Genomic DNA, 54090 nt, shown 5'->3' on the forward strand with positions numbered 1-54090 from the left:
CCGCCAGCCGCCAGCGCCCCGCCGGCGGCCAAGCCCGTACCGACCGCGGCCCCGGCGCCCAGCTGCGGGCCGCCGGCGACGATGCCATTGGCGATCCCGGGGCCGAAAATGCCGAGGCCGAGCAGCGAGAGCGCCGCCAGCACGATGGCCAGCGCCTCCTCGATGGTCGGCTGGGCGCCGCCGAAGCCGGCGGTGAATTCCGCAAACAAGGTCGAGCCGATGCCGACGATCACCGCCAGCACCAGGACCTTCACGCCCGAGGAGACGACATTGCCCAGCACCCGCTCGGCCAGGAAGGCGGTCTTGCCGAACAGGCCGAACGGGATGAGCACGAAGCCGCAGAGCGTCGTCAGCTTGAACTCGATCAGGGTGATGAAGAGCTGCACCGCGAGCACGAAGAAGCTCAGCAGCACGATCAGCCAGGCCAGCAGCAGGACGGCGATCTGGATGAAGTTCTCGAAGAAGGCGACATAGCCCATCAGGCCGGAGATCGATTCCAGGATGGGGCGGCCGGCGTCGAGGCCGACCTGGGCCACCCGGCCGGGCCGCAGCAGGTCGGCGGCGGTGAAGCCCGAACCCGAGGCCTTCAGGCCCAGACCCGCGAAGCTCTCGAAGACAATCTGGGCCAGGCCGTTCCAGTTGCCGATGATGTAGGCGAAGATCCCGACGAACAGGGTCTTCTTGACCAGGCGCGCGACGATGTCGTCGCCCTCGCCCCAGGTCCAGAAGAGCGCCGCCAAGGTCACGTCGATGACGATGAGGGTGGTGGCGATGAACGCCACCTCGCCGCCCAGCAGGCCAAAGCCGCTGTCGATGTAGGACGTGAAGACGCCCAGGAACCGGTCGATGACGCCTGTGCCGTCCATGGCCTATCGCCCCCTTGCGCCAGCGGGTGGGCCCAGGAACCGGCGGCGGCTCTCGCCCCAGGCCGCCAGGCAGGCGGCGTCGCCGGCGCCGGCCTCGCCCAGCGCCTGGCAACGGGTCAGCTCGGCCCGCAGCGGATCGACCGCCTGGGCCGGGCTTGGCGACGTCGGCGCGGCGGGCGGCGCGGGACGCTGGAGCCGCTGAAGGCCGGCCAGCGTCATCGCCAGGACCGCAAAGGCCAGGGCGCCGAAGCGCACGAACAGCGACAGGTCCGGGCTCATCGGTTGAACATCTTCGCATCGCCCGGCTGGTAGCCGGCGCCCGGCGTCAGGAACCGCCGCAGCTGCTCGCGCGCCTGGTCCTGGGCGGCCGCGCGCTGGGCCGCCTCGAGGTTTTGGGCGCGGCCCTGGGCGGCGAGCATGGCGGTCAGGTCGGCCAGTTGCTGCGATTGCAGGGCCAGCAGCTGGTTGCCGGCCTGGGCCGCCTGCAGCGCGCCCGACGCCGACTGGCTGGCGCCGACCAGCTGGGCCATCTGATCGCGCGCGCCCTCGATGTTGCCGACGACGCCGGCCTGAACCTTCAGAGCGTCCTCGAAACCGGCGACGCTGGTCCGCCAGCGCTCCCGGGCGCCGTCGACCAGGGCCTGGTCGGAGGCCTTGAGGTCGACGCCGCCGTACTGACCCTTGAACGCCTGCTCGATCTGCTGGACGTCATAGGCCAGCCGCTGGGCCTGGCCGAGCAGCGCCTGCGTGCGCTGGATCTGGGCCTGAAGCGTCTGCAGCGACGAGAACGGCAGGCTCGCCAGGTTCTTGGCCTGGTTGATCAGCGACTGCGCCTGGTTCTGCAGCGCAGTGATCTGGTTGTTGATCTGCTGCAGGGCGCGGGCGGCGGTGAGCACGTTCTGCGCATAGTTGGTGGGGTCGAAGACGATGGCCGCGCGGGCCGGCACGGTCTGTAGCGCCAGGGCGAGCACGCAGCCGCCGGCGAGCATCGCCCGGCGGGTGGAGACAGAGGTCATGAGGGGGACTCCAGGCTGAGGGTGGGCAAGAGACCGGCCGCCCAGCCGAGATCCCGCGCCCGCAGCCAGGCGGCGGCGAAGCCGTCCCGGCCGTGCTCGGCCAGGAGCTGGGTGATCGCGATCTGGTCGGATTTGGAGATGGCGGCGAAGGCCAGGGCGACCTCGCCAAGGCCGAGCTCGAACAGCCGGTTGCCAGGCCGCGACTGGCAGTAGTAGTCGCGCTTGGGCGTGGCGCGGCTGAGGATCTCGACCTGACGGTCGTTGAGCCCGAACCGGCGATAGATGGCGGCGATCTGCGGTTCGAGCGCGCGGTCGTTGGGCAGGAAGAGCCGCGTGGGACAGCTCTCGATGATCGCCGGCGCGATGGCGCTGGTCTCGATGTCGGCGAGCGACTGGGTGGCGAAGAGCACGCAGGCGTTCTTCTTGCGCAGGGTCTTGAGCCAGCCGCGCAGCTGGGCCGAGAAGCCGGGATCGTCGAGCACCAGCCAGCCCTCGTCGACGATGACCAGGGTCGGCCGGCCGTCCAGCCGGCCTTCGATGCGGTGGAAGAGATAGGTCAGCACGGCCGGCGCCGCGCCCGCTCCGATCAGGCCCTCGGTCTCGAAGGCCTGCACCGCGTCGTAGCCGACAAACTCCGCCTCGGCGTCAAGCAGCCGCCCGAACGGCCCGCCCATGCAGTAGGGGGCGAGCGCCCGCTTCAGATCCGCCGCCTGAAGCAGGACGGCCAGGCCGGTCAGGGTGCGTTCGCCCGCCGGCGCCGAGGCCAGCGAACCGAGCGCGGTCCAGAGATGCTCCTTGGCCTCGGGCGTCAGCGCGACGCCCTCGCGGGTCAGGATCGCCGCCAGCCAGTCCGCCGCCCAGGCGCGCTCGGCCAGGTCGTCGATGCGGCGCAGCGGCTGCAGGGCCACGCCCGGGGCCTGGGCGGCGTCAGCCCCCGCGCCGATCGCGCCGCCCAGGTCATGCCAGTCGCCGCCCATGGCCAGGGCCGCGGCGCGGATCGAGCCGCCGAAGTCGAAGGCGAAGATCTGGGCCTCGCCATAGCGCCGGAACGACATCGCCATCAGGGCCAGCAGCACCGACTTGCCGGCGCCGGTAGGGCCCACCACCAGGGTGTGGCCGACATCGCCGACATGGAGGCAGAACCGAAACGGCGTGGAGCCCTCGGTCTTGCCGTAGAACAGCGGCGGCGCGGCCAGATGCTCGTCCCGCTCCGGTCCCGCCCAGACCGCCGAGAGCGGGATCATGTGGGCCAGGTTGAGCGTCGAGATCGGGGGCTGGCGGACATTGGCGTAGACTTGGCCGGGCAGCGAGCCCAGCCAGGCCTCCACGGCGTTGACCCGTTCGGCGATCACCGTGAAGTCGCGGCCCTGGATGACCTTCTCGACCTGCCGCAGCTTCTCGGCGGCCTTGGCCGGATCGAGGTCCCAGACACTGACCGTGGCGGTGACGAAGGCCTGGCCGATCTGGTCCGAGCCCAGATCCTGCAGGGCCGCGTCGGCGTCGGCGGCCTTGTTGGCGGCGTCCGAGTCCAGCAGCGCCGAGGCCTCGTTGGTCATCACCTCCTTGAGGATGGCGGCGATCGACTTGCGCTTGGCGAACCACTGGCGCCGGATCTTGGCCAGCAGTCGGGCGGCGTCGGTCTTGTCGAGCATCAGCGCCCGGGTCGACCAGCGATAGCCGAAGGCCAGGCGATTGAGGTCGTCGAGCAGGCCCGGAAAGGTCGCGCTGGGAAAACCGATCACCGTCAGGGTGCGCAGATGATGCTCGCCCAATCGTGGCTCGAGCCCGCCGGTCAGCGGCTCGTCGGCGACCAGGACATCCAGATGCATAGGGGTCTCGGGGACCCGCACGGCGTGGCGGCGCGTCGAAACCGTCGAGTGCAGATAGGTCAGGGTCTCGGCGTCGCCCAGCCAGGCGACCTCAGGCACGAACCCCTCGATCAGCTGCAGCAGCCGGTCAGTTCGGTCGATGAAACCCTTGGTCTGCTCCCAGGCGTCGACGCCCTCGCCCGCCCGGCCTTCATAAAGCCAGCCCTCGGCCCGGGCGGCGCCCTCGACGGGCGGCAGCCAGAGGAGGGTCAGGAAGTAGCGGCTCTCGAAATGCGCCGCCTCTTCAGCGAACTGCTCGCGGCGCTCCACATCGACCAGGGCCGAGGCCGGATCGGGAAAGGCGCCTTGCGGGTAGTGCGCGGCGGGCAGGCGCTGGGCCTCGACAAAGATCGCCCAGCCCGAACCCAACCGGCGCAGCGCGTTGTTGAGACGATGGGTGACCGCGACCAGTTCGGCGGGCGTGGCGCTGTCGAGATCCGGGCCCCGGAAGCCCGCGGTGCGCTGCAGGGCGCCGTCCTTGTTGAGCACCACGCCTTCTGCGACCAGCGCGGCCCAGGGCAGCACGTCGGCCAGGAGCGGGGTAGCGTTGCGATAGAGGCCAAGCTTCATCATGGCGCCCTCACACCCGCAGGAAGGGCGGATAGCGCAGGTGGCGACGGGCCACCTCGACGAACTGGGCGTCGCGCTTGGCCGCCCAGACGGCGGCGGCGTGGCCGATGGCCCAGATCACCAGGCCGGCGATCCACAGCCGCAGGCCAAGGCCCATCGCCGCCGCCAGCGTGCCGTTGGCGATGGCCACCGCCCGCGGCGCCCCGCCCAGCAGGATCGGTTCGACGAGCGCCCGGTGGACCGGCGCCATGAAGCCGGGGATCGGCCCTTCCATCAGACCAGCGCCCCGCCGCCGAACGAGAAGAAGGAGAGGAAGAAGCTCGAGGCGGCGAAGGCGATGGAGAGGCCAAAGACGATCTGGATCAGCCGCCGGAACCCGCCAGAGGTGTCGCCGAAGGCCAGGGTCAAGCCGGTGACGATGATGATGATCACAGCGATGATCTTGGCGACCGGCCCCTCGATCGACTCCAGGATCGACTGCAGCGGCGCTTCCCAGGGCATCGACGAGCCCGCCGCATGGGCGGGAAGGGCGTAGAGCAGGCCCGCGGCGGTGAGGCCGATATGGCCCAGCCGGTCGAGCATCGTGCCGGCGCGAAGCCGACGCTTGAGGGGGATCATCACAGGTCTCCGCTGGAGATGAGGCGATAGTCGCCGTCGGAGCGCAGGCCCTCGACACAGGCGAGTTCGGACAGCCGTCGCTCCGGCCCGCGGCCGGTCAGGACGGCGACCAGGTCGACGGTCTCGGCGATCAGGGCGCGGGGCACGGTGACCACCGCCTCCTGGATCAGCTGCTCGAGCCGGCGCAGGGCGCCGAGCGCCGAGCCGGCGTGGATAGTGCCAACGCCGCCGGGATGACCGGTGCCCCAGGCCTTGAGCAGGTCGAGGGCTTCAGGCCCCCTCACCTCGCCGATCGGAATGCGGTCGGGGCGCAGGCGCAGTGACGAGCGGACCAGATCAGCCAGGCTGGCGACCCCGTCCTGAGTGCGCAGGGCCACCAGGTTGGGGGCGGCGCACTGCAGCTCGCGGGTGTCCTCGATCAGCACGACCCGGTCGCCGGTCTTGGCGACCTCGGCCAGCAAGGCGTTGACCAGGGTGGTCTTGCCGGTGGACGTACCGCCGGCGACCAGGATGTTGCGGCGCTCAAGGACCGCCTGGCGAAGGGCCTGCGCCTGGATCGACGTCATCACGCCGCTCTCGGCATAGGCCGCCAGAGTGAAGACCTGAGCGGCAGGCTTGCGGATGGCGAAGGCCGGCGCGGCGACCACCGGCGGGATCAGGCCCTCGAACCGCTCGCCGCTCGGGGGCAGCTCGGCGGAGACGCGAGGCCTTCCGGCATGGACCTCCACGCCGACATGGTGGGCGACCAGCCGGATGATCCGTTCGCCGTCGACGGCCGAGAGGACCTGGCCGGTGTCGACCAGCCCCTCACCGACCCGATCGACCCACAGCCGACCGTCGGGATTGAGCATCACCTCGACGACCGCGACATCCTCGAGCCAGCCCGCGATGGCCGGTCCCAGCGCCGTACGCAGCATCCGCGCGCCGCGCTGGGCCGCTTCGGAACGGAGGGAATGGATCGCCACGTCGGGGCCCCTTTGAGCCAGGCCGGCCAGGGCGCGGCCGGTCAACGGGGCTGATTAGAAGGGGCGGGAAATGGCCTGGAACAACAAGGAAATGGCAGTGTCGTAGCCTGGCGTGCAGCGACAGGCGGTCGACGGCGACCGCCCCGGCTGCACTCATTCCAGACCTTGCGTTATGAGCGCCTGCTACAAGTCAATCTGCAACGCTCGACCAGCGTGTCTCCGGTCAGAGGTCCGGCTCTACAGGGCGACTTTGATCCCGCGTCTTCGCCAAGGCCGCGCGAACGCCGTTGTTGTCGGACAGATCATGCGACAACGCATCAATTGACGCTGAGCGTACGTCGCGAGGCATCTCAGCCCTCCGACCCCGCCGTCGTTCAGCCATCTTTGCCGGTCGGGCCGCACCGTCACGCGCGGAAGTTGCGAATAGGCTGCGCTCAGGCCTAAGATCGCTTCAGAACTGACCCTCGGGAGGGGCCATGGCGAAGACGGTTGTGGCGGATCCTGACAACGGGAACGTCTCCAAGCTCCTGGAGCCGTATATTCAATCCGGTGCCATCAATTTCCTTCTCGGCTCAGGTGCCTCATTTCCCGCAATCGCGACGGCCGGCAACATCGAGGCTGAGATTGATGCTCTCCTCATGCTTGGCGATAACGAGGACGCAGACAAGAAGAGCTTCGCCTTCCTGGAAGCGATCAATGCCGTCAATCGCGACCTTCTGAGCGGCACGTCAGGCCCGGACGCGGTCGCGGTCCGAGAGAGCTATCAGCGCTTCATTCGGATTCTGGACGGCATCCTATTTGCCCGAAAGTCCCAGCTTCTGGCGCGTCAGGCCGTGGTGTTCACCACGAACTATGACCTTTTTCTGGAGACTGCGGGTGCCGCGACGCCAGGCCTCGTTGTGAACGATGGCTTCGATCGCTCGGCTCCGCTTTCGGTACCTGTCTTCGCGCCCGAGCGGTACTTTGATCGCATTTACCGGGCCAGCAGCCCACTAGGTCGCAGCACCGAGGTGCCAACGATCAATCTGGTCAAGCTCCACGGGTCGTTGTCCTGGCGACGCGCGGGCGACGAGCTCGTCGCTCGCGACAAGTTCCCGCCCCCACCGGCTGCGGGAGATCTGGATGATGAGCACCTTCGCTCCACGTACCTAAAGGATCATTTTCTGATCCTGCCCAACCTGCGCAAGTTCCATTCGACCCTGATGGATAGGGTGTACTACGATCTGCTCCGCCTGTTCTCTCGATGTCTCGAAGTAGACAACGCCGTTCTCTTGACGTTCGGCTTTTCCTTCGTCGACAAGCACATCTTGGACCTCACCCGGCGGTCGCTCCGCAACCCGACCGCCCAGTTGATCCTCGTGGCCTTCGACCCGACCGCAGCTGAGGGCTTCGCTACGACGTTTGCTGCTCACAGGAACGTCACGGTGATCGCGCCGTCGGCTGGGGCCACCATCGATTTCACCCGCCTCAACGACATCCTGGAGGCGGTCGTCCCCGACGCGAGCAAATGATCGCCCTTCCGGATCGTCTGCAGAAAGAGTCGGTTCTCCGGGTAGGTGCTGTTTCGGCAGTCACGGGACGCAAGGTCTTCGTGTCCGTCGACACCGACAAGAATCTGTCGGAGCTCTTCTATGACGGCGATGTCCTGCGAAATATCGCCGTGGGCAGCTATGTCGATATCCGCAAAGGCTTTCTCAGCCTCATCGGCCGGGTCGAGGGTGAAAACGCCCATATCGAGGGCGAGGATAGCGAGGACTGGGCGCCGCAACCTGGTCGGCGAACCTTGGCCATCTCGCTAGTGGGATTTCTCGACCGCGAAGGGCGCTTCTTCGGCGGCACCAAGGAACTGCCGCTCGTCGGCAACGAAGCTTTCCTTCTGACGAAGGAGAAGGTCCACCAGGTGCACTGCCTCGTCTCGCCGCCAAGCGTGGGGCTGGACGTCGCAAAATCTGAGTACGAGGGCTACGACATCGCCCTGCCGGTCGATGGCCTCATGAACAGTCACATCGCCATCTTCGGAAACACGGGCAGTGGAAAGTCCAACACGCTCGCGATGATCTACCAAGAGTTCATCGCCCAAATGCGGGCACGAAACTCCGAGGCGTTCGTTGAGAACTGCAAAATCCTGCTCTTTGATTTCAACAACGAGTTCACGCGGGACAACTGTCTAACAGCGCACAAGCAGGTCTACGAGCTAACCACCCGCAACGACAACGGCGCGCAGATCCCATTAGGGGCCGGCGGTCTCAGTGACATCGAGATCGTCAGTATCCTAGCGGACGCGACCGACAAGACCCAGAAGCCGTTCCTGAAGCGGACCCTCGTAAAGCAGGACCGAGCCATCGCCGCCAATTCGCCGACCAACTACGTGCGCGGCATTCTGCAACGTCAGATTAAGTCGATCCTGGTCATGTCAGATAAGCTCCGGATCGATCTCCTTCTCGACTATCTCCGACAGGTTCTACCTGACGAAGACGCGCTCGGAGCACCAATCAACCACATGGAGGGGCTGGAGTGGTTCAGCAACAGTGCTCAGTATCGCGTCAACGGAAATCTATGGATCAGGGATAACCAGGATCTGATCGATAACACCGTCCTCTATCAGACGGTTGGGCAGTTTAATCTGCCAGATGACGCCATCTCCAGCCTTATTATTTTCTGCTACATTCAGTTGATCGACGACGTCCTGGCGAGCCGAGCCCAAAACGAACACATCGCGCCGGCGATCAACAAGTTGAAGAGCAAGCAGGCCGATATCCGACGGGTGTTCTCTACCGCTCACGGCCAGGAGCTCTTCACCGAAAACGTCGTTGTGGTGGCACTGGGTAACGTCAACCTTGAGATGAAGAAGACCATTCCCTTGCTTCTGGCGAAGAAGGTTTATGAGGATCACAAGCGGATTGGCGGCACACGTTCGCTCAACATCATCATCGACGAAGCGCACAATATCCTGTCGCGCGATTCATTCCGAGAGTCGGAGAGCTGGAAGGATTATCGGCTCGAGACCTTCGAGGAAATTATCAAGGAAGGCCGGAAATTCGGTGTTTTCGTCACCATTTCGAGCCAGAGGCCGAGCGATATTTCGGCAACAATAACATCCCAGGCACACAACTATTTCATCCACCGGCTGATTAATGAGCGAGACCTGCAATCGATCGCGAGCGCCGTGTCCTATATTGACCGGTTGACTGAGGAATCAATCCCGACGTTACCGACCGGGACCTGCATTTTTAGCGGCGTGGCTGGACAGATGCCTCTAAAGCTCGCTATCCGGCCGTTGGAAAAGCAGCTCCAACCACGCAGCGACACCACCAAATTCCAGGACCTGGTGCCAGCTATTGGGGTGGATTGAAGGCCCGCACAGAGAACTGGGCTGCACATCGCGAGGGCCAACTCGGTGGCTCCTCCGCATCCTGAACCGCTCCAGATGTCCGCTATTGGCGCAGGTCGCCCTACCATCAAACGGCGCCCTCGTCGTCTGCAGCCGGTTGGGGCGCGACATCTTGCGCTAGCTCGCGGGCCAGACTCAGCCCCTTGGCCATGCGCCGGCCGAGCGCCTCGACGAAGCCCTCATATCGCTCGCGGCCCTTGGCCTGGGCGGCGGGCATGGCGGCATCCGGCAAGGACGGCGTGCTGGTCAGCCAGAAGCGCACGAACAGCGCCAGGGCCTCGTTGGAGATCTCGACATGATGCTCAAGCCGGTCGGCCTGCCGGCTCAGTCGGTCGAGGCGGCGCCCGATCGCCGCTTCCAGGCGCTCCGACCCGTCGGGTGAGAGGAACGAGGCCAGCGCCGTCTCGACCACCAGGGCCTGGGAGACACGCTTGCGGATGGCGTACTCGGCGAGCTGGCCTGCGAGCCTGGGCGGCAGCCGGAAGGTGTGCTTGCTGCGCATTCAGAGCTCCAGACCATCATCCGGATCGAGCGACGCCTGCCGGGCCAGGCCGCTCATCCGCTGCTGCAGGGCGCGCCGCCGCACCAGGTCGTCGTCGCCGGCCTGGTCCTCGAAACCGAACTCGGGCCGGCCGGGCGGCGGCGGAGCCACCTCCTCGTGCTGCGGCAGATCAGGCTCGCGGCGAAGGCCGGCGTTGGCGAGATCGGCCCTGACCCCGGCGCCGGCCTCGCTGGCCTCGACGCGGACCGAGGTCCAGTCGTCCGGTCGCCGGGCCGCGGGCGGCCGTGGGACGGGCGGCGGCAGGATGCGCTCGGCCAGGCGGCGGTCCTGATAGTAGCGCGCCTTCTTGGCCCGGATCGGATGGACGCCGGAGACCATGACGATCGCGTCGGCCGGCGGCAGTTGCATGACCTCGCCGGGCGTCAGCAGGGCCCGAGCGGTCTCGGCGCGCGACACCATCAGATGGCCGAGCCAGGGCGAGAGCCTATGCCCGGCATAGTTCTTCATCGCCCGCATCTCGGTGGCGGTGCCCAGCGCGTCGGAGACCCGCTTGGCCGTGCGCTCGTCATTGGTCGCGAAGCTCACCCGCACATGGCAGTTGTCGAGGATGGCGTTGTTAGCGCCGTAGGCCTTCTCGATCTGGTTCAGGGACTGGGCGATCAGGAAAGCCTTCAGGCCGTAACCGGCCATGAAGGCCAGCGCGCTCTCGAAGAAGTCGAGCCGGCCCAGCGCCGGAAATTCGTCGAGCATCAGGAGCACGCGGGGGCGGTCCCGATCCGGCGTCAGCGTCTCGGTCAGCCGCCGGCCGATCTGGTTGAGGATCAGCCGGATCAACGGCTTGGTGCGGCTGATGTCGGAGGGCGGCACGACCAGATAGAGGCTGCAGGGTCGGCCGGGCTCGACCAGGTCGGCGATCCGCCAGTCGCAGCGGGCTGTGACCTGCGCCACCACCGGATCGCGGTAGAGCCCCAGGAACGACATGGCGGTGCTCAGCACGCCGGACCGCTCGTTCTCGCTCTTGTTGAGCAGCTCGCGTGCCGCCGAGGCCACCACCGGATGGGGACCGGCCGAGCCCAGATGCGGCGCGCGCATCATGGCGCCGAGCGTCGCCTCGATCGGACGCCGCGGGTCGGAGAGGAAGGCGGCGACCCCGGCCAGGGTCTTGTCCGGTTCGGCGTAGAGGACGTGCAGGATCGCGCCGACCAGCAGCGAGTGGCTGGTCTTCTCCCAGTGATTGCGGCGGTCGAGCGAGCCTTCCGGATCGACCAGCACGTCGGCCACGTTCTGGACGTCGCGTACCTCCCATTCGCCCCGGCGAACCTCGAGCAACGGGTTGTAGGCGGCCGAGGCGGGATTGGTCGGATCAAACAGGAGCACCCGTCCCAACCGCGCGCGAAAGCCCGCGGTCAGCGTCCAGTTCTCCCCCTTGATGTCATGGACGATCACCGACCCCGGCCAGGTCAGCAGCGAGGGAACCACCAGGCCCACGCCCTTGCCCGACCGTGTGGGGGCGAAGCACAGCACATGCTCGGGTCCATCGTGGCGGAGGTAGGCGCGCCCGAGCTTGCCCAACATCACGCCGTCCGGCCCAAGCAGGCCCGCCGCCCTCACCTCGCTCCGGTCGGCCCATCGCGCCGAGCCGTAGGTGATCACGCGCCGCGCTTCACGGGCCCGCCAGACCGACAGCGCGATCGCCGCCACGAAGGCCAGCCCTCCGCCGGACGCCGCGATCGCCGCGCCGCGGGCGAAGACGTCGGGCGCATAGGCGTCATAGGCGAACCACCACCAAAAGAAGGCCGGCGGCGGATAGAGCGGATAGCCCTCAAGGATGAGCCAAGGTGGGCCGAGGCCAGCCTGGTGACCCAGCTGCGCGGCGGTCCACTGGGTCGCGCCCCAGGTGGTCGCCAGGACGATCCCCAAAACCAGCAGCACCTGGCCCCACAGGACCTTGGTCGTCGACATGGCGGGCCTCCTAGGCCCGCAAGCTGGCGGCCGGCGCCGGCGGTCCGCAAGGCGCCCGCAGCCCGGTCGCGGGAGACGGCGGTCGCGGCGTGCAGCGACAGGCGTTCGGCGGACCGCTAGACCCTGAACGGCTGAAGCTGGCCGGCCTCGTCCTGCACCAGCACCCGAACGTCCCGGTGCTCTGAGCGGGCGCGTTCCATGAGGCGAAGCGCCGCCTCCTCTGCGTCGACGCGGTAGTGAAAGTGGCCGAGCGTTCGGTCGTCGCCGATGAGGCTCCAGCCGCCGTCGGCGCGGACGATCTCAAGCTGGGTGGCGAACGCGGACATGGCACAATCTTTACGCATCAGCGCCCCTTCGCACCTCAACGGGGCGGAACTTCGCCCCCACGGGGGCGCCGGGGAGACGGCAGACCGGGCCTGCCGGCGAGGGCGCTGAAACGGCCGGCGCGTATCCCATAGGAGGAGCCGCGACCGACCGGCTCCCCGTCCATCGGGAGTGCCTCATGACCGATCGCAAACGTTTCGACTTTCAACGCCATCTGCCCAGCTGGCCCTTTGTGGGCGCGGCCGCCCTGCTGGTCGGCGGGGTCGCGGGCGCGGCCATCTATGCCGGCGTCTACAACATCGCCGCCGACGCCCCGCACACCAGGACCGTGTTCTGGATGACCGAAAGCCTGCGCGACCGATCCATCGCGGTCCGGGCCCGGAACATCACCCCGCCGCCAGATCTGGCGAGCCCCAAGCGGATCGCCTCCGGCGCCGGGCTCTACGCGGAAATGTGCAGCGGCTGCCACCTGGCGCCGGGCATGGAGAAGACCGAGATCAGCCAGGGCCTCTATCCGCAGGCGCCCGAGCTCGCCCGCGAGCTGACCCGCCCCCCTGCCGAGCAATTCTGGATGATCAAGCATGGGATCAAGATGACCGCCATGCCGGCCTGGGGCCGCACCCACAGCGATCCGCTGATCTGGGACCTGGTCGCCTTCATCCGGACCCTGCCGAAGATGTCGCCCGCCCAGTACGAGGCCGCGATCAAGAGCGCGCCGGCCGATCATGACACGATGATGCGCGAGATGCCCGGCATGGAGATGAAGATGCCGGGCGCAGTGACCGCTCCGGACGCGGAGGCCCGCCCGCACGGTCACTAGGGCGCGACGTCGATCACCGTCATCAGGCCGCCGCCGCCGTTCATCTCGACGTTGTTGTTCGTGGTGTGGTGGCCGATATGGCAGTGGATCAGCCACTTGCCGGGCTTCAGGGCCGTCCAGATCACGTCATAGCGCTGGCCCGGGCCGACATTGATGGTGTCGGCCTTGAAGCGCGCCGACGGCTGCAGGGTCTCGCCGTCTCTGGCGACGACCTCGAACGGTCCGCCGTGAATGTGCATCGGGTGGATGAAGCCGTTGTTGGAGCCGATGAAGCGCACCTTCAACGTCTCGCCCACGCGCATCTTGACCACCTCGGTGGACGGATAGGCCTTGCCGTTGATGGTGAAGTAATTGGGCTGGCCGCCGTCCATCGGCATGGCCGGATAGGTAAGCCCCTCGCGCTTCAGCCATTCCTGGATCTGCAGGGTGTACTCGTGGTCGGCCACGAGCGCCGGGTCGGGCTTGGCCGGATCGATGATGATCGCGCCGTAGAGCCCCAGCGCCTGCTGGCGGTCGACATGGTCGTGGGAATGATAGAGGTAGGTGCCGGACTGCACGACCTTGAAGGCGTAGCGATAGACCTCGCCGTTCTCGATCGGCGCCTGGGTGATGTGCGCGGGCCCATCCATGACGTTGGGCAGGATCAGGCCGTGCCAGTGGACGGTGGTGCTTTCGGGCAAGCGATTGATGACGTCGATCCGGACCTGGTCGCCCTCCTTGAAGCGCAGGGTCGGGCCCGGCAGCTGGCCGTTGAAGCCATAGGCGTCGACATGGATGCCCGGCAGGATCGTCCAACGGAACACCGAGGCGGTCAGGGTGAAGACCTTCACGCCGTTTTCGATCCGCGGCTGTAGCTCGCGGCCGCCGCGGGCCTCCAGATCGTAGCGCGCCGTCACCTGCCGCGGATCGACGGCGGCCATATCGATCATCGCCTCGGCCGGGGTGTCGCGATCCATGATCATGCCCGGGGGCATGATCGCGCCCCCGACCTGTTTGGCCGACAGCGACAGGTTCACCCAGTTGGCCGGGGCGATCATGCCGATGGCTAGGGCCAGAAGGGAGACCCCGCCGACGGCGGCCAGTTGCGGCCGGGTCACGTCGGAAGCCATGGCTTGTCCGCCATGACCGGCATGGTCGGCCTTCATCGCGGCCGCACGCTTTCGAGTCGTCTTGGGCGAAGCGCCATGACCGGCGTGCTCGCCCCCGGACTTGGGATCGGGCTTGGCCGCGAACTTCGATCCGGGCCGCCGGTCCGTCATCAGCCCGTGCTTGAGCGCCCGCTTCACCAGCCAGACATTCCAGGGATAGGCCATGGCGAAGCCGGCGATGACCCCGATCGACATCACGCCCCAGAACAGGAGTTCGGTCGGGACCATGGCGCGCATGTCGCGCCCCATCATCAGGAAACTCATCACAGGGGCCATGCCCGCCATCATGAAGTTCATGCTGATGAACTCCGGCAGGAAGCTCCGGCGGACATTCTCCCAATAGGTCCCGCCCATCATCGACTTCATGAACAGCGCCTGGAAGACGAACAGGCCGAACGCGAAGCCGGCCAGGTATTCGATGATCAGGTCGAGCCACATCGGCAGGCCGAGCGCCGCGGTGATCGCCGCGGCCAGGATGATGCCGGTGGCGTCGCCGGCCACGCAGTGGATGGTGGAGCCCACGCCCTGCTTCCACAGCGGCTGGATGAACCGCTCGTGTTCGCCCGGGCGGGGCTCCTTGTCGGCCAGCACATAGAGCAGCAGCCCGATCGGCCCCATGTAGAGGGTGACCAGGATGAAGCCCCACTTCATCACCACGGGCTCGGGATTGTTCCGGTACTGGTCGATCCCGACGTAGAGCGTCGAGGCCGCCGCCAGGGCGAACCAGACGGCTAGGAAGTAGTCGATCGGCTGCAGGAACATTTCGTCATCTCCACGCGGTGAGAGATCGGCAGGAGGTCCTTAGTGCGCCGCGGAGGCCGCGCGCGACGACCAGTGGGCATGGGTGATCCGCCAGCCCTGCGGCGTCCTCGTCAGGATCATGGTCTCGGTGGTGATCCGGTCGATCGCCTTGCCGTCGGCCATGCCCTTGAGACGCCCTTCGCTGGCGACCCAGGCCAGATCGACGTGCGCCCCGCCCGTCCGGCGCTCGACGGTCGCGCTGGCCGTCTTCAGGAAGGCCGCGTCACGCGCCAGATGACCGGAGGCGTAGTCGGCCTTGGAGCGCTCAACCCCGCCCGCCTCGTAGATCACGGCCGTGTCGGCCATCAGGCTGGCCGCCTTGGCGGCGTCCCCGGCCTTCAGCGCCGCGTGGAACGCATCGACGACCTGGGCCGCTTCGGCCGCCGCGCCGGTGAGCGCCGAGGCGGACGCTTCGGCGGCGTGGGGAGCGTCAGGATGAGCGCTGGCCAGTGCCGGAAGCGCGTTGAAGGCGATCGCGGCAAGGCCGGCCGCAAGGAACCGTAGGCGCTGGGTCATAGGGGTTTCCTCTTCTTTTCACGATGAAGCGACGTCTCCGGGCCAGTTGTTCCAGCCGGTCCCGGGACCTGGGGAAGGCCGGCCCAAACGGCGCGGCCCGATTTGGAGGCGGACGGGTCATCCCTTCGAAGGCCGCATGTCGTCGCCCAGCTGGGCGGCCAGGATCTTGCGGGCGCGATAGACCCGGGTCTCGATGGTCTTGGTGGAAAGACCCAGGATCTCGCCGGCCTCCTGCTGCGAATAGCCTTCAAACGCGGTCAGCAGCAGCGGCGCCTTCAGGCTGTCGGAAAGCTTGGCGACGGCCTTGCCGAGGCGGCGGGCCCGCTGGTCGAGGATGACCAGATCGTCGGCGGCCGTGGCCGGATCGAACGCCTCCATCGCCGGGCTGTCCTCAAGGCTCTGGACGCCGAAGATCATGCGCCGCACAGCCATGCGCCGACCGCGGTCGCGCGCCTTGTTGATGGCGATGGTCCGCAGCCAGGCGCCGAACGAGCGCTCAGGGTCATAGCGACGCAGCGCGCCCCACGCGGCGATGAACGCCTCGTGGACCGCCTCATAGGCCTCGTCGGCGTCGCCGGTGTAGCGACGCAGCAGCCGGTAAAGGCTCTCCTTGTGGCGTCGGACGAGGAGATTGAAGGCTTGATCGTCGCCCGCCGCAGCCAACCGGGCGAGCGTCGTGTCCGACGCCTCGGCGTCCAGTTTCACTGGGCCTGTTCAGTCAGCGACTTGACGATGATCGCATCGAACACCGCCGCCTGCTGGGGCGTCAGCACCTCCCGCATGGCCAGCGTGTGGACGATGGTTTCCTTCTGGAGCTCCCCCATCGCCACGTGAGACCGTTCGATGGCGGCCTGGACCTGCGGGGTATAGGCGTGACGCTCCTGGAAGGCCTGAGCCAGTTCGGCGTTGGCCGCGCGCATCTCGGCCTGCAAGAGCCGCCGGCGCGCGGCGTGGTCGCGTTCGATGCCTTCGATCTGCCGGTCCTGCTCGGCGGTCAGGCGCAGCTTGTGGTGCATCAGGTCATGCAACGGCTGCGGCGGCTGCATCCGACGGAGCACGTACTGCGATCCGCCCCAGGCCCCCAGCCCCGCGCCAAGGATCGCGAGGACCAGGGTGATGATCATGGCGCGCATCAGGCTCATTGAACGCCCTCCAGCAGGGTGGAGGGCGCCAGGCTCGAAGCGCTGAAGAAGGCGCCCAGCGGCTCAGGCTTGGCGAGGTTCAACGCCAACGCGCCGCCAGTGGTCACCCCGACCACCATGGCCAGGCAGAGCGAGGCCATCTGCATGGGCGCCAACGTGCGCAAGGTCTGGGCGTCTCGCCGCCGGCGCTCAATGCCGCGCGCGATCTCCCCGTCCAGCAGATCCAAGGGGTGGTCGGTCGGCGCAGTCGCCAGCCTGGCGACCAACGCGTCGAATTGATCGCTCATGTCCAAGTCCTCCAACTTCGGTCTCATCAGGAGTACGCGCGCCGAACCGCGCACCCCGCGCGTCCGGCGCGCAGGCGATCGGCACGTGCGCCCGGAGGGCCACGCGAGACGGGAGGAAGGATGCGAGCCGGCCGGGCGGTGGGCGCGCCACGGCCGGCCCGCGGGTCCAAAGAACGCGGACCCTTGGAATGGCGCGGGCCTAGCTGGCCGGCGCGATGGCGATCACCTCGGGCGTGGCCCCAGGTTTGACCGTGAAGGTCACCTTCTGGCCGACCTTGACGGTCTTCAGGAGGCTGGGATCGGCCTTGAACGCCATGGTCATGGCCGGCCATTTCAAGGCCGCGATCGGCCCATGCTGCAGGGTCACCGACCCGGCCTTCAGATCGAGGGCCTTGATCACGCCCGCGCCCTGGGCGCCGGCCGGCGCCTTCATGTCCATCCCGGCCATCGCGCCCATGTCGTGCTGCTGGGCCAAGGCCGGGCCGCCGATGGCCAGGACGGCGGCCGTTGCGAGAAGGATCTTCATCGAGGTCTCCTAGATCTCTTGCGGAGGCGGACCCAGCGGATCCGCCGCGCCCCATAGAGAGTACGCGCCAGCGCTGGGACGGCCCTCGCAGCCGAGTTGCGGCGCCGTCGCCCTGTCGTGTCTCGCGGCCGGCAAGGGGCGAGCGCCGCTCCGGACGTATCCCTGTTAGACGGGCCGCTTCAGGCGCGTCCGGCCGATATCGACCTGGAGGGCGCTATGGCTGGAAGACGTCACATTTTGCATTGGTGGGGCGCCTGGGCGGTGATCGCCGCCGCCGCCGCGCTGCTGGTCACCCTTGTCATCCTGTCGGGCTTCCCGCCGCCCCGGTATCGGGCCGAAAACGGGATGGTCACGGTCTCCGACAGCCACCGCCATCCGCCCCCGATCCCTGCCCCGCCGGGCCATTACTGATGGATGGCGCGGCCGCCCTCGATATCGGGCGGGCCGCGATCTGGCTGACGGTCGAACTCTCCGCCCCGGTGCTGATCGCGGGGCTGGTGGTCGGCGTCGTGGTGGGGCTGCTGCAGGCGCTCACCCAGATCCAGGAACAGACCCTGGTCTATGCGCCCAAGATCGTCGCGATCTTCATCGCGCTGATCCTGTTCCTGCCGATGATGGCCGCTCTGATGAAGGCGTTCATGGACAAGATCGCCGCCCTCATCGCGGCGATGTAGCCGGCTACATCTGCGCCGACACCGGCGCGATCATGCCCAGGATGCTGACCAGCACCAGGACGCCGATCGCCAGGAGGGTCTCGACGAGGACGCTGCGACGCAGGGTCGCCGTCGCCGGCGCGCTGTCCTCGCCATCGGCCAGGGCGAAACCGAGGCCCGGGGTGTGACGGAAGCGGTTGGCCGCCGCCAGCAGCAGCATGAGGCCAAAGAGCACGATCTTGATGAGCAGCAGGACGCCGTAAGGCGTGGCGAGGATCTGATCCACCGGCCGCAGCCCGACCAGAAACCAGCTGTTGACCAGACCGCTGGCCAGCAGGGCCGCGACCACCAGGCTGCCGACGCCGGAGAAATTCTCAAGCGCCCGGTGAAGCGCGGCGAGCGCCTCGGCCGAAGCGCCGCGCCGGGCGCGCCACAGCAGCACGGCCAGCGCCACGAGCGCGCCCAACCAGACCCCGGCGGCGAGCAGGTGGATGATGTCGCTGATCGCATGCGCGATCCCCGCCGCGCCTTCCTCGACCGCGCCATGGCCGGTCCAGGTGAAGCTCGCCAGGATCAAAGCGCCCGCCCCGACCGAGATCAGCCACAGCGGCAGACGCGGCGCGAGCCACAGGCTGGCCGTAAGCGCGAGGACGGCCAGGACCAGACGCGCCGCCGTGGCGTATCCGAAGGCCGTGCCGGTCAGGACCATGCGCAGCGCTTCGGGGTTGGTCGCCATCGCCGGGTCGCCGGCCATCACGGCCGTCTGGCCAAGCAGCGAGGCCAACGCCCCGAGCAGCAGGGCCGCACTGCTCCAGCGCAGGAGGCCGCGACCCCAGGTCAGCATTGCGTCTCCCGATCGCGCCGCTTCGCCCAGGGCGTAGAGGAAGAACAGCGGCGCCCCGAACAGCGCCACCGCGGCGGCGAACTGGACGAAGCGAACGGTCGCGACCAGGAGGTCCATCGGTCAGCGCACCGTGAAGGTGAAGTCGCCCTGCATCCGGTGGGAGTCGGCGGTCACCGCGTGCCAGGCCACCTTGTAGGCGCCCTTGGCCAGCGGCTTGGCCGGGACGCCGACCATGCTCATGCCGTCCTTGCCGACGGTTGTCTTGACCGCGACCTTGGCGCCGTCGGCGCTGGTGAGGTCGAAGCCCGAAAACCCGGCGACCATCTTCTCGTTGAACTGGAGGACGATCTGGCGCGGCGGCGCCACCGTGGCGTTCGCCGCAGGCTCAGCCGACGTCAACTTGGCATGGGCGTAGGCCGGTCCGGCGACCGCCAGGGCGAGCGCACCGAGCATGCCGGCGAGCGAAACAAACTTGCGCATTCCTACTTCTCCGCTGAGCGGTATCCGACCGCTTACGTTGGGATACGCGACGGCGAAGTTTCAGCCCTCACGAAAGTCGCCGCGTCACGGCCGCACAGGGTAGGATCGCGCCGGCCGCAGTCGGGCTCGCATCGGCGCCGCGCCCCCGCGGCGACCTTTGCCGAGGGTCAGGCGTTGTTTGGCGCGTATTCCTCTAGAGCGCGCCAGCCAGGCTCGCACGCCGCCACCGTATGGGGCCCGCCATGAGAGATTTCGACCGTCGGCAGCTGCTGCGGAGAGGCTCCTTGATCGGGAGCGGCCTGGCGCTCGGGGCGCTGTTTCCGAGCTGGGCGCAGAGCGCCACGGCCGGTGTGACCCCGGCGACGCCGACTCTGACCGGTCCCAACATCGACCTGACCATCGCCCATTCGCGGCTGAGCGTGGATGGCCGCGCCGGTCACGCCGTCACCATCAACGGCACGGTCCCAGGTCCGCTCCTGCGTCTGAAGGAGGGCCAGAACGTCCGCCTGTCGGTGAAGAACACGCTGAGCGAGGAGACCTCGATCCACTGGCACGGCCTGCTGGTGCCCTTCCAGATGGACGGGGTGCCGGGCGTCAGCTTCCCCGGCATCAAGCCTGGCGAGACCTTCGTCTATGAGTTCCCGATCATTCAGTCGGGCACCTACTGGTATCACAGCCATTCGGGCCTTCAGGAAGCTGAAGGCCACTACGGCCCGATCATCATCGATCCCAAGGACGCCGATCCAGTCGCCTATAACCGCGAGCATGTGGTGGTGCTCTCGGACTTCAGCTTCATGCATCCCCACCTGATCTTCAAACGGATGAAGCAGCAGAGCGGGGTCTTCAACTACCAGAAGCAGACCGTGGCCAGCCTGCTCGCCGGCAAGGACCAGACCCTTCAGGAGCGCATCGACTGGGCCAAGATGCGCATGGATCCGACCGACATCTCCGACGTCACCGGGGCGGCGCTGACATTCCTGATCAACGGCCATGGTCCGCAGGACAACTGGACCGCCCTCTTCAATCCCGGCGAGCGCGTGCGGCTGCGGTTCGTCAACGCCGCCGCCCAGATGGTCTTCAATGTCCGCATCCCGGGCCTGAAGCTCACCATCGTAGCGGCCGATGGACAGAACGTGCGGCCCGTCGAGGTCGACGAATTCCAGATCGGCAACGCCGAGACTTATGACGTCATCGTTCAGCCGACGCAGGACCAGGCCTTCACCCTGGTCGCCGAGGCCGTCGACCGATCGGGCATGGGCCGCGCCACCCTCGCCCCGCGCGCGGGCATGACCGCTCCGGTTCCGCCGCTCCGGGAACGCCCCCTGGCGACGATGAAGGACATGGGGATGGACATGGGCGCCATGAACATGGGCGGCGGCGACATGGCCGGCATGGCCGGTATGGATCACGGCGCGATGGCGGGCATGAAGGACGCGCCGGCGCCCGGCATGGCCCCGCCCAAGGCCCGTGGATCGGACGCCATGGGCGACATGGGCGGCATGAAGATGTCGATGCGCGATCCCCAGAACGCGCCGGGCGTGAAGATGGGCCCGGGCGTGCAGACCATCGCGCCGATGCCGATGGACCGCACCGGCGAACCCGGCCAGGGCCTCGAAAGCGTCGGCCACCGGGTGCTGGTCTACAAGGACCTGGTGGCGCTGGAGCCAAACCCCGACCGCCGCACCCCGACCCGGGCCCTGGACATCCATCTGACCGGCAACATGGAACGGTTCATGTGGGGGTTCGACGGCAAGCGGTTCAGCGAGAAGCCCGAGCCCTACAGTTTCACCACGGGCGAGCGGGTCCGGGTGACGCTGATCAACGACACCATGATGACCCACCCGATCCACCTGCACGGGCACTTCTTCGAACTGACCCACGGGCCGGCGGGCTTCGCGCCCCGCAAGCACACGGTCAACGTTCTGCCGGGGGGAAAGGTCAGCTGGGACATCACCGCGGAGGCCGGCGACTGGGCCTTCCACTGCCACATGCTCTACCACATGCACGGCGGCATGTTCCAAGTGTTCGCCGTGCGGCCTCTCGAAGGAGCCGCCGCATGACCCGGCTCGCGCTCCTCGCCCTGATCCCGTTCGCCATCGCCGCGCCCGCGGCCGCGCAGGAGATGGGCCCCATGCCCGGCATGACCATGCCGGCGCCGAAAGCCAAGCCTCCGGCCAAGCCGGCCGCCAAGCCCGCCCCGGCCAGGAAGCGCCCCGCGACCAAGCCGCCCACGGCCGCGCCCAGCGATCCCCATGCCGGCCACGACATGTCCACGATGCCGGGCATGACGCCGCCCGCCTCGCCGGCGCCCGAGGGGGCCATGGCCGACATGCCCGGGATGACGGGCCCGCAGACGCCCACGGCGGGACACGACATGGCCGCCATGCCGGGTATGACCGCGCCGGAGATTCCCAAATCGCCGCCTCCGCCGCCGCCCAAGGACCACGCCGCCGATCGGGTCTTCGATCCGGCCGCGATGACCGCGGCGCGCGACACCCTGCGCCAGGAGCACGGCGGGGCCAGGGTCTCCCAGGTGTTCGCACGCCTGGCGGAATACCGGACGCAAGGCGGCGGCGGCTATCGGTGGGATGGCGAGGCCTGGTTCGGCGGCGACATCAACCGGTTCGTGCTCAAGAGCGAAGGCGAAGGCACGCGCCGCGAAGGGGTCGAAGGCGCCGAGCTGCAGGCCGTCTATTCCCGCGCGATCAGCCCATACTTCGACATCCAGGCCGGCGTGCGCCAGGATTTCAAACCCAAGTCGAGAACCTATGCGGCGGTGGGCTTTGAAGGCCTCGCGCCCTACTGGTTCGACGTCGAAGGCGCTCTCTTCCTGTCCAACAAGGGCGAACTGCTCGGCAGGCTCGAGGGAACATACGACCTTCGGCTGACCCAAAGGCTCATCCTCCAGCCGCGCGCCGAACTGAGCGTCTCGGCGCAGGACACCGCCGAGACGGCGACCGGCTCGGGTCTCTCGAACGCCGAGCTGGGATTGCGGCTGCGCTACGAGGTCCGTCGCGAGTTCGCGCCCTATATCGGGATCTCCTACGAGCGGAAGTTCGGCGGCACCGCCGACTATGCGCGGGCGGCCGGCGACGGCGCCGAAACCACGAGCTTCGTGGTCGGCGTACGAGCCTGGTTCTAGACGCAGGGGGTAAGGCCGGAACACCGCGCGCCCCGGCCCCTGAAGCCTACTGCTTCTGGAGGGCGGTGATCTCGCCGCCGCCCTCGACCAGCTTCAGATCAAAGGCCACCTTGTCGCCGACCTTCACGGTGTCGAGCAGGCTGGGCGGCGTAGCCTTGAAGGCCATGGTCATCGCCGGCCATTTCGCTTCAGCGATCGGGCCGTGGTCCAGGGTGATCGTCCCGGCGGTCTTGTCGATGGCGGTCACCACGCCCGCGCCCTTGGCAGTCGCCGCCGCGCCCATGTCCATCTTCGCCATCTCTTCGGGCGTCATGCCGTCGGCCTTAGGCGTCTCGGGGGTGGCCGCGACCGGAACCGCGTCGGTGGGCGGTGGCGTCGCCTCAGGCTTTTGCCCGCAGGCCGCCAGAGTGAGGGCGAGCGCGAGCGCGCCGGCCGTGGCGTAGGGAAGAGCTCTCATGGGGATCTCCTTTGGATCTGAGAGGCTGGGGTGTCGTCGGTTGCGCCGCCGCGCCGTCGGCGTAGCAGCAGGAAGGCGGCGGGGATCACGAACATCGACAGCAGCGGCGCGGTGAGCATGCCGCCGATCATCGGGGCGGCGATCCGGCTCATGACCTCCGAGCCGGCGCCGTGGCCCAGCAGGATCGGCAGCAGGCCAGCCAGGATCACCGCCACGGTCATGGCCTTGGGGCGGACCCGCAGCAGGGCGCCCTCGCGCACGGCCTCGCCGACCTGCGCCGCCGAGGGATCGGCCCCGCGATCCGCCAGCGCGCTGCGCAGATAGATCAGCATCACCACGCCGAACTCAGCAGCGACGCCGGCCAGGGCGATGAGGCCGACGCCGGTGGCGACCGACTGGTGGTAGCCCAGCAGATAAAGGGTCCAGATCGCCCCGGTCAGCGCGAACGGCAGGGTGGCCATGATCAGCGCCGCCTCGTCGAGGCGGCGGAAGATCACATAGAGCAGCACGAAGATGATCGCGAGCGTCGCCGGCACCACCAGCTTCAGCCGCGCCACGGCCCGCTGCAGGTATTCGAACTGACCCGAATAGGCGACCGAGACGCCCGGCGAGAGCTTCACCTCCTTGGCGACCGCCTTCCGGAGGTCGCCCACCACCGAGGCGAGGTCGCGGCCGCGCACGTCGACATAGACCCAGGTCGAGGGGCGGCCATTCTCGGTCTTCAGCATCGGGGGGCCGTCCGCGATCTCGATCTTGGCGACGGTCCCCAAGGTGATCTGTTGTCCGGCCGGCGTGAGGATCGGCAGCGTCCGCAACCCCTCCAGACTGTCCCGCAGCTCTCGCGGGTAGCGGACATTGATCGGATAGCGCGCCAGCCCCTCGACCGTCTGGCCGATGGTCTCGCCGCCGATGGCCCCGGCCACGATCTGCTGCACGTCGGCGATGTTGAGGCCAAAGCGCGCGGCGGCGGCGCGGTCGATGTCGATGTCCACATAGCGCCCGCCCGTCAGGCGCTCGGCCAAGGCCGAACTGACGCCCGGGACCGTCCTGGCGACGGTCTCGACGTCATGGGCGATGCGGTCGAGTTCCTTGAGGTCAGCGCCCGACACCTTCACCCCGATCGGGCTCTTGATGCCGGTGGCCAGCATGTCGATGCGGTTGCGGATCGGCGGAACCCAGACATTGGTGAGGCCGGGAACCTTCACGGCGCGGTCCAGCTCCTCAACCAGCCTGTCAGGCGTCATGCCCGGCCGCCACTGGTCGCGGGGTTTGAACTGGATGGTGGTCTCGAACATCTCCAGCGGCGCGGGGTCGGTGGCGCTCTCGGCGCGACCGGCCTTGCCGAACACGCTCGCCACCTCCGGCACGGTCTTGATCATCCTGTCGGTCTGCTGAAGCAGCTCACCGGCTTTCTGAGCCGACAGTCCCGGCAGGGCCGAGGGCATGTAGAGCAGGTCGCCCTCGTCGATCTGCGGCATGAACTCGCCGCCGAGCTGGCTGAGCGGCCAGGCGGTGGTGGCGAAGGCCAGCACGGCGATGACCAGGGTGGTCCTTGGCTTGCGCATCACCCAGTCGAGCGCCGGCCGATAGGCCGCGGTCAGCCCCCGGTTCAGCAGGTTGGCGTCCTCGGCCGGGATGCGGCCGCGGATCAGCCACCCCATCAGCACCGGGACCAGGGTCACCGAGAGGATCGCCGCCCCAGCCATGGCGTAGGTCTTGGTGAAGGCCAGCGGCGAGAACAGCCGGCCTTCCTGCCCCTGCAGGGAGAACACCGGCACGAAGCTCAGCGTGATGATGACCAGGCTGAAGAACAGCGCCGGCCCCACCTCGACGGCGGCGTCGGTGATCACCTTCCAGCGGGTCTCGCCGGTGAGGCGCTCGCCGGGATGGTCGTGCTCCCAGCGCTCGATCTTCTTGTGGGCGTTCTCGATCATCACCACGGCGGCGTCGACCATCGCCCCGATGGCGATGGCGATGCCGCCGAGCGACATGATGTTGGCGTTGACCCCCTGCATGCGCATCACCAGCAGGGCGAACAGCACCCCCAGCGGCAGGGTCAGGATGGCCACGAGGGCCGAGCGCGCGTGCCAGAGGAACAGCCCGCAGACCAGGGCGACGACGATGAACTCCTCGATCAGCTTGCCGCGCAGATTGCCGATCGCGCGGTCGATGAGCTGGGAGCGGTCGTAGACCGTCACCACCTCGACGCCGGGCGGCAGGCTCGCCTTCAGCGCCGCCAGCTTCTCCTTCACCGCGGCGATGGTTTCGCGCGCGTTCTTCCCCGAGCGCAGGATCACCACCCCGCCGGCCACCTCGCCCTGGCCGTTCAACTCGGCCACGCCGCGGCGCATCTCCGGCCCCACCTGGATCGTCGCCACATCGCCGAGGCGGACAGGCACGCCGCCCGCGGCGGCCTTGAGGGGAATGGCCCGGAAATCGTCCAGGCTGGTCAGATAGCCAGAAGCGCGGACCATGTACTCGGCCTCGGCCAGTTCCAGCACCGAGCCGCCGGTCTCCGAATTGGCCGCCTGGATCGCCGACACGGCCTGGCCGTGAGTGACCCCGTAGGCCGCCAGCTTCACCGGATCGAGCACCACCTGGTACTGTTTGACCATGCCGCCGATGGAGGCCACTTCGGCCACGCCTGGCAGGGTCTTGAGCTCGTATCGCAGGAACCAGTCCTGCAAGGACCGCAGTTGCGACAGATCATGGCGACCGGTCTTGTCGACCAGGGCGTACTCGTAGACCCAGCCCACGCCCGTGGCGTCAGGCCCCAGGGCCGGTTTGGCCGCCTCGGGCAGGCGGCTCTGCACCTGGTTCAGATATTCCAACACCCGCGAGCGGGCCCAGTAGAGGTCGGTCCCGTCCTCGAACAGCACATAGACGAAGCTGTCGCCGAAGAAGGAATAGCCGCGCACGGTCTTGGCGCCGGGCACCGACAGCATGGTGGTGGCGAGCGGATAGGTGACCTGGTTCTCGACGATCTGCGGCGCCTGCCCGGGATAGGGGGTCCGAATGATCACCTGCACGTCGGAGAGATCGGGCAAGGCGTCGACCGGTGTCGAGCGCAGCGCCCAGCCGCCCGCCGCGAGCAGGGCCAGGGCGCCGATGACCACGAAGAAACGGTTCTTGACCGACCAGCGGATCAGGGCGGCGATCACCGGGCCGCCTCCTTGGCCAGGCGACGCACGACTGGGCCGTCCGTGTGCTGATCAAAGCTGAAAGCCACGCGGTCGCCGACCTTGAGACCCTTGGCCAGGGTCGGCGGGTCGAGCTTGAAGGTCATGGTCATCGCCGGCCAGCCGATCGCGGGCACCGGTTCGTGGCTGAGGGTGATCGAACCGGCCGTCACGGCCTCGACGCGGCCGCGGCTCTCCAGCGTCTTCACCGCCGCGGCCGCCTGCGGCGTCGCGGCGAGGGGTTTGGCCTGAAGGCCCGCCAGGCTCGCCTCGGAGTCGATCAGGAACTGACCCGACGCGACGACCTTCTGGCCTTCGCTGAGCCCCGCCAGGATCTCGGTGCGATCGCCGGCCTCGCGGCCCAGCTGAACCTCGACCGGTTGGAACCGCCCGCCCTCGCCCGCGATCATCACCAGGGCGCGCTTGCCGGTGCGGATCACGGCTTCGGAGGGGACGCTCAGCGCTGACCGGGTCTCGCCGCCGAGATGGACGCTGGCGAACATGCCGGGCTTCAGACGACCACCCCGGTTGGCCAGCTCAATGCGGACGGTCAGGGTCCGGCTCTCGGCCTGCGCGGTCGGCAGGATCGCGCTCACCTTGCCGGTGAAGGTTTCGCTCGGGAAGGCGGCGAGATCGGCGCCGACCGCCTGGCCGACGCGAACCTGACCGGCCAGCGCCTCGGGGACGGCCGCATTCAGCCAGACGCTCGACAGGCCGAAGACCTGAGCCAGGGTCTGTCCCTGGCTCACGGTCATGCCCGGCCGCACGTCCAGGGTCTGGATCGCGCCGCCGATCGGGGCGGTGACCGTGACGACATTGCGCGTCCGACCGGTCCGGGCCACCTCGTCGATCAGACCATCGGGCATGCCGAGCAGCCGCAGCCTTTGCCGGGCCGCGGCCTCAAGGGCTGGGTCGCCGGATCGGCGCACGGCCAGATACTCGCCCTGGGCCCCGACCCAGGACGGGATCAGCAGGTCGGCGATCGGGGCGCCCGAGGCCACGATATCGCCCGGCGCACGGGCGTGGACGCGCTGCACGAAGCCGGCGGCCTTGGCCTGGAGGATCGCCACGTCGCGTTGATTGAATTCCAGCACCCCGGTGGCGTCGACGCCTTGGGCGAAGTCGCCGCGCTGGACCAGCGCCAGCCGCACGCCGAGGTTCTGCACCGCGGCCGGATCGATCTTCACCCCGGCCGCCCCTTGCGCCTCGTCGGCGTACTTGGGGATCAGATCCATGTTCATGGAGGACTTGCCCGGGCCGGGATAGCGCTCCATCGGCACCATCGGGTCGTACCAGTAGAGGATCTTGCGGGCCTGGGCGGCGACCGGCGCGGCGGCGGGGTCGGCGCGGTTCAGCTGGGCCACGCCATAGCCGAGGCCGCCGGCGACCAGCGCAACCGCCAGGACGCCGACGCCCAGCTGAGCGGGAGAGAGGGAGAGCGTCATTGGGTTTGGCTTCCGTAGGTCAGAACGATGCGAACGGCGTCGCGCTGGACGTCGGCGTCGCGGTCGATGATGTCGATCTTGGTTTCGGCCAGGGCCAGGAAGGCGCTCAGCACATCCGACAGGCTGGCGGTTCCGGCCGCATAGCTGGCGGTCTCCAGGTCGGCCCGTCGCGCAGCCAGCGGCTCCAAGGTCGACCGGGCCCGCATCAGCCGCTCATGGTGCATGGCGTGGTCGGCGAGGTCGGCGTCCAGCGCCGCGGCTAAGGCGCGCCGCGCCGCCTCGCGCTCATAGCCGACCCGACTGGCGGCCGCGGTGCGAGCGGCGATGATCGGGTCCTGCCGGGTCTTGCCAAACAGCGGCAAGCCGACACTGGCCCCGATCGAGACCATGTCGCCGTACATCGGATCGCGGCGTTGGTAGGTCAGATCCCAGCTCCAGTCGGGACGCTTGTCGGCCCGGGCCAGCGCCACGTCCGCCTGCGCCTGGGCGTCCATGGCGTCATAGGCTCGGAGCGCGGGCAGCGCTCCGAGCCCCGCGCGGAGCGCGAACGGGTCGATGGGATAGGCAGGCGGATCGCCGGCCGTCTCGGCGTTCGGATCGCCCGTCCAACGGACCAATTCGGCCCGCGCCTTGGCGAGGGCGGCGACCAGACTGGCGCGCCGGTCGGCAAGCGTCGCGGCCAGCTCGTCGGCCTCGAGCGTCTCGCCTGGCCGGGCCGCGCCGGCGGCCAGCTGCGAGGGCGCGCTGGTCCGCAACGGCCCGATCGCCCGATCGACCTCGTCCAGGGCCGCCAGACGTCGCTTGGCGTAATGGAGATCGATCCAGGCCAGGGCCGTGCTCAGGCGGACGTTCCGCGCCTCCAGCGCCTGGCCGGACCGGGCGATGTCGATGTCAGCCTCGGCCCTGGCGCGCGCAGCGGCGCGCTTGGCCCCGTTGGGCACCTCCTGGCTGACCCCAACCGTGGCCATGGTCATGCTGTCGCCACTGAGCGTGCCGGCCGGCGGGCCGGAGATCGGGAAATTGCCGAGCCCGACGCTGAGCTTGGGATCGGGTAGCCGGCCGGCCGCGATCGACGTCGACCGGGCCGCCGCCACATCGGCGTCTCTCGCCGCCAGACTCGGGGCGGACTGGGCGAGCCGAAGGGCGTCGTCAAAGCTGAGCGGCGCAGCCAGAGCTGGGCCAGCGAGCAGCGTCGCCGACGCCAGGGTCATGAGTAGGCGCATTATGGGTCCCGAGTGATCTAGGGCCTGCGAAGTTCGAATAGGAAGCGCCGGCGGGACGGTCGTGAAGTCCCGCCGGCGCCCTCCGTCCCCCCGCGTCTGGGGTCAAGCACGGGGGTTTGGAACGGCTAGCCCTTGGGCGGCTTGGCGGGCTCGCCCTTCATCTGCATGCACATGTCGCGCATGGCCGCGTCGCCCTTCATCATCGGGCAGTCGCAGTTACGCGCCTTCGCCTTGGCGTCAGGCGCCTTGACGATGGGGCGGAACACATCATGCGGATTGGGCGGCGGCGGCCCCGTGCGACGGGCCTCCGCTGCCTGGGGTTCAGAGGAAGCCGCCAGGGCCATGGGAGCCGCGGCGAGGCCAAGCGCCAGCGCGCCCGCGCCGATCGCGATGAGATTGCGGAAGGTCATGAGACCATCCTCCATTCGAGGAGCGCCCGTCGGAACGTGTCACGACGAGGCAGGTTGAGCTGACGGCGTCCGCGCGCTCAGCGCACCGACGCCTGCGGGGTCAGGCCAACGTCTTGGGAGGATGGAACGGCAGCTGCGGGGCGAGACCTTCGTACAGCTGGCTGCTGTCGGCGAACCGCACGGCGGCGTAGACCACCGAACCGGCCAGGCTCAACGCGGCGGGCAACGGCGTCGCCGTGGTCGCGCAGCCCATCTTGCCGATGCAGTCGGCGGTCATGCCCTTGCAGGGGGATTTGAACGGCGACGGAGGGGCCTTGGCCATATCGGCCATGCCCGGCATGTCAGCACAGTCCATCATGGCCGTGCCGGTCTGCGCGGCGGCCTCTGAAACCACGTCCATCGTCATCGGCATGGCGCGCGCCGTCGTCTGGCCGATGAAGCCGACCAGGGCGAACGCCACGATGAGACAGCGGAGCAGGTTCCACATGGGGGAAAATCGTAGGCCAGACAGGGTCGTTTGGCCATGGGCCATGTCACCGGCCTTCCAGCAGGGTCGACGGCGTCAGATGTCCGGCGATGGCGAACGCGTCGAACGACCTTGGCGTCGAGGCGGCCGCGAGCGCCGCGGCCCCGCCGGTGGTCAGGCCGATCGCCACCGCCAGGCTGACCGAGGCGAACCGGACCGGCGCAAGCGCGGCGGCCACCTGCCGCTCATGGCGCCGGCGCCGCATGACGCCCAGAACGGCCGCCTCAAGCCGATCCAAGGGATAGTCCGACGGCTGCGCCGCCAGTTCGCGGATGAGCACGTCCAATCGATGACTCATGGCAGGTTTCTCCGCTCGACTCTTAATACGGCTGGGGCGAGCGGGGCCCCTCATGCAACCGCAATGTCGTGCCAGCTAAGAACCGTCCGATTCCAACTCAGGACTGTCCGATATATCTAGGAGGCGGCGCCCTCATATGGTGATCGGCCCAAGACCCGACTCACGGAGCGTCTGAGAAGGGTGCAATGCGAACGAGTCCTGGGTGATGCTGCGCGGATGCTGGTGGTTTGCGAGCTTACGTCCGCCGACGCGACTCCCGAGGCCGCAAAGCAGGTCTCTGACCTCATGACCTTACTCGCCGGCGCGTGCCGCTCAATCGCGCCGGCAGACCTTCGTACCGTCATCGAGACCAACCACCTGTTTGCGGCGCAAGACGAAGGCGCCATCGTCGGTCTCGTTTGTTTAGTCCCGATGCACCTTCCGCAGGGCACCAGACTCTGGATCGAGAGTGTCATTTTGGATCCCGCCTACCGAGGTGCAGGCGCCGGACGGACGCTCATGGAAGCCGCACTCTCCAAGGCAAAGGAGTACGGCGACGCGCCAGTCAGTCTTACCTCCAACCCAACTCGTGTGATTGCGCATCAATTGTTCGAGCAGCTGGGGTTCAGACGAGCGGATACATCGGTCTTTCGGCTGTAACGAACGTCTTCAACGGTCGTACAGGGAAATGTCCTTACGGCCTGAAAGCGGACCCGACGACTATGCGCCAGTCTAGGCCGCTGCTGGCGCCGCATGACGCCCCCTTGACCTTCCCCCCACTGGAAGCCGTTCCCTGCCTCACTCACCCCCAAAGGGAACGAGTGAATGATCCAGTTGAGCATCCCCAAGATGAAGTGCGGCGGCTGCGCCGCCAGCGTCGAAAAGGCGATCCACGCGCTCGACGCCGAGGCGGCCGTGAAGGCCGATCCCTCGACGCGTCAGGTCGAGATCTCGACCTCCGCCGACCGCCAGAGCCTGCTGACGGCGCTGGCCGCGGCCGGCTTTGAAGCCGAGGAAACCCGACGATGAGCAGGCTCAAACTGTCGGCGCTCGCCGCCGGCGTCGCGCTGCTGGGCGCCGGCGCTGTCCTCGTCAACGGCCTGCCCGGGCCGGCTCGGGCCTCGGAGATGACGGTCTACAAGAGCGTATCTTGCGGCTGCTGCGCCGGCTGGGTCGAACACATGCGTCAGGCCGGCTACACGATCTCGGTCGTGGCCGCCGACGACGTCACGCCGGTGAAAACCCGCCATGGCGTGCCCGAGGCGCTTTGGGGCTGTCACACCGCCGTGGTCGACGGCAAGGTCATCGAGGGCCATGCGCCGGCCGCCGCCATCGCCGCCTTCCTGAGGGCGCCCGGCGCCGCCAAGGGCCTGGCCGTGCCCGGCATGCCGGTCGGATCGCCGGGCATGGAAGCGCCGGGGTATGCGCCGGAGCCCTATGATGTGATGGCCTTCGGCGCGGGCCGGCCCGCCCGGCTCATGACCTTCCGAGGCGACGAACCGATAGGGTCCTAGGCCGCCGCCGGGTCTGATCCTTCGAGCTTCACGGATCAGACCCGGCTTGGAGGCATCCTTCGCGGCAGACCAGAGTTGTTCAATCGGCGCGGGTCCGCTCCTGGGTCATGCGTATTGCAAGTAGGCGCCGCCCCTGTCGCGGCGTCGCCGCACGCCAAGAGGACGCCATGACGGAACCGACCGGTCATCAAGGTCACGTCCACGCCAAGGCCGGGAAGGACCACGCCGATCACCCCGGCGCCGGCCTCGTCGCCGACCCCGTCTGCGGCATGCAGGTCGATCCGGCGACGGCGAGCGAGCGGAGCGCCCACGCCGGCGAGACGTATTTCTTCTGCTCGGCGGGTTGCCGCACAAAGTTCGAGGCCGACCCGAAACGGTATCTGAAAGCCCAGCCGGCGCCGGCCGCCGCCACGCCGGAAGGGACGATCTACACCTGCCCGATGCACCCCCAGATCCGCCAGGTCGGACCTGGCAGCTGTCCGATCTGCGGCATGGCCCTGGAGCCGGAGACCATCACCGCCGAGGACGCGCCCAACCCCGAGCTCGCCGACATGACCCGGCGGTTCTGGATCGGCCTGGTCCTGACCGTCCCGGTCTTCGTTCTGGAGATGGGCGGGCATCTGCTCGGCCACCGGTTCATGCTGAACCCGACCCTTTCAAACTGGATACAGTTCGCCCTCGCCACCCCCGTCGTCCTCTGGGCGGGCTGGCCGTTCTTCGTCCGCGGCTGGGCCTCGGTGCGGGCGCGCAGCCTCAACATGTTCACCCTCATCGCCATGGGCGTGGGCGTGGCCTGGCTCTACAGCGTCGCCGCGGTGCTGGCGCCCGGCGCCTTCCCCGAAGCCTTCCGCCGCAGCGACGGCTCGGTCCCGGTCTATTTCGAGGCCGCAGCCGTCATCACCGTGCTGGTCCTGCTCGGCCAGGTGCTGGAGCTGCGGGCCCGCGAGCGGACCTCCGGGGCGATCAAGGCGCTGCTCAACCTCGCGCCCAAGACCGCCCGGCGCGTCCGGGACGACGGAAGCGACGAGGAGGTCAGCCTCGATCTGGTGAGCGTCGGCGACCGCCTGCGGGTGCGCCCCGGCGAAAAGGTCCCGGTCGACGGCGAACTGACCGAGGGCCGGGTGTCGGTCGACGAGTCCCTCGTCACCGGCGAATCCATGCCCGTGACCAAGGAGCCCGGCTCCAAGGTGGTGGCCGGCGCGCTCAACAAGACCGGCTCGTTCGTGATGCGGGCCGAAAAGGTCGGCGCCGACACGCTGCTGGCCCAGATCGTCCAGATGGTCGCCCAGGCCCAGCGCAGCCGCGCCCCGATCCAGCGCCTGGCCGACAAGGTCTCCGGCTGGTTCGTGCCGGCGGTGATCCTGGTGGCCGTCATCGCGGCCATCGTCTGGGCCCTGGTCGGACCCGAACCGCGCTTCGGCTATGCGCTGATCGCCGCTGTCTCGGTGCTGATCATCGCCTGTCCCTGCGCACTGGGTCTCGCCACCCCGATCTCGATCATGGTCGGCGTCGGACGCGGCGCCCAGGCCGGGGTGCTGATCAAGAACGCCGAGGCGCTTGAGCGCTTCGAGAAGATCGACACCCTGGTCATCGACAAGACCGGCACGCTCACCGAGGGGCGACCGGCGGTGACCGCGATCCGCACCGTGGCCGGGACCGACGAACAGGAACTGCTGCGTCTGGCCGCCAGCCTCGAGCGCGGCAGCGAGCACCCGCTGGCCGACGCGATCTTGCGGGCCGCACAGGATCGGGGCCTGACCTTGTCGGAGGCCAGCGAGTTCGACTCTCCGGTCGGCAAGGGCGTCGTCGGGGTGGTGGACGGCAAGCGCCTGTTGCTGGGCGGCTCACGCATTCTGGATGAAAACAACCTGACGACGGGAGCCTTGTCGGCCGAGGCCGATCAGCTTCGGGCTGACGGGACCACCGCCGTCTTCGCCGCTGTCGACGGCCAAGTGGTCGGGGTGTTCGGCATCGCCGATCCCATCAAGCCGACCACGCAAGCCGCCGTCACCGCCCTGCGCGCCGCCGGCGTCCGGCTGGTGATGATGACCGGCGACAACAAGACCACCGCCGAAGCTGTCGCCCGGCGCCTGGGCATCGACGATGTCGAGGCCGAGGTCCTGCCGCAGGACAAGGCCGCCGTGGTCGAGCGGCTGAAGGCGGCTGGCCGGGTCGTGGGCATGGCCGGCGACGGCGTCAATGACGCCCCTGCCCTGGCGGCGGCCGATGTCGGGGTGGCGATGGGCGCAGGCGCGGACGTGGCCATCGAGAGCGCCGGGGTCACCCTGCTCAAGGGCGACCTGCAGGGCCTCCTGCGGGCCCGTACTCTCTCGACCGCGGTCATGGGCAACATCCGCCAGAACCTGGTCTTCGCCTTCCTCTACAACGTGGCGGGCATCCCGATCGCGGCCGGCGTGCTCTATCCGGCCTTCGGCTGGCTGCTCTCGCCGGCCATCGCCGCGGCGGCCATGGCGCTGTCCAGCGTCAGCGTCATCGTCAACGCGCTGCGGCTACGCGCCGTGAAGCTCTAAGCCCCGGCGCACGGTCAGGCCTCGGGCGGGGTCGCGCTCCGCCGGGCCGGCCGGCTCAGCCAGAGCGTCTCGGCGCGCTTGCGGATCCAGGTGCGCGCCGGTCCTTCGAACAGCAGGTGCAGGGCGAGCGCCGCGGCGATGGTGATCGGCAACAGCACCGCGATCTCCCACCAAGCCAGGACATAGGTGCTGGGCCGGTCGGTCAGGATCGAGAAGACGCCCTTCCAACCGACCAGGATCGGCATATGGATCAGGTAGAGCGCGTAGGACGCCTCGCCCAGGACCACCATCCAGCGACGGGCGACGAGCTGATCAGAGCTCGCCTTGGAGAGCAGAGCCAGGCCGAGGACCAGCGGCCCCGCCACCAAGACGATCAGCCGATCGTCCGCCTGGAAATGCATCAGCATGAGCATCGTCCCGGTGCTGAGCATCGCCACGACAATGGCGGCGCAGCGACCCGGATTCAGTTGCTCGCCGAGCCGGTAGAGCGCCACCCCATAGAGGAACTCCGGGATGATCCGCAGAATGCCCATGTTGTTCTCGGCGTGCACGACGATGTCGCCGAACACCGCCTGGTAGAAAAGGTCCAGCGCCACGAACAGCAGCCCGGCCATCCCCAGCAGCACCCCCGGCCGGCGGGCCAGGCGCAGACCGATCCAGGCGAACACGGGAAACAGCAGGTAGGCGAACCACTCCGCCGACAGCGACCAGGACGGGCCGTTCCATTCGGCGACAAAGGTGTTGGGGAACCAGGCGTGGATCAGCAGCAGCGTCGCCAGCAACCCGAACGGATTGTAGAGCGTCTCGTCGAACTCGGCCCCGATCAGGCGCGCCACCACGACCATCACCAGGATCAGGGTCAGCACCGCCACATGGGCCGGATAGATGCGCGCGAACCGCGCCACGATGAACCGGCGATAGTCCAAGGTCCCGCTCGCCAGCGCATCCCTATAGGCGTGGGTCAGCACGAAGCCAGACAGGATGAAGAAGACGTCCACCCCCAGCCGGGCGCGGTCGAAGAGGCCTGTGTCGGCCATCGTGTCCCACTTCCACTGCAGCTGGTAGTGGAAGAACACGACCCCCAGCGCCAGCAGGAACCGCACCGAGGTCAGCGCCGGCAGGTTGGCGGGAAACGGCGTCGTTGGCGCAAGCGCCGACGCGTCCGTTGGTTGGCTGCGCATCCCATGTCCCCTGGCCCTTTCTAGGGGTACGCGTGACGCGCAAGCCGCCCCTCAGGGGCGAGTAGCGGGTTTGAACCGCCCGCTCGCGACGGGCGCGGCCTCAGCCGCAACAGCCCTTTCCGTCCACCTGCACCGGCGGACAGGGCGTGTCGCCGTAGGAGCAGTAGACGCAACAATCGCCGGGCTTGGGCTTCAACACCGCCGCGCATGCCGGGCAGTCATAGAAGTACTGGCAGGCGTCGGTCGGCATGGTCTCGGTCGTGCGTGCGCCGCAGTGCGGACAGGTCAGGGTCGAGGTGGGCTGGAATGTCGCCGTGCTCATCGCAGAGTCCTCAGGATGGCCAGAAGCCTGGGTTCCAGGAGCGGCTGCCAGGCCAGGGCGATCAGCGTCAGCGCCGTGGCGATGCTCAGCAGGCCGATGGTCAGGCGCGACGGCGCCGAGCAGGCGCGGCCGCGCCGCAAGGCCGCCCACCACCCGATCCCAAGGACGACCAGCGTCGCCACCGTGAGCCAGGTCCTCTGTCCCGCGATCCAAACCATTCCGGCCATGCTGACGCCAGCGATCGAAAGCGCCAGCGGCAGGACGCAACAGGCCGCCCAGGCCAGCAGCGTCGCCCCGGCCGCCGTCACCGCCCCCCAGCCTACCGCCAGATCGGCGCCGCCGGCGCGCTTGTGTCCCATTCCGTCCGGCATCAGCGCCTCCTTCCGGTCATTTCTGCTATCCTGCAACCCGTAGCCCCTACGGGATCAAGAGCCTTTCATGACCGCGAGACGCGCACTGACGATCGGCCGCCTGGCCGCCGAGGCGGGAGTCCATCTGGAGACGATCCGGTACTACGAACGGGTCGGCGTCATGCCCGAGCCCGATCGAACCCCCGGGGGGCACCGGCACTACACCGCCGCGCACCGCCAGCGGCTGGCGTTCATCCGACGCGCCCGCGAGCTGGGCTTCAGCCTCGACGACATCCGCACCTTGATCGCCCTGGACGGGCCTGGGCGGGGGACCTGCGCCGAAGTCGAGCCGATCGCCGCGGCCCACCTGATCACGGTACGCGCCAAGATCGCCGACCTGGTTCGCCTCGAGGCCGTGCTGGACGATGCGGTGCGCCGCTGCGCGGGTGGAACCTCGCCGTCGTGTCCGGTCATCGAGGTGTTGGGCTCTGCCTAGACCCGAAGGAGCCCTCGCCCGACACGGATCACGACGCGAGCCGTCTCAGGCCGTGCGATCATCGAGAAACGCGAACGGGATCGGTTCGCTTGTTGGGAGCCCGTGGGCCAGCGGACGACGCCACCAGCCGACATCGTGCCAACGACCTAACTTAAACCCAACCTCGGCATAGACGCCCAAGGGCTGAAACCCCATCGCCTGGTGCAGGCCGACGCTCTTCTCGTTCGGCAAGGCGATGCCTGCGAACGCCGCGTGAAAACCCTGCTGAGTCAGCAGCCGGAGCAGTTCATCGTAAAGCGCGCGGCCGACACCACGTCGGTGAGCGCTGGGATGGGCATAGGCGGTCACATCGACCGACCATCGGTACGCGGCGCGGGCGCGATGTGCGCCGGCGTAGGCGTAGCCGACTACAGCCCCCTGCTCCTCTAGGACGAGGTAGGGGTGGATCGGCAGCGTTGCCGCTATCCGGTTCGCCATCTCGTCCGCGGACGGGGGCTCGTCCTCAAAGGTGATTGCTGTCTCCAGCACATAAGGTGCGTAGATGGCCGCGATCTCCGCGGCATCGTCCAGTGTCGCGACGCGCACATGCCCCATGGCCCATCCCCCAATTGCACCAAACCCAGCTTAGGCCTTTGGGCCGGCTCGTCATGTTTCAATGTCCGCGATCTGCGGACACCCGGCCTGGATCCGGGCCGGTCAAAGGCGCACGACCTCGCCGTCTTCCTTGATGAAGCTTTCTGGTTTGCGGTCCAGAAGATCCAGCACGACCTCGGACGGACGGCACAGCCTGACGCCCCTGGGCGTCACCACGATGGGCCGGTTCACCAGGACGGGGTGCTCAACCATCGCCGCAAGGAGCGCATCGTCGCTGACCGCGGGATCCAAGAGGCCGAGGTCGGCGGCCGGCGTGCCTTTCCCGCGCAGGATGTCGCGCGGCGTAGCCTGCATCTCGCCCAGGAGGTGGACCAATTGCTCGCGGGTCCAGCCCGCCTCAAGGCATTCGACGATCGCAGGCTCATAACCAGCCGCCTGAATCATCGCCAGAGCGTTGCGGGAAGTGCCGCAGGCAGGGTTGTGGAAGATCGCGATCGGAAACTCGGACTGGCTCATGACTTCATCGGCTGCGTGGCTTTGAGATTGGGCTTTTGGCTCTGAGCAGCCACCCGCTGCACGGCAGCGCCGCGCTCGTACCAGCCCTTGCTGGCGTTCACGATCGCCACCACCGACAACATCACCGGCACCTCGATCAGCACCCCGACCACCGTCGCTAGAGCCGCGCCGGACTTGAAGCCGAACAGGCTGATCGCAGCGGCGACCGCCAACTCGAAAAAGTTGCTGGCGCCGATCAGCGCCGAAGGCCCGGCCACGCAGTGCGCTTCGCCGCTGGCGCGGTTGAGCAAGTAGGCTAGGCCCGAGTTGAAATAGACCTGGATCAGGATCGGCACGGCCAGCATGGCGATGATCGCCGGTTGGGCGATGATCTGCTCGCCCTGGAAGCCGAACAACAGAACCAGGGTGGCCAAGAGGGCGATAATCGAAACCGGGCCGAGCTTGGCGAGCGCGCTCTGCAGAGCCGCCTCTCCCTTCGCCACCAGCATCCGGCGGGCGACCTGGGCGATGATCACCGGGATGATGATGTAGAGCCCGACCGACAGCAGCAGCGTCTCCCAGGGCACGGTGATCGCCGAGAGGCCGAGCAACAGACCCACGATCGGGGCGAAGGCGACGACCATGATCGCGTCGTTCACCGCCACCTGGCTGAGCGTAAAGTTGGGCTCGCCCCTGGTCAGATTGCTCCAGACGAACACCATCGCCGTGCAGGGCGCGGCGGCCAGAATGATCAGGCCGGCGATGTAGCTGTTGATCTCCCCGCCTGGCAGGTAGGGACGGAACAGATAGCCGATGAAGAAGGCTCCGAGCGCAGCCATCGAGAACGGCTTGACCGCCCAGTTGATGAACAGGGTGACGCCGATCCCGCGCCAATGGCGGCCAACCTGACGCATTGCGCCGAAGTCGACCTTCATCAGCATCGGAATGATCATCAGCCAGATCAGCACCGCCACCGGCAGATTGACCTTGGCGATCTCAGCCGAGCCGATCAGTTGAAAAGCGGGCAGGAAGAAGTGCCCTAGCGCGATGCCCAGAACGATGCAGAGCGCCACCCAAAGGGTCAGATAGCGCTCGAAGAGGGACATGGCTTTCGGCGCATCAGCGGGCGCCGTCTGTTCAAGCGTCACAGTCTTCCTTTCAGGACTTCAGCACGTTGAGAGGCATGGCCCTCATTGCGTTTCGGCAGGCTCGCCCTGGGTGCGGCCGATGTCGTCGAGCCGCTTCTGCAGCGAGAGGCTATCGAGTGAGGTGATGGGGAGGTTCACGAAGATGCTGATACGGTTGTTCAGCATCCGATAGGCGTCGGCGAAGGCCAGAGCCTTCTCCGCTTCGGAACCCTCGACCGCCGCCGGATCGGGCAGGCCCCAGTGGGCGCTCATCGGCTGGCCGGGCCAGATCGGGCAGACCTCGCCAGCGGCGTTGTCACAGACGGTGAAGACGAAATCGAGCTCGGGAGCGCCCGGGTTGTTCGCCACCGCGAACTCGTCCCACGGCTTGGAGCGCAGATGCTCGGTCGGATAGTTGAGCTTCTCAAGCAGCGCTAGAGCGTGGGGATTGACCGCGCCGGCCGGCATCGATCCGGCCGAGTAGGCCTTGAACTTGCCCGCCCCCACCCGATTCATGATCGACTCCGCGAGGATCGATCGGGCCGAGTTTCCGGTGCACAGGAAGAGGACGTTGAACGGGAGCGACTTCTCGGGGTGCAGCATGGGCAGCTTCCTTTAAGCGTCAGCCAGTTCTGGAGGACAGCAGGCGGCCTTGGCGAGCACGTCGACCAAGGGCGCGCAGATTTCCGGCGATCCAGCGCAGCAGTCTTCCATGAGGAAGGCGAGCAGCGTGGTCATGGCGTCGTAATTGGCCGTGTAGATGATCGAGCGGCCTTCGCGGCGCGAGCTGACCAGACCGGCATGGCTCAAGACGGTGAGGCTCGCGGAAAGCGTATTCGGCAAGACCTCCAGCCTGCGGGCCAACTCGCCGGCCGCCAAACCTGACGGGCCGGCCTGAACCAGCAGCCGAAAGGCCGCGAGGCGGTTTTCATGGGCCAGCGCAGCAAGGCTGGTCGTGGCGGCTTTCATTTCCATATTTCCAATATACATGAAATATGCGACCGTTCAATGACGCTCGCGCCAGCCGCATCGCAAATTGAGTATTTGATGACCGACTTTCCGGCCCTTGAGCCGCAGTTCCTCGACACCCCGACGCTCGCCAAGCTGGAGCCGCCGAAGGTGTCGTCACATCCACCCCGCATCCTCTTGCTCTATGGCTCGCTGCGTGAGCGGTCCTACAGCCGCTTTCTGACGGAGGAGGCCGCCCGCATCCTTGAGCGCTTTGGCGCAGAGACCAGGATTTTCGATCCCACGGGGCTGCCCCTGCCCGATGCGGAGTCGCCCGATCATCCCAAGGTGCAAGAACTGCGCGCGCTGTCCCTCTGGTCGGAGGGGCAGGTTTGGTGCAGTCCCGAGCGGCATGGCGCTGTGACCGGGATCATGAAGGCGCAGATCGACTGGATTCCGCTGGAAATGGGCAGCGTGCGTCCGACCCAAGGACGCACCCTCGCGGTTATGCAGGTCAGCGGCGGCTCGCAGTCGTTCAACGCGGTGAACACGCTTCGCCTGCTGGGCCGCTGGATGCGGATGATCACGATCCCGAACCAATCCTCGGTGGCCAAGGCATATCAGGAGTTCGACGAGGCCGGCCGTATGAAGCCGTCGGCCTACTATGATCGTATGGTCGATGTGATGGAGGAGTTGGTCAAGTTCACCCTGCTGACGCGGGACCGCGCCGACTACCTGGTCGACCGCTACAGCGAGCGGAAGGCCGAGGGGCGGGTGACGGTCGGCGACGAGCTGGGCGCCATCGCCATGTTGCACGAGCGGAAAGTCGGATGACGACCTGCACGCCCCTGGAAGAACATCTCAACCGCGACTGTTTCTGCATCGACGTCGATCCGGCCCAAGTCTGGTCCGCTGTCGAGCAGGCGGCGGCTGGCGTCCTGCCCATTGAGCTGCTCAAGCAGCACCGGCCCCACCTATTTTCCAGCTCTGCGGTCTTCCTGTCCGCCGCCGACCTGGACGCGATGAGCGACATCGTGCGGGCCATTGAAGCGACCGCCCAGGTCCCGTCGTTCCAGACGGCAGCACTCGCCTGGGCGCCGGACATCGCTGGCCATGACCCCGGGCCGCGCGGCGCCTTCATGGGCTACGACTTTCACCTGACGCCCGACGGCCCCAAGTTGATCGAGGTCAACACCAACGCCGGCGGGGCGTTCCTCAATGCGCTGCTGGCCCAGGCGCAGACCGCCTGCTGCCCCGAGGTCCGGGCGATCGTGCCGGCGGCCGAGCCGCTGGCCGAGTTCGAGGACGCCGTCTGGCGCATGTTCATGGACGAGTGGCGCTTGCAGGGGCGCTCCGGCCAACCTCGCATCGTCGCGATCATCGACACCGCTCCAGAGGATCAATACCTCTATCCGGAGTTCCTGCTGGCCCAGGCCTTCTTCGAGCGCCACGGGGTTCAAGCCGTGGTCGCCGACCCCATGGCGCTGCGCTTCGCGGCGGGCCGCCTCACCCTCGGCGCGCTTACGATCGACCTCGTCTACAACCGCCTCGTCGATTTCGCCTTCGACGAGCCCGAGACCGCCGCGCTGCGGGCGGCCCATCTGGCGGACGCGGTCGTCGTGACGCCCAATCCGCGCAATCACGCGCTCCTCGCCGACAAACGAAACCTGGCTCTCCTGTCCGATCCCCGGGTCATGGAGGCGTTCGGCGTTGACGCTGAGTTGCGCCGCGTCTTGAGCACGCTCCCGCATACCAGGCTCGTGACGGCCGAGAACACCGACGAGCTCTGGACGCAGCGGAAGTCGTTCTTCTTCAAGCCGGCCGGCGGCCATGCCGGCAAGGCCGTCTACCGCGGCGACAAACTCACCCGCGGCGTCTGGGCCACGATCGGGGAAGGCGGCTACATCGCCCAGGCCTTCGCCGCGCCAAGCGAGCGTCGGGTCCAGGTCGACGGCGATCCCCAGGCCCGAAAAATGGACGTACGGCTCTACACCTATGCCGGCGTCACGATCCTGGCGGCCGCCAGGCTTTATCAGGGGCAGACCACCAACTTCCGCACGCCCGGCGGCGGGTTCGCGCCCGTCGTAACCCTCGCGCCTCCCAACCGCCCGTCCATCGAGGCGGCGGCATCATTGGCGTCGATCTGATCGCACGCCGTCGGATCAGTACGACGACCGACCGCGGGCCGGGGCTGATCAGCTAGCTCAACGCACCCTCGCGGCCAGCCCGACGCCCGCGCATGGGACGACCTAAGAATCTGCCTCATCCGCTCCGGCGAGCACGTCGCGATGGGGCCTGCCCGCCGCGAAACCAAGAGACTGCGATTCCGCGAGGGGTGAACTCTCGCTGCCGCGTACGGCCCCTTAGGGGAGCGACAGTTCGGCCCAAAAACATAAGCTCATGGAACAGCATTTTGGCCGATACCGCTTACCGGAGCCGACTTCTCGGCTCCTCGATCCTCGCCGGCTTGGCGATCGTCGCTTCCACTAGCCTGATGGCCGCGCCCGCAGCGGCGCAAGACCAACAGACCGCCACATCTCACAACCAGGAAGGACACGCCCAAGTCGACGAAATCGTCGTCACCGGCTCACGCATCGCCCGGAAGGACTATGTCGCCAACAGCCCGATCGTCACCGTCAGCAAGGAAGATCTCGAAGCGACCGGCTCGGTCAACGTCGAGAGCTTGATCAACGACATGCCGCAGTTCACCCCCGCGGGGAACTCGGCGTCGAACAGCCCCAACTCCGCCGGCCAGGCCAACGTGCAGCTGCGCGGCCTCGGCGCGACCCGCACCCTGGTCCTGCTCAACGGTCGTCGGGTCGTCCCGTCGAACGCGTCCTCCGTGGTCGACTTGAACCTGCTTCCGACGCCGCTGATCGCGAACATCGAGACCATCACCGGCGGCGCCTCGTCGACCTATGGCTCCGACGCCGTGGCCGGTGTCCTGAACTTCCTGGTGAACGACAAGTTCGAGGGCGTTCAACTCGACCTGCAGTATGGCCAATCCAGTCGTAGCGACGCGGCGACCAACGCCGTCAGTCTGACGGTGGGCGGCGACATCGCCGACGGTCGGGGCAACGCCGTCCTGTCGCTCAGCTATTCGCAGCGCGACAGCGTCCCCAGCTCCGCGCGCAGACTGCCGTCGCTCTCGGGGTTCGCGGGCACCTCGCCCTTGGGGTCGACAGTCTTCGACGCCGCCAACCTGCCGACCGCCGCGGCCATCACCGCGGCCGTTCCGGGCGCCGCCCGGGGCAACACCTTCGGGTTCAACAACAACGGAACCCTCTTCGCCTATCAGGGCGCGCGCGACTACATCAGCCCGGGCGGAATTGACTACGATGGCTTCCGCATGCCTGGCCCGCTGCAACAGACGGACTTCGCCTACAACACAGGCCCTCAGAACTACCTGATCATACCGCAGACGCGGTACAACATGTACGGGGCGGCCAACTACGAGATCAACTCCGCGGTCGAGGTCTATGCGGACTTCATGTTCTCGCAGTACGAGAGCGGAAACATGCTGGCGGCCAACCCCGCCACCGGCCCCACCACCGGCTTCCGCGTCCCCTCGACCAACCCCTTCATTCCGGCCGAGTTGCGCGCCGTTCTGAACTCCCGGCCCAACCCGGCGGGCTCCTTCCGCCTGGACAAGCGCTTCAACGGGATCGGGCCGCGCCAGCAGACCGAGAACTACAACGTCTACCAGATCACCACGGGTGTCCGCGGCGACCTGATGCTTGGCGACTGGACCTACGACGCCTACCTCTCCTATGGCCGCGTCGATAACGGCACGACCTACACAGGCTATGTCTCGCGCTCGGCGGTCCAGCGCCTGCTGGACGCGCCCGACGGCGGCGCCTCGCTCTGCGCCGGCGGCTTCAACCCGTTCGGCGACAACGCGCTCAGCCCCGCGTGCATCGACTACGCCCGCCGCGTCGCCAAGAACACGACCGTCACCGATCAGCGGGTCTTTGAGGTCAACCTGCAGGGCAAGGCTTTCGAACTGCCGGCCGGCGAGGTGCGGGCGGCCCTCGGCGGGACTTATCGCGAGCAAAACTACGAGCTCACGCCCGACAATCTGCTGACGTCCACATTCACCCTGAACGGCGTCACGGGCCCCGAACTGGCCGGCAACTCCGCGCTGCCGCTCGCCGGCTCGGACACGGTCTATGAAGGCTACGGCGAAGTCCTGATCCCGCTACTGCGCGATCTGCCCTTCATCCGCAACCTGGAGACCAACCTCGGCTACCGGATCTCCAACTACGACTCCGTCGGCATGGTGAAATCCTACAAGGCCGATGCGAACTGGGAGATCGTGGACGGTCTGCGGGTTCGCGGCGGCATGCAACGCGCCGTCCGCGCCCCGTCGATCGGCGAACTGTTCGGACCGCAAAACCTGGCCTTCCCGTCCATCGGCGTGCCGGTCTCCTCGACCGGCGCCCGTCAGTTCTCGGGCGATCCCTGCGACATTCGCGGCGCCTATCGCGCCCCCGGCGCGGCCGGCGCGACCCAGGTTCGGGCTCTGTGCCTGGCGCAGAATGTTCCCACCCAGGTGATCGACGGCTACACCTTCTCAAACTCGCAAGTCGTCGGCCTGACCGGCGGCAACCCGGACCTTGAGGAAGAGACCGCCGACTCGTTTACCGTGGGTGTTACGTGGGAGTCGCAGTTCTCGAGCCCCTGGCTAAGCCAGCTGTCGGGTTCGATCGACTACTACGACATCACCATCGAGAAGGTTGTCGGCACGGTCTCCGTGACCGAGCAACTGCGCCGCTGCTTCAATCAGGATGGCGCCTCCAACCCGACCTACGATCCCAACAACTTCTTCTGCAAACTGTTCAGCCGTGACGCGAACTCGGGTCAGATCACCCAATCGCTCGAGACCAACGCAAACCTGGGCACGCTCGAAACCAAGGGCCTCGACTTCCAGGTCGACTGGCGTCTGAACCTGGCGGACATCGGCGCGCCCGACTGGGGCATGCTGGCGTTCAACGTGACCGGCTCCAAGCTGCTGGAGTGGCGGCGCCAAGACCTCCCGGGCGGCTCTTTCACCGATCGCAAGGGCACCGTTTCCAACGCCTTCGGCCTGACCCTGCCGGAGTGGAAGATCCTGTCCTCGGCGAACTGGATCTACGGTCCGGTGAACCTCGGCGTCCGGTGGCGTTACCAGGGCGCGGTCGAGAACTTCAACAACCGCGCCCAGACCATCGACGCCATCAACTATTTCGACCTCAACGGCTCCTGGAAGGTCAACGAGAAGGTGTCGCTGCGGGCGGGCGTCAACAACCTCACCGACGAAGAGGCGCCGGGCTACGCGCCGGCGATCTCCGGCAACACCGATCCTTCCACGTACGACCAGATCGGTCGCCGCTACTACGTCGGCCTGACCGCGAAATTCTAAGTTTCTGCTCCACAATCATCGGGAATATAATGATGTATCGCAAATTCGCGCTCACTCGGAGCAACATGCAGGCCTGCCTGGCCGGCATCGGCCTGGCCGTCATGGTCGCCGGGGGCGCCTCGGCGCATGACTTCTTCATCCTGCCGACCGCGTTCACGACGACGACGCACGGATCTCTGCCCGTGGACGTCACCATCGCCAGCAAGTTCCCCGAACTTGAGATCGCCCTTGGGGCCGACCGTGTCGCTGAGCTGCGCGTCGTCGGTGACCCGCAGGCGACCTTCAAAACTGCTGGCCCCGGTCCCAAGTCCATGAAGGCCCTTTTCGTGGGCCATACGCCGGGACTGGCGATCCTCTCGGCGCGCGGCACGCCGCGGGACGTCCAGTACCCGGAAGATCGGATTCACGGCATCCTGGAAGAGTACCAGGTCAGTCCCGAGGCCGTCCGATCCGTCGAGGCGCTGCCGCGTCCTCGCGTTCTGAAGGCGCTCTCCAGTCGTTTCGCCAAGTCCTTCGTCTGCGTTGAACGTTGCGAAGGCGGAAGCGACCCCACGCAACCGCTGGGCCATAGCCTGGAGTTCGTGGCGACGAAGGGTGCGGTGAAGAGCTTCACCCTGCTCTCCAACGGCGCGCCGCTGGCGAACTATCCCGTCGTCATCGCCAACCCCGACGGCACCCGGAGCAAGATGCGCACCTCCAGCGCCGGGAGTTTCGAGCTCCCGGCTGGTCCGTCCGGCCCGGTGATGCTGTTCGCGTCCGTGATGCAGCCGCCGGCAGACGCGGGTGGTCGCTTCAAGCTGGATCTTGCCTCGCTCACCCTAGGCGGGCGCTAGAGCTGCCTCAGCACTTTGAGGATCGCTGATGATCTAGACCTCTGCGGGGGTTTAGATCACGGCGAGTCATTCCTGACGGCGGTGTCGTGGAGGGTGATCAAGTCCCACCCCGGCCGACAGGAGAGTGGTTCGGTGGACGATCATCGGGCCATGTCCGAGATCGTCCATCGGCTGCGCGAAGGCAGCTGACGGCAGATGGACGCCTTCGCTTCCTAGAAGCGCGCGTGGCGCGCGATGGGGCCTTCAGGGGCGTTGACCGCGCACCCGCCAGATCCGATTGCCGACATCGTCCGCAACAAGCAGCGCACCGGTCTTGTCCAGGACCACGCCGACCGGACGGCCCATCGCCTTGCCGTCGGGGCTGATGAACCCGGTGAGGATATCGAGCGGCGGACCCGATGGCCGCCCGCCCGTGAAAGGCACGAAGATCACCTTGTAGCCGCTGCGGGGATTTCGGTTCCAAGACCCGTGCTGGCCGACGAAGGCGCCGCTGGTGAACGCCGCCGGCAGGACACCGGGGCGGGAAAAGGCCAGCCCCAACGAAGCGGTGTGCGGACCGAGCGCGTAGTCGGGCACGAGCGCCCGGGCGACCAACGCCGGATTTCCAGGCTTCACCCGGGTGTCCACGTTGCCTCCGAAGTAGCTGTAGGGCCAGCCGTAGAAGCCGCCGTCACGGACCGAGGTCATATAGTCCGGCACCAGATCGCTGCCGATCTCGTCGCGCTCATTGACCGTGGTCCAAAGTGCGCCGCCGACGGGTTCCCAGGCCAGACCATTGGGATTGCGCAGGCCCGAGGCGAAGATCCGGTGGGCGCCGGTGGCCGGATCGATCTCCCAGATCGCCGCCCGCCCTTCCTCGGCCGCCATCCCGTTCTCGGCGACATTGCTGTTGGAGCCGACGGTGGCGAAGAGACGCCGCCCATCGGGACTGGCGATCACGTTCTTGGTCCAATGGCGGTTGATCGTCCCCGCCGGGAGGTCCGCAACCTTCACGCCGGGTCCGGTCAGCGCCGTATCGCCGGCTCGATAGGTGAAGCGGCGAACCGCATCCGTGTCGGCGACATAGAAAGCCTCCCCGACCAGCGTCATGCCGAAGGGTGAGTTGAGTTTTTCGAGGAAGGCCGTGCGCTGGTCGGCGACCCCGTCGCCGTCCGTATCCCGCAGAAGCGTAATCCGATTGGCGCTGGGAACAGCCGCGCCGGCGCGCTTCATCACGCTCTTCATCACCCAGCCCTTCACCCCCTTGCCGTCGTCGGGGCGCGGCGGCGCGTTGGTCTCGGCGACCAGCACGTCGCCGTTGGGCAGCACGTAGAGCCAGCGCGGATGATCGAGCCCGTCGGCGAACGCATTCACCGCGAGCCCTGGCCCGGGCGTCGGCCCCACGCCCGCAGGCCAGGGATCGGCGGGAGCGATCTTCACCGTGGGAATGAGCGTGGTGACCGGCGGCGGCAGTCGGGGGCTCGGCCCCGTGCCATCGGCGACCGCCAGATGAGCGGTCTCGGCGCAAGCCGCCAAACTGATCGCCGCGCTCACGACCACGCCGACACTTGGGAAGATGCGCATCGGGCCGCTCCTCCAACAAACGTGAGTATCGAACGGCCCGCTCCTGGCGATGTTCCGCCGCGCCCCTGTGAGGCGCTGGCGCGCCTTGGCGCCCTTACGACCGAAGGTGCTTGACCTTCCGGGTGGTGGAAGCCGCACCAACCGAAACGAGAACCGCTCCTGCTCGTGAAAGGGCGATCCCGACCTGGATCGCGAAAGGCAAATTGATGACAGCAAAACGCCTGCTGGCCGCTGCGGCGACAAGCGCCGCGCTCGCCGTCGCTGGATGCAAGGGCGCAACGCCCTCCGCCGCTCCAGCGACGCCGCCCGCCGTCCCGGTGGCGCAGGTGGTCGCACGACAAACCACGCCCTTCGTCGAGTTCACCGGCGCGCTCAGCGCCATCAAGCAGGTCGAACTGCGTCCGCGCGTCGCCGGCTATATCCAGGGCGTCAGCGTGCCAGAAGGGCATTTCGTCCAGAAAGGGCGCGGCCTCTTCCACATCGATCCCCGCGCGTTTCAGGCGGCGCTAGACGCGGCGACCGCTCGCCTGCGCGAGGCCGAGGCCGCCCTGGCGCTGGCTCACGCCGAGCATGCGCGGGCCGAGCAGCTGTTCGCCCAGAAGGTCGTCGCCCGCGAGCGCCTGGACACCGCCACCGCCGCGCTGGATTCCCGCAAGGCCCAGGTCGCCGCGGCCAGAGCGGCGGTGAACGCCGCCGAACTGGACCTCGGCTTCACCCGCGTCACGGCGCCGATCAGCGGCCGCGTCGGCCAGGTTCTCGTCACCGAGGGCAACTATGTCGCCAACGGCGTGACGCCGCTGACGACGATCGTCTCGATCGATCCGCTCTACGTCTATTTCGACGTCGACGAACGCACCTATCTGCGCTCGCTCGCGGCCGCGCGCACTCCGACGAACCAAAAGGGCGCGGACGCCCCCAGGGTCATGGTCGCCCTGGCCACCGATCCCGACTATGCGCGGCCGGGCCGGGTCGACTTCCTCTCCAACGCCGCCGATCGCAAGACCGGAACCGTCCGCATCCGCGCCGCGATCGACAATCCTGACGGGGTGTTGACCCCGGGCCTCTTCGCCAAGGTCAAGCTGGAGACGGGCGCGCCGCAACAGCGGGTTCTCGTTTCCGACCAGTCGATAGGAACCGACCAAGGGCGTCGCTACGTGCTCGTCGTCGGCGCGGGCGACAAGACCGAGTATCGGCCCGTGGAGCTCGGCCCCGTGGTCGATGGTCTGCGCGTCATCGAACAGGGCCTGCGGCCGGGAGAGCGGATCGTCGTCAAGGGACTGGTGCGACCCGGCATGCAGGTCACGCCTCAACCCGCCGCGATCGACGGCTCCCCCCTGAAAGTCGCCAAGGACGCCGGCGAAGGAGTGCGGCGATGAGCTTCCCGCGCTTCTTCATCGACCGGCCGATCTTCGCGATCGTCCTGTCGGTCCTGATCGTGATCGCCGGCGCGGTCGCCTTCTTCCGCCTGCCGCTCAGCGAATATCCGGCGGTGACGCCGCCGACGGTGCAGGTCACCGCGGCCTATCCCGGCGCCAATCCCAAGGTCATCGCCGAGACGGTCGCCGCGCCCCTCGAGCAGGCGATCAACGGCGTCGAGGGCATGCTCTACATGTCCTCGCAATCGGCCACCGACGGCCGGATGATCCTGACCGTCACCTTCGCGCAGGGGACCGACGCGGACATCGCGCAAATCCAGGTGCAGAACCGCGTCTCGCGCGCCCTGCCCCGGCTGCCCGAAGAGGTGCAGCGCCAGGGCGTCGTGACGCAGAAGACCTCACCCGACGTGCTGATGGTCGTGCACCTGCTGTCGCCCGACAAGCGCTACGACCCGCTCTACATCTCGAACTACGCCTACCTCCAGGTCCGCGACGAACTCTCCCGCATTCCGGGGATCAGCGATGTCCTGGTCTGGGGCGCGGGCGAGTACAGCATGAGGCTGTGGCTCGATCCGGACCGCATCGCCGCGCGCGGCCTGACCGCCGGCGAGGCGATCGCCGCTGTCCGCGAGCAGAACGTCCAGGTCGCGGCCGGGTCCGTCGGCCAGGCGCCCGACGCCACCGCGGCCTTCCAGGTGACGGTGAACACGCTCGGACGGCTGACGGACGAGGAACAGTTCGGCGACATCATCATCAAGACGGGCGAGGACGGCCAGGTGACCCGCCTGCGCGACGTCGCCCGCGTGGAGATGGGGGCCGACGCCTATGCCCTGCGCAGCCTGCTCGACGGCGAGCCGGCCGTGGCGCTGCAGATCATCCAGAGCCCCGGCGCCAACGCGCTCGACGTCTCCAAGGCGGTGCGCGAGACCATGAGCCGGCTCGAAGGCAAGTTCCCCGAGGGGCTGACCTCGCGCATCGCCTACGACCCGACGCTCTTCGTCCGGGCCTCGCTCGAAGCGGTCGCGACGACCCTCCTCGAGGCCATCGTCCTGGTCGTGATCGTCGTGGTGCTGTTCCTGCGCAGCTGGCGCGCTTCGATCATTCCGCTCGTGGCGGTGCCGGTGTCGTTGATCGGCACCTTCGCCATCATGCATCTGATGGGCTTTTCGCTGAACACCCTGTCGCTGTTCGGTCTGGTCCTTTCGATCGGCATCGTCGTCGACGATGCGATCGTGGTCGTCGAGAACGTCGAGCGTCACATCGAAGACGGGAAGACGCCGGTCGAGGCCGCCAGGCTCGCGATGGACGAGGTCACCGGCCCGATCATCGCGATCACCTCGGTGCTCGCCGCCGTCTTCATTCCAACCGCCTTCCTCAGCGGACTCCAGGGTGAATTCTACCGCCAGTTCGCGCTCACCATCGCCATCTCGACGATCCTGTCGGCGGTCAGCTCGCTGACCCTCAGCCCGGCGCTGGCAAGCCTGCTTCTGAGAGCGCGCAAGCCTCAGGTCGCGCGTGACCCGCGAAGCCTGCGGGGGCGCGCCGACCGGGTCCTCGGAATGCTCGGCCGGCCGTTCCGGCGCACGCCCGACGCCTATGGCGGCACGGTCCGCAAGGTCGTCGGCGTCGGCGGCGTGGCGCTGCTGATCTATGTCGGGTTCCTGGGCCTGACCTTCCTCGGCTTCAAGGTCGTGCCGCCGGGCTTCGTGCCGATGCAGGACAAGTATTACCTCGTCGGGATCGCTCAGCTTCCGAACTCGGCCTCGCTCGATCGCACCGAGGCGGTCGTCAAGCAGATGTCCAAGATCGCGCTCGCCGAAGCCGGCGTCGAAAGCGTCGTCGCCTTCCCGGGGCTCTCGATCAACGGCTTCGTCAACGTGCCGAACGCCGCCGTCATGTTCGTCATGCTCGATCCGTTCGAGGACCGTACCTCGCCCGACCTGGCGGCGAACGCCATCGCCGGTCGCCTGCAGGGGAAGTTCGCGACCATCCCCGACGGCTTCCTCGGCGTCTTCCCGCCGCCGCCGGTCCCCGGACTGGGCGCGACGGGCGGGTTCAAGATGCAGGTCGAGGATCGCGGCGGTCACGGGCTCGAGGCTCTGGCGCAACAGACCCAGGCCCTGATGGCCAAGGCGACGGAGTCGGGCCAGGTCGGCGGACTGCTCACCAGCTTCGACGTCAACGCGCCGCAGCTCGATGTCGCCGTCGACCGCACCAAGGCGAAGGCCCAGGACGTGAGCCTGACGAGCGTGTTCGAGGCGCTGCAGGTCTATCTCGGCTCGCTCTACGTCAACGACTTCAACCGCTTCGGCCGCACCTACAAGGTGACGGCCCAGGCGGAGGCCGAACACCGCATGCAGGCCGAGGCCATCGGCCGCCTGCAGGTGAGGAACGCCGCGGGCGACATGCTCCCGCTGTCGGCGCTGGTCACCGTCACGCCGAGCTCGGGCCCAGACCGCGTCATCCGCTACAACGGCTATCCCTCCGCCGACATCTCGGGCGGCCCGGCGCCGGGCGTCAGCTCGGGCCAGGCGGTCGCGGCGATGGAGCGTCTGGCGGCGGAGACCCTACCGGAAGGCATGGCCTTCGAATGGACGGACCTGACCTACCAGCAGAAGCTGGCCGGAGCCTCGGCGCTGTTCATCTTCCCGCTCTGTGTGCTGCTCGCCTATCTGATCCTCGCCGCGCAGTACAACAGCTGGTCGCTCCCCCTGGCGGTGCTTCTCATCGTGCCGATGTGTCTGCTCAGCGCGATCGCGGGGGTCTGGCTGACCGGCGGCGACAACAACGTCTTCGTCCAGATCGGGCTCGTCGTGCTCGTCGGATTGGCGGCCAAGAACGCCATCCTCATCGTCGAGTTCGCTCGCACCCGGGAAGCCGAGGGCCTGACGCCGCTCGAGGCCGTCGTGGAGGCGTGCCGCCTGCGGCTGCGTCCGATCCTCATGACCTCGCTCGCCTTCATCGCCGGCGTCGTTCCGCTGATGCTCGCGAGCGGCGCGGGGGCCGAAATGCGCAAAGCCATGGGCGTCGCCGTCTTCGCCGGCATGCTCGGCGTAACGCTCTTCGGGCTGTTCCTGACCCCGGTCTTCTACGTGGTCATGCGCCGGCTGGCGGTGCGCTTCAAACGTCGGACGCCCCAGCCGGCGCCACATATCGAGGAGGTCGCGCCGTGAGACGCCTGCTTCATTCTCCCCTGCCGCCGCTGGGCGTCGCCATGCTGCTCGCCGGCTGCGTCACGGTCGGGCCGGACTACTCGCCGCCGCCGGCGGCGACGCCCGCGAGCTTCGGCGAAACCCCGGCCGGCGTCGGCCCGGGCGCCGTCGAGGCGATGTGGTGGCGCGCCTTCGAGGAGCCGGCGCTGGAGGCGCTGATCCGACAGGCGCTCACCGCCAACCACGACGTCGGGATCGCCGCCGCTCGCGTCGCGGAAGCCCGGGCGCTGCTTCGCGAGGCCCGCCGGGAGCATCTGCCGACGGGCGGAGCCTCGGCCAGCGATGAGCAACGCCGGCTCGGCGCGGTCGAAAGACCCGCGGGGGCGCCATCCGAGACCGAAACCTATCGCGTCGCGGTCGACGCCCAGTGGGAGATCGACCTGTTCGGCCGCCTGCGGCGCTCGACCGAAGCCGCCGTGGCCGAGGCCGGTTCACGCGAGGCGCTGCTGCGGGGCGTGCGGGCCGGCGTCGCGGCGGAGGTGGCGGCGACCTGGTTCGAGCTTCGCGGCATCGAGGCCGAACTCGCCGTCGTCGACGAGATCACCCGGCGCCAGAGCGAAAGCCTGCGGGTCGTCGAGCGCCTCCAGGCCGCCGGCTCGGCGAACGAGCTCGACCGCCTGCGCGCCGAGGCGCTGCTGCGCAACGTCGAGGCGGCGACGCCGGAGCTGGTCCGCCGCCAGGCCGCCGCGGTCAACGCCCTGGCGGTCCTGGTCGGCGAAACGCCCCAGGGGTTCAGACCGCCCAAGCCGACGCCGCCCAGCGGAGCGCCGGCCCTGCGGACTATCGCCGTCGGCCAGCCGGCCGACCTTCTGGCGCGTCGCCCGGACGTGGCGGCGGCCGAACGACAGCTCGCCGCGGCGACGGCGCGGATCGGGGTGGCGACGGCCGATCTCTATCCGCAGGTCCAGGTACGGGGCTCGATCGGGCTGCTGTCGGGACGCTTGGATGCGCTCGGCGACGGCGGCACGGAGTCGTGGTTCATCAGCCCCGTCCTGCGCTGGGCGCTTCTCGACACCGGTCGCGTGCGGGCCCGGATCGCGGCCAGCGAGGCGCGCGCGAAGGCCGCGCTGCTCGCCTACGATCAGACCGTGCTGCGCGCGCTTCGGGAAACCGACGACGCCTTCAAGGCCTACGGCGCAAGCGGCGACATGCTGCGGCTCCGCGTTCAGGAAGCGGCGGCGAGCGGCGAGGCGGCGCGTCTCGCCCGGCTCCGGTTCGCGGGCGGCGAAGGCGCCTATCTCGAGGTGCTCGACGCCGAGCGGTCCGACTTCGCCAGCCTGCGCTCGCTGGCGGTCGCGCGCACGAACCATCGGCTCGCTGTGGTTAGCATCCACAAGGCGCTCGGCGGGGGGTGGGACGTTTGCGCGGAAAGTCGCAAATGCAGCGGCGCCGAGGAAATCGCCCGCTAGGCGTGAGGGTTCTCCTTGGCGACGCAGCCCCACGCCGGGCATTCCCATGATCTCGGCGGAGACGAATTTCATACGCGCTAGCTGGTGCTTCAATGCCTGATGGCGCGGGTGCCCGCCTTGCTGATCGCCGTTGTGCGGACTAGAGATGGAGCTTCGGGGAAGCTCCCATGCTCGATGGCCTCCACTGCCGGATGCGGACGATCCTCGCCATGTGCTGCATGGCGTTGACGACCGTGCTCGCCGCGCAGGGCGCGATCACGACGGTTGACCAGGTTCAACATGCCCTGGGCGTCGATCATGCCCCGACCGCCATGGCCGGCGCCGTCCACTACGACCATGACGATGACCACGCCCACGTGCATTCATCGGCGGCGGCCGACAGCGATCTGTCCCATTCCGACGATGAGGACGGCCAGCCGAGCCATCATCATGCGACCGAAGGCCCACAACTGGCGACGCTCTCCGTCGCACGGCTGGCCGAAGTCGTGCTCGTGAGGGCCGCCATGCCGCCAACCCGGCGGTCTGACGGCTCGGTCTTGTTCGTCGGGGCTCGGCTCGAACGCCCTCCCAAGGCCGCCTCAAAGACCATCGCCTAACGCGTGCCGGCGATCAGGCCGCGCGCGCCCGATCCCCTGTCTTCGAGAGACCACATGTCCATTTTCCATAGGGGCTGCGCCTTGGCGCGGCTCGCCCCGGCGTCGCAGATCGCGGCGCTGGTCCTGGCGCTGGCGCTCGGCAACCTCACCTCGGTGGTGGCCCTAGGGTTCACCGCCTGGGCCT

At 68.0% G+C, this 54090-nt stretch carries 54 protein-coding genes; 20 read left to right on the top strand and 34 right to left on the bottom strand.

The features are described 5' to 3' along the window. The 7 genes from trbL to trbB all read right to left on the bottom strand — a co-directional run. Nucleotides 1-866, bottom strand: an 866-nt coding sequence (gene trbL / locus OUA97_RS15325) for a P-type conjugative transfer protein TrbL (protein ID WP_267232871.1), incomplete at its 3' end; no start/stop codon positions are given. A 3-nt stretch (nt 867-869) separates the two neighbouring features. Further along, nucleotides 870-1145: a putative entry exclusion protein TrbK-alt gene (trbK-alt, locus tag OUA97_RS15330; RefSeq protein ID WP_267232873.1), complete on the bottom strand. Its 276-nt coding sequence runs from the start codon at nt 1143-1145 to the stop codon at nt 870-872. Further along, nucleotides 1142-1882: a P-type conjugative transfer protein TrbJ gene (trbJ, locus tag OUA97_RS15335; protein ID WP_267232874.1), complete on the bottom strand. Its 741-nt coding sequence runs from the start codon at nt 1880-1882 to the stop codon at nt 1142-1144. The genes trbK-alt and trbJ overlap by 4 nt, the downstream gene beginning before the upstream one ends. Then, nucleotides 1879-4323: a conjugal transfer protein TrbE gene (gene trbE, locus OUA97_RS15340; protein ID WP_267232875.1), complete on the bottom strand. Its 2445-nt coding sequence runs from the start codon at nt 4321-4323 to the stop codon at nt 1879-1881. Before trbE ends, trbJ begins: the two co-directional genes overlap by 4 nt. A 7-nt stretch (nt 4324-4330) precedes the next feature. Next, nucleotides 4331-4594, bottom strand: coding sequence for a VirB3 family type IV secretion system protein (locus OUA97_RS15345; protein ID WP_267232877.1), 264 nt, complete (start codon nt 4592-4594; stop codon nt 4331-4333). Continuing rightward, a complete protein-coding gene (locus tag OUA97_RS15350; RefSeq protein WP_323690867.1) occupies nt 4594-4938 on the bottom strand; it encodes a TrbC/VirB2 family protein in 345 nt (114 codons plus the stop codon). The genes OUA97_RS15345 and OUA97_RS15350 overlap by 1 nt, the downstream gene beginning before the upstream one ends. Further along, nucleotides 4938-5855: a P-type conjugative transfer ATPase TrbB gene (gene trbB / locus OUA97_RS15355; protein WP_267232944.1), complete on the bottom strand. Its 918-nt coding sequence runs from the start codon at nt 5853-5855 to the stop codon at nt 4938-4940. Before trbB ends, OUA97_RS15350 begins: the two co-directional genes overlap by 1 nt. A 524-nt stretch (nt 5856-6379) precedes the next feature. Between trbB and OUA97_RS15360 the strand changes: the two genes are divergently transcribed. Both OUA97_RS15360 and OUA97_RS15365 read left to right on the top strand, forming a co-directional pair. Continuing rightward, nucleotides 6380-7414 (top strand): SIR2 family protein, encoded by a 1035-nt coding sequence (locus tag OUA97_RS15360; protein ID WP_267232883.1) that lies wholly within the window; start codon nt 6380-6382, stop codon nt 7412-7414. After that, on the top strand, nt 7411-9255 hold the full coding sequence (locus tag OUA97_RS15365) for an ATP-binding protein (RefSeq protein WP_267232885.1): 1845 nt from the start codon (nt 7411-7413) through the stop codon (nt 9253-9255). The genes OUA97_RS15360 and OUA97_RS15365 overlap by 4 nt, the downstream gene beginning before the upstream one ends. A gap of 106 nt (nt 9256-9361) precedes the next feature. Here the strand turns inward: OUA97_RS15365 and OUA97_RS15370 are convergent, their stop codons facing one another. The 3 genes from OUA97_RS15370 to OUA97_RS15380 form a co-directional block, all read right to left on the bottom strand. Further along, entirely contained in the window at nt 9362-9796 is a 435-nt protein-coding gene (locus OUA97_RS15370; protein WP_267232887.1) for a CopG family transcriptional regulator, read from the bottom strand. After that, on the bottom strand, nt 9797-11758 hold the full coding sequence (locus OUA97_RS15375; protein ID WP_267232889.1) for a conjugal transfer protein TraG: 1962 nt from the start codon (nt 11756-11758) through the stop codon (nt 9797-9799). It lies immediately after the preceding gene. A gap of 116 nt (nt 11759-11874) precedes the next feature. Then, nucleotides 11875-12084, bottom strand: coding sequence for a hypothetical protein (locus OUA97_RS15380; protein WP_267232890.1), 210 nt, complete (start codon nt 12082-12084; stop codon nt 11875-11877). Nucleotides 12085-12260: 176 nt separating this feature from the next. Between OUA97_RS15380 and OUA97_RS15385 the strand changes: the two genes are divergently transcribed. Beyond that, nucleotides 12261-12902 (top strand): c-type cytochrome, encoded by a 642-nt coding sequence (locus tag OUA97_RS15385; RefSeq protein WP_267232891.1) that lies wholly within the window; start codon nt 12261-12263, stop codon nt 12900-12902. Here the strand turns inward: OUA97_RS15385 and OUA97_RS15390 are convergent. The 6 genes from OUA97_RS15390 to OUA97_RS15415 all read right to left on the bottom strand — a co-directional run bounded on the left by OUA97_RS15390 (nt 12899) and on the right by OUA97_RS15415 (nt 17322). Then, nucleotides 12899-14812, bottom strand: a complete 1914-nt coding sequence (locus tag OUA97_RS15390; RefSeq protein WP_267232892.1) for a DUF4396 domain-containing protein — start codon at nt 14810-14812, stop codon at nt 12899-12901. The genes OUA97_RS15385 and OUA97_RS15390 overlap by 4 nt on opposite strands. Before the next feature lie 39 nt (nt 14813-14851). Continuing rightward, nucleotides 14852-15367 (bottom strand): YybH family protein, encoded by a 516-nt coding sequence (locus tag OUA97_RS15395; protein ID WP_267232894.1) that lies wholly within the window; start codon nt 15365-15367, stop codon nt 14852-14854. Between the two features lie 117 nt (nt 15368-15484). Next, a complete protein-coding gene (locus OUA97_RS15400; protein WP_267232896.1) occupies nt 15485-16072 on the bottom strand; it encodes an RNA polymerase sigma factor in 588 nt (195 codons plus the stop codon). Further along, on the bottom strand, nt 16069-16509 hold the full coding sequence (locus tag OUA97_RS15405; protein ID WP_267232897.1) for a Spy/CpxP family protein refolding chaperone: 441 nt from the start codon (nt 16507-16509) through the stop codon (nt 16069-16071). The genes OUA97_RS15400 and OUA97_RS15405 overlap by 4 nt, the downstream gene beginning before the upstream one ends. Beyond that, complete coding sequence (locus OUA97_RS15410) at nt 16506-16796, bottom strand: hypothetical protein (protein WP_267232898.1); 291 nt, start codon at nt 16794-16796, stop codon at nt 16506-16508. Before OUA97_RS15410 ends, OUA97_RS15405 begins: the two co-directional genes overlap by 4 nt. Nucleotides 16797-16995: 199 nt before the next feature. Then, a complete protein-coding gene (locus tag OUA97_RS15415) occupies nt 16996-17322 on the bottom strand; it encodes a copper-binding protein (RefSeq protein WP_267232899.1) in 327 nt (108 codons plus the stop codon). Between the two features lie 216 nt (nt 17323-17538). Between OUA97_RS15415 and OUA97_RS15420 the strand changes: the two genes are divergently transcribed. Next, nucleotides 17539-17733, top strand: a complete 195-nt coding sequence (locus tag OUA97_RS15420; protein ID WP_267232900.1) for a hypothetical protein — start codon at nt 17539-17541, stop codon at nt 17731-17733. Then, entirely contained in the window at nt 17733-17996 is a 264-nt protein-coding gene (fliQ, locus tag OUA97_RS15425) for a flagellar biosynthesis protein FliQ (RefSeq protein WP_267232901.1), read from the top strand. The genes OUA97_RS15420 and fliQ overlap by 1 nt, the downstream gene beginning before the upstream one ends. Before the next feature lie 4 nt (nt 17997-18000). Here fliQ and copD read toward each other — a convergent pair whose 3' ends face one another. Beyond that, nucleotides 18001-18936 carry a copper homeostasis membrane protein CopD gene (gene copD, locus OUA97_RS15430; protein WP_267232902.1) on the bottom strand — a complete coding sequence of 312 codons (936 nt, stop codon included), beginning with the start codon at nt 18934-18936 and terminating at the stop codon, nt 18001-18003. Between the two features lie 3 nt (nt 18937-18939). Further along, nucleotides 18940-19299: a copper homeostasis periplasmic binding protein CopC gene (gene copC, locus OUA97_RS15435; RefSeq protein ID WP_267232903.1), complete on the bottom strand. Its 360-nt coding sequence runs from the start codon at nt 19297-19299 to the stop codon at nt 18940-18942. A 242-nt stretch (nt 19300-19541) separates the two neighbouring features. On the opposite strand from copC, the gene OUA97_RS15440 reads away from it, so the two are divergent. Together OUA97_RS15440 and OUA97_RS15445 are read left to right on the top strand one after the other, a co-directional pair. Then, a complete protein-coding gene (locus tag OUA97_RS15440; protein ID WP_267232904.1) occupies nt 19542-21359 on the top strand; it encodes a copper resistance system multicopper oxidase in 1818 nt (605 codons plus the stop codon). Next, a complete protein-coding gene (locus OUA97_RS15445; RefSeq protein WP_267232905.1) occupies nt 21356-22441 on the top strand; it encodes a copper resistance protein B in 1086 nt (361 codons plus the stop codon). The genes OUA97_RS15440 and OUA97_RS15445 overlap by 4 nt, the downstream gene beginning before the upstream one ends. A 46-nt stretch (nt 22442-22487) precedes the next feature. On the opposite strand, the gene OUA97_RS15450 is transcribed toward OUA97_RS15445, so the two are convergent. The 7 genes from OUA97_RS15450 to OUA97_RS15480 all read right to left on the bottom strand — a co-directional run bounded on the left by OUA97_RS15450 (nt 22488) and on the right by OUA97_RS15480 (nt 29979). Beyond that, nucleotides 22488-22898: a copper-binding protein gene (locus OUA97_RS15450; protein ID WP_267232906.1), complete on the bottom strand. Its 411-nt coding sequence runs from the start codon at nt 22896-22898 to the stop codon at nt 22488-22490. Continuing rightward, nucleotides 22895-26059: an efflux RND transporter permease subunit gene (locus tag OUA97_RS15455; protein ID WP_267232907.1), complete on the bottom strand. Its 3165-nt coding sequence runs from the start codon at nt 26057-26059 to the stop codon at nt 22895-22897. The genes OUA97_RS15450 and OUA97_RS15455 overlap by 4 nt, the downstream gene beginning before the upstream one ends. Then, nucleotides 26056-27522: an efflux RND transporter periplasmic adaptor subunit gene (locus tag OUA97_RS15460; RefSeq protein WP_267232908.1), complete on the bottom strand. Its 1467-nt coding sequence runs from the start codon at nt 27520-27522 to the stop codon at nt 26056-26058. Before OUA97_RS15460 ends, OUA97_RS15455 begins: the two co-directional genes overlap by 4 nt. After that, on the bottom strand, nt 27519-28733 hold the full coding sequence (locus tag OUA97_RS15465; RefSeq protein WP_267232909.1) for a TolC family protein: 1215 nt from the start codon (nt 28731-28733) through the stop codon (nt 27519-27521). Before OUA97_RS15465 ends, OUA97_RS15460 begins: the two co-directional genes overlap by 4 nt. 137 nt (nt 28734-28870) lie before the next feature. Beyond that, nucleotides 28871-29155, bottom strand: a complete 285-nt coding sequence (locus OUA97_RS15470) for a hypothetical protein (protein ID WP_267232910.1) — start codon at nt 29153-29155, stop codon at nt 28871-28873. Nucleotides 29156-29255: 100 nt separating this feature from the next. Further along, nucleotides 29256-29642 (bottom strand): hypothetical protein, encoded by a 387-nt coding sequence (locus OUA97_RS15475; RefSeq protein WP_267232911.1) that lies wholly within the window; start codon nt 29640-29642, stop codon nt 29256-29258. A gap of 46 nt (nt 29643-29688) precedes the next feature. Further along, nucleotides 29689-29979, bottom strand: a complete 291-nt coding sequence (locus OUA97_RS15480) for a hypothetical protein (RefSeq protein ID WP_267232912.1) — start codon at nt 29977-29979, stop codon at nt 29689-29691. 216 nt (nt 29980-30195) lie between these two features. On the opposite strand from OUA97_RS15480, the gene OUA97_RS15485 reads away from it, so the two are divergent. The 4 genes from OUA97_RS15485 to OUA97_RS15500 all read left to right on the top strand — a co-directional run bounded on the left by OUA97_RS15485 (nt 30196) and on the right by OUA97_RS15500 (nt 34003). Beyond that, entirely contained in the window at nt 30196-30618 is a 423-nt protein-coding gene (locus OUA97_RS15485; RefSeq protein WP_267232913.1) for a GNAT family N-acetyltransferase, read from the top strand. A 165-nt stretch (nt 30619-30783) separates the two neighbouring features. Next, entirely contained in the window at nt 30784-30987 is a 204-nt protein-coding gene (locus tag OUA97_RS15490) for a heavy-metal-associated domain-containing protein (RefSeq protein ID WP_267232914.1), read from the top strand. After that, nucleotides 30984-31472 (top strand): DUF411 domain-containing protein, encoded by a 489-nt coding sequence (locus OUA97_RS15495; protein ID WP_267232915.1) that lies wholly within the window; start codon nt 30984-30986, stop codon nt 31470-31472. Before OUA97_RS15490 ends, OUA97_RS15495 begins: the two co-directional genes overlap by 4 nt. A 167-nt stretch (nt 31473-31639) precedes the next feature. Further along, entirely contained in the window at nt 31640-34003 is a 2364-nt protein-coding gene (locus OUA97_RS15500) for a heavy metal translocating P-type ATPase (protein ID WP_267232917.1), read from the top strand. Nucleotides 34004-34017: 14 nt separating this feature from the next. Here OUA97_RS15500 and OUA97_RS15505 read toward each other — a convergent pair whose 3' ends face one another. The 3 genes from OUA97_RS15505 to OUA97_RS15515 form a co-directional block, all read right to left on the bottom strand. Further along, nucleotides 34018-35184, bottom strand: a complete 1167-nt coding sequence (locus OUA97_RS15505) for an acyltransferase family protein (protein WP_267232918.1) — start codon at nt 35182-35184, stop codon at nt 34018-34020. A 100-nt stretch (nt 35185-35284) separates the two neighbouring features. Continuing rightward, nucleotides 35285-35506: a GDCCVxC domain-containing (seleno)protein gene (locus tag OUA97_RS15510; protein WP_267232919.1), complete on the bottom strand. Its 222-nt coding sequence runs from the start codon at nt 35504-35506 to the stop codon at nt 35285-35287. Further along, complete coding sequence (locus OUA97_RS15515; RefSeq protein ID WP_267232921.1) at nt 35503-35877, bottom strand: MFS transporter permease; 375 nt, start codon at nt 35875-35877, stop codon at nt 35503-35505. The genes OUA97_RS15510 and OUA97_RS15515 overlap by 4 nt, the downstream gene beginning before the upstream one ends. 67 nt (nt 35878-35944) lie before the next feature. Here OUA97_RS15515 and OUA97_RS15520 point away from each other — a divergent pair, with 67 nt between their 5' ends. Continuing rightward, a complete protein-coding gene (locus OUA97_RS15520; RefSeq protein WP_267232922.1) occupies nt 35945-36352 on the top strand; it encodes a MerR family transcriptional regulator in 408 nt (135 codons plus the stop codon). A 45-nt stretch (nt 36353-36397) separates the two neighbouring features. On the opposite strand, the gene OUA97_RS15525 is transcribed toward OUA97_RS15520, so the two are convergent. The 5 genes from OUA97_RS15525 to OUA97_RS15545 all read right to left on the bottom strand — a co-directional run bounded on the left by OUA97_RS15525 (nt 36398) and on the right by OUA97_RS15545 (nt 39543). Next, entirely contained in the window at nt 36398-36946 is a 549-nt protein-coding gene (locus tag OUA97_RS15525; RefSeq protein WP_267232923.1) for an arsinothricin resistance N-acetyltransferase ArsN1 family B, read from the bottom strand. Between the two features lie 102 nt (nt 36947-37048). Continuing rightward, on the bottom strand, nt 37049-37462 hold the full coding sequence (gene arsC, locus OUA97_RS15530; RefSeq protein WP_267232924.1) for an arsenate reductase (glutaredoxin): 414 nt from the start codon (nt 37460-37462) through the stop codon (nt 37049-37051). Next, complete coding sequence (arsB, locus tag OUA97_RS15535) at nt 37459-38547, bottom strand: ACR3 family arsenite efflux transporter (RefSeq protein WP_267232926.1); 1089 nt, start codon at nt 38545-38547, stop codon at nt 37459-37461. The genes arsC and arsB overlap by 4 nt, the downstream gene beginning before the upstream one ends. 84 nt (nt 38548-38631) lie before the next feature. After that, nucleotides 38632-39171, bottom strand: coding sequence for an arsenate reductase ArsC (locus OUA97_RS15540; RefSeq protein WP_267232927.1), 540 nt, complete (start codon nt 39169-39171; stop codon nt 38632-38634). 12 nt (nt 39172-39183) lie between these two features. Beyond that, the gene (locus tag OUA97_RS15545; RefSeq protein WP_267232928.1) at nt 39184-39543 is read right to left on the bottom strand and encodes an ArsR/SmtB family transcription factor; all 360 of its coding nucleotides are present in this window, start codon (nt 39541-39543) and stop codon (nt 39184-39186) included. A 72-nt stretch (nt 39544-39615) separates the two neighbouring features. Here OUA97_RS15545 and arsH point away from each other — a divergent pair, with 72 nt between their 5' ends. The 4 genes from arsH to OUA97_RS15565 all read left to right on the top strand — a co-directional run bounded on the left by arsH (nt 39616) and on the right by OUA97_RS15565 (nt 45750). Next, entirely contained in the window at nt 39616-40350 is a 735-nt protein-coding gene (gene arsH / locus OUA97_RS15550; protein ID WP_267232930.1) for an arsenical resistance protein ArsH, read from the top strand. Then, nucleotides 40347-41663 carry a hypothetical protein gene (locus OUA97_RS15555; protein WP_267232932.1) on the top strand — a complete coding sequence of 439 codons (1317 nt, stop codon included), beginning with the start codon at nt 40347-40349 and terminating at the stop codon, nt 41661-41663. Before arsH ends, OUA97_RS15555 begins: the two co-directional genes overlap by 4 nt. A 266-nt stretch (nt 41664-41929) precedes the next feature. After that, nucleotides 41930-44917 (top strand): TonB-dependent receptor domain-containing protein, encoded by a 2988-nt coding sequence (locus OUA97_RS15560; RefSeq protein WP_267232933.1) that lies wholly within the window; start codon nt 41930-41932, stop codon nt 44915-44917. Between the two features lie 65 nt (nt 44918-44982). Continuing rightward, nucleotides 44983-45750 carry a DUF4198 domain-containing protein gene (locus OUA97_RS15565; RefSeq protein WP_267232935.1) on the top strand — a complete coding sequence of 256 codons (768 nt, stop codon included), beginning with the start codon at nt 44983-44985 and terminating at the stop codon, nt 45748-45750. 243 nt (nt 45751-45993) lie between these two features. On the opposite strand, the gene OUA97_RS15570 is transcribed toward OUA97_RS15565, so the two are convergent. Further along, complete coding sequence (locus OUA97_RS15570) at nt 45994-47313, bottom strand: PQQ-dependent sugar dehydrogenase (protein ID WP_267232936.1); 1320 nt, start codon at nt 47311-47313, stop codon at nt 45994-45996. A gap of 206 nt (nt 47314-47519) precedes the next feature. On the opposite strand from OUA97_RS15570, the gene OUA97_RS15575 reads away from it, so the two are divergent. The 4 genes from OUA97_RS15575 to OUA97_RS15590 all read left to right on the top strand — a co-directional run bounded on the left by OUA97_RS15575 (nt 47520) and on the right by OUA97_RS15590 (nt 53906). Continuing rightward, the gene (locus OUA97_RS15575) at nt 47520-48689 is read left to right on the top strand and encodes an efflux RND transporter periplasmic adaptor subunit (protein ID WP_267232937.1); all 1170 of its coding nucleotides are present in this window, start codon (nt 47520-47522) and stop codon (nt 48687-48689) included. Further along, nucleotides 48686-51862 (top strand): efflux RND transporter permease subunit, encoded by a 3177-nt coding sequence (locus tag OUA97_RS15580; protein WP_267232938.1) that lies wholly within the window; start codon nt 48686-48688, stop codon nt 51860-51862. The genes OUA97_RS15575 and OUA97_RS15580 overlap by 4 nt, the downstream gene beginning before the upstream one ends. Next, a complete protein-coding gene (locus tag OUA97_RS15585) occupies nt 51859-53310 on the top strand; it encodes a TolC family protein (RefSeq protein ID WP_323690876.1) in 1452 nt (483 codons plus the stop codon). Before OUA97_RS15580 ends, OUA97_RS15585 begins: the two co-directional genes overlap by 4 nt. A gap of 167 nt (nt 53311-53477) precedes the next feature. After that, on the top strand, nt 53478-53906 hold the full coding sequence (locus OUA97_RS15590; RefSeq protein ID WP_267232940.1) for a hypothetical protein: 429 nt from the start codon (nt 53478-53480) through the stop codon (nt 53904-53906). Nucleotides 53907-54090 lie beyond the last annotated feature (184 nt).

The organism is Phenylobacterium sp. 58.2.17, from assembly GCF_026411515.1.
Classification (GTDB): Bacteria; Pseudomonadota; Alphaproteobacteria; order Caulobacterales; family Caulobacteraceae; genus Phenylobacterium.

What these genes read in the sequence shown, in the direction of transcription:
- trbK-alt (WP_267232873.1), bottom strand. Translation starts at nt 1,145, where the DNA reads ATGAGCCCGGACCTGTCGCTGTTCGTGCGCTTCGGCGCCCTGGCCTTT.
- trbJ (WP_267232874.1), bottom strand. Translation starts at nt 1,882, where the DNA reads ATGACCTCTGTCTCCACCCGCCGGGCGATGCTCGCCGGCGGCTGCGTG.
- trbE (WP_267232875.1), bottom strand. Translation starts at nt 4,323, where the DNA reads ATGATGAAGCTTGGCCTCTATCGCAACGCTACCCCGCTCCTGGCCGAC.
- OUA97_RS15345 (WP_267232877.1), bottom strand. Translation starts at nt 4,594, where the DNA reads ATGGAAGGGCCGATCCCCGGCTTCATGGCGCCGGTCCACCGGGCGCTC.
- OUA97_RS15350 (WP_323690867.1), bottom strand. Translation starts at nt 4,938, where the DNA reads ATGATCCCCCTCAAGCGTCGGCTTCGCGCCGGCACGATGCTCGACCGG.
- trbB (WP_267232944.1), bottom strand. Translation starts at nt 5,855, where the DNA reads ATGCTGCGTACGGCGCTGGGACCGGCCATCGCGGGCTGGCTCGAGGAT.
- OUA97_RS15360 (WP_267232883.1), top strand. Translation starts at nt 6,380, where the DNA reads ATGGCGAAGACGGTTGTGGCGGATCCTGACAACGGGAACGTCTCCAAG.
- OUA97_RS15365 (WP_267232885.1), top strand. Translation starts at nt 7,411, where the DNA reads ATGATCGCCCTTCCGGATCGTCTGCAGAAAGAGTCGGTTCTCCGGGTA.
- OUA97_RS15370 (WP_267232887.1), bottom strand. Translation starts at nt 9,796, where the DNA reads ATGCGCAGCAAGCACACCTTCCGGCTGCCGCCCAGGCTCGCAGGCCAG.
- OUA97_RS15375 (WP_267232889.1), bottom strand. Translation starts at nt 11,758, where the DNA reads ATGTCGACGACCAAGGTCCTGTGGGGCCAGGTGCTGCTGGTTTTGGGG.
- OUA97_RS15380 (WP_267232890.1), bottom strand. Translation starts at nt 12,084, where the DNA reads ATGTCCGCGTTCGCCACCCAGCTTGAGATCGTCCGCGCCGACGGCGGC.
- OUA97_RS15385 (WP_267232891.1), top strand. Translation starts at nt 12,261, where the DNA reads ATGACCGATCGCAAACGTTTCGACTTTCAACGCCATCTGCCCAGCTGG.
- OUA97_RS15390 (WP_267232892.1), bottom strand. Translation starts at nt 14,812, where the DNA reads ATGTTCCTGCAGCCGATCGACTACTTCCTAGCCGTCTGGTTCGCCCTG.
- OUA97_RS15395 (WP_267232894.1), bottom strand. Translation starts at nt 15,367, where the DNA reads ATGACCCAGCGCCTACGGTTCCTTGCGGCCGGCCTTGCCGCGATCGCC.
- OUA97_RS15405 (WP_267232897.1), bottom strand. Translation starts at nt 16,509, where the DNA reads ATGAGCCTGATGCGCGCCATGATCATCACCCTGGTCCTCGCGATCCTT.
- OUA97_RS15410 (WP_267232898.1), bottom strand. Translation starts at nt 16,796, where the DNA reads ATGAGCGATCAATTCGACGCGTTGGTCGCCAGGCTGGCGACTGCGCCG.
- OUA97_RS15415 (WP_267232899.1), bottom strand. Translation starts at nt 17,322, where the DNA reads ATGAAGATCCTTCTCGCAACGGCCGCCGTCCTGGCCATCGGCGGCCCG.
- OUA97_RS15420 (WP_267232900.1), top strand. Translation starts at nt 17,539, where the DNA reads ATGGCTGGAAGACGTCACATTTTGCATTGGTGGGGCGCCTGGGCGGTG.
- fliQ (WP_267232901.1), top strand. Translation starts at nt 17,733, where the DNA reads ATGGATGGCGCGGCCGCCCTCGATATCGGGCGGGCCGCGATCTGGCTG.
- copD (WP_267232902.1), bottom strand. Translation starts at nt 18,936, where the DNA reads ATGGACCTCCTGGTCGCGACCGTTCGCTTCGTCCAGTTCGCCGCCGCG.
- copC (WP_267232903.1), bottom strand. Translation starts at nt 19,299, where the DNA reads ATGCGCAAGTTTGTTTCGCTCGCCGGCATGCTCGGTGCGCTCGCCCTG.
- OUA97_RS15440 (WP_267232904.1), top strand. Translation starts at nt 19,542, where the DNA reads ATGAGAGATTTCGACCGTCGGCAGCTGCTGCGGAGAGGCTCCTTGATC.
- OUA97_RS15445 (WP_267232905.1), top strand. Translation starts at nt 21,356, where the DNA reads ATGACCCGGCTCGCGCTCCTCGCCCTGATCCCGTTCGCCATCGCCGCG.
- OUA97_RS15450 (WP_267232906.1), bottom strand. Translation starts at nt 22,898, where the DNA reads ATGAGAGCTCTTCCCTACGCCACGGCCGGCGCGCTCGCGCTCGCCCTC.
- OUA97_RS15460 (WP_267232908.1), bottom strand. Translation starts at nt 27,522, where the DNA reads ATGACGCTCTCCCTCTCTCCCGCTCAGCTGGGCGTCGGCGTCCTGGCG.
- OUA97_RS15465 (WP_267232909.1), bottom strand. Translation starts at nt 28,733, where the DNA reads ATGACCCTGGCGTCGGCGACGCTGCTCGCTGGCCCAGCTCTGGCTGCG.
- OUA97_RS15470 (WP_267232910.1), bottom strand. Translation starts at nt 29,155, where the DNA reads ATGACCTTCCGCAATCTCATCGCGATCGGCGCGGGCGCGCTGGCGCTT.
- OUA97_RS15475 (WP_267232911.1), bottom strand. Translation starts at nt 29,642, where the DNA reads ATGTGGAACCTGCTCCGCTGTCTCATCGTGGCGTTCGCCCTGGTCGGC.
- OUA97_RS15480 (WP_267232912.1), bottom strand. Translation starts at nt 29,979, where the DNA reads ATGAGTCATCGATTGGACGTGCTCATCCGCGAACTGGCGGCGCAGCCG.
- OUA97_RS15485 (WP_267232913.1), top strand. Translation starts at nt 30,196, where the DNA reads ATGCTGGTGGTTTGCGAGCTTACGTCCGCCGACGCGACTCCCGAGGCC.
- OUA97_RS15490 (WP_267232914.1), top strand. Translation starts at nt 30,784, where the DNA reads ATGATCCAGTTGAGCATCCCCAAGATGAAGTGCGGCGGCTGCGCCGCC.
- OUA97_RS15495 (WP_267232915.1), top strand. Translation starts at nt 30,984, where the DNA reads ATGAGCAGGCTCAAACTGTCGGCGCTCGCCGCCGGCGTCGCGCTGCTG.
- OUA97_RS15500 (WP_267232917.1), top strand. Translation starts at nt 31,640, where the DNA reads ATGACGGAACCGACCGGTCATCAAGGTCACGTCCACGCCAAGGCCGGG.
- OUA97_RS15505 (WP_267232918.1), bottom strand. Translation starts at nt 35,184, where the DNA reads ATGCGCAGCCAACCAACGGACGCGTCGGCGCTTGCGCCAACGACGCCG.
- OUA97_RS15510 (WP_267232919.1), bottom strand. Translation starts at nt 35,506, where the DNA reads ATGAGCACGGCGACATTCCAGCCCACCTCGACCCTGACCTGTCCGCAC.
- OUA97_RS15515 (WP_267232921.1), bottom strand. Translation starts at nt 35,877, where the DNA reads ATGCCGGACGGAATGGGACACAAGCGCGCCGGCGGCGCCGATCTGGCG.
- OUA97_RS15520 (WP_267232922.1), top strand. Translation starts at nt 35,945, where the DNA reads ATGACCGCGAGACGCGCACTGACGATCGGCCGCCTGGCCGCCGAGGCG.
- OUA97_RS15525 (WP_267232923.1), bottom strand. Translation starts at nt 36,946, where the DNA reads ATGGGGCATGTGCGCGTCGCGACACTGGACGATGCCGCGGAGATCGCG.
- arsC (WP_267232924.1), bottom strand. Translation starts at nt 37,462, where the DNA reads ATGAGCCAGTCCGAGTTTCCGATCGCGATCTTCCACAACCCTGCCTGC.
- arsB (WP_267232926.1), bottom strand. Translation starts at nt 38,547, where the DNA reads ATGTCCCTCTTCGAGCGCTATCTGACCCTTTGGGTGGCGCTCTGCATC.
- OUA97_RS15540 (WP_267232927.1), bottom strand. Translation starts at nt 39,171, where the DNA reads ATGCTGCACCCCGAGAAGTCGCTCCCGTTCAACGTCCTCTTCCTGTGC.
- OUA97_RS15545 (WP_267232928.1), bottom strand. Translation starts at nt 39,543, where the DNA reads ATGGAAATGAAAGCCGCCACGACCAGCCTTGCTGCGCTGGCCCATGAA.
- arsH (WP_267232930.1), top strand. Translation starts at nt 39,616, where the DNA reads ATGACCGACTTTCCGGCCCTTGAGCCGCAGTTCCTCGACACCCCGACG.
- OUA97_RS15555 (WP_267232932.1), top strand. Translation starts at nt 40,347, where the DNA reads ATGACGACCTGCACGCCCCTGGAAGAACATCTCAACCGCGACTGTTTC.
- OUA97_RS15565 (WP_267232935.1), top strand. Translation starts at nt 44,983, where the DNA reads ATGCAGGCCTGCCTGGCCGGCATCGGCCTGGCCGTCATGGTCGCCGGG.
- OUA97_RS15570 (WP_267232936.1), bottom strand. Translation starts at nt 47,313, where the DNA reads ATGCGCATCTTCCCAAGTGTCGGCGTGGTCGTGAGCGCGGCGATCAGT.
- OUA97_RS15575 (WP_267232937.1), top strand. Translation starts at nt 47,520, where the DNA reads ATGACAGCAAAACGCCTGCTGGCCGCTGCGGCGACAAGCGCCGCGCTC.
- OUA97_RS15580 (WP_267232938.1), top strand. Translation starts at nt 48,686, where the DNA reads ATGAGCTTCCCGCGCTTCTTCATCGACCGGCCGATCTTCGCGATCGTC.
- OUA97_RS15590 (WP_267232940.1), top strand. Translation starts at nt 53,478, where the DNA reads ATGCTCGATGGCCTCCACTGCCGGATGCGGACGATCCTCGCCATGTGC.